Origin of the sequence: Isoptericola halotolerans, from assembly GCF_003003075.1 — a bacterium.
GTDB classification, from domain to species: domain Bacteria; phylum Actinomycetota; class Actinomycetes; order Actinomycetales; family Cellulomonadaceae; genus Isoptericola; species Isoptericola halotolerans_A.
This window is the reverse complement of the sequence record NZ_PVTX01000006.1, coordinates 114,159-170,909: the sequence shown is the minus strand read 5'-3', so window position 1 is coordinate 170,909 and position 56,751 is coordinate 114,159. Positions and strand designations below refer to the sequence as shown.

Below are 56,751 nucleotides of genomic sequence, written 5' to 3'. Positions count from 1 at the left end.
CTTCGCCACGATCAGCCACACGCCGTCGGGCGCGGAATCCTCGTGCTCGTCGAGCCACGCCCGCCAGGCGTCCACGCCGGGCAGCAGGAGGGCATCGGGATCGTTCGGTCGGGCCATGCTGCGACGCTACGCCGGGCCCCCGACAGGGTGCACCGCACCCGCCGGAGGGGCAGACTGTGCGCGACCATCGCCGTCGCCCGTCCCCGACCGACCGGAGCCGCCATGTCCTCGATCGCCCTGTGGGGCACGGTGATCGCCGGCATCGTGGTCCTGACCCCGCTGGCCGACCGGATCCGGGTCCCGCTGCCGGTGCTGCTGACCCTGTTCGGCATCGCGCTGCCGCTGCTGCCCGGCACCCCGCACCTGTCGATCGACCCCGACCTCGTGCTGCCCGTCGTCCTGCCGCCGCTGCTGTTCGCCGCGACGCAGCGCTCCACCGCGCGCGAGTTCTCCGCGCAGGCCCGGCCCATCCTGCTGACCGCCGTCGGGCTGACGATCGCGTCCGCGGCGCTCGTCGCCGTCGTCGCGCACGCGGCGGGGGTGCCGTGGGCGGTGGCGTGGGTGCTGGGGGCGATCGTGGCACCGCCCGACCCGGTCGCCGCCACCGCCGTGGCCCGGCGCCTGCGCCTGCCGGGGCGGGTGGTGACGGTGCTCGAGGGCGAGGGCATGTTCAACGACGCCACCGCCCTGGTGATGTACCACGTGGCCGTCGCCGCGGTCGTGGCCGGGTCGGTGACGGCGGGCGAGGTGGGCCTCGACCTGGCGCTCGCGCTCGTGGTGGGCGTCGCCGTCGGGCTGGCCCTGGGCTGGCTCGGCCACGTGGTGCTCGGCCGCCTCCGGGTGCCGGCCGCCGAGACCACGGTCACGCTCGCGCTGCCGTTCGTCGCCTACGTCCTCGCGGAGGAGCTCCACGGGTCGGGCGTGCTGGCGGTCCTCTCCCTGGGCCTGCTGCTGCGCAACGTGTCGCACACCTCGGTCTCCTCCGGCGGCTGGCTGCTGGGCCGCTCCGTGTGGGAGTACGCCGACTACCTCATCACCGGCGTCGTGTTCGTCCTCATCGGGTTCGAGCTGACCTCGGTGCTCGACGGCTCCCCCGTGGGCGCGGCCACGCTGCCGCTCGCGCTCGGTGTGGTCGCGCTTCTGGTGGTGCTGCGGTTCGTGTGGATGTTCCCCGCGGTGTGGCTGCTGGAGCGCGGCCTGGCCGCCCGGGCGGTGCGCCAGGGCGTGCCGGCGGACGTCGCGGGCGTGGGGGCGTTCACGCGGCGCGAGACGACGGTGATCTCGTGGGCGGGGATGCGCGGCGTGGTGTCGGTGGCGTCCGCGCTGGCGCTGCCGCACCTCGTGGGTTCCGGTGACGAGTTCCCGCACCGGGACACCGTCGTCTTCGTGGGGCTGATGGTCGTGCTGATGACGCTGGTCCTGCAGGGGCTGACGCTCGCGCCCGTGGTGCGCCGCCTCGGCGTCGGCAGCACGGTGGACGAGGTGGCGGAGATCGCCCGGCTGCGTGAGGAGGCGACCCGCGCCGCCCTGGAGTCCGTCCTGGCGCGCGACGACGTCCCGGCACCGGTGCGGGAGGCCGTCGCGCTCCAGTACGAGGGCTACCTCACCGCCCAGCGGGCCCTGTCGCAGGCCCGCAGCGCCGGGGACGACGTGGAGGGCCGGTACGGCGAGCTGGTCGACGCGCTGCTGCGCGACGCGACGGAGGTCGAGCGCGGCGTCGTCGTCCGGGCGCGCAACGAGGGGCTGGCGAGCCCGCACGTCGCCGACGAGGTGCTCGCCGACGTCGAGGCCCGCGCCGTCCGCGACCTCGATTGACCCCTCCCCCCTCTCCGCTGTGGGTGCACGACACGCCGATATGACCCTCGTGCCCACGGCGCGTCGTGCACCCACAGCGGAGGACACGGGGCCGACGGCGGAACACCGGGGCGCGCCGCATCGTTGCGCAGGTGCGGGGTCGGCAGAACGGCCCCCGCACCGCACCAAGGAGGCGACGCGATGTTCGAGAACCTGTTCGGCCAGTCGGCGAAGACGACGATGGTGGCTCCCGAGGACACCCTGCCCGGCCGTGAGTCGCCGATCCTGCCCGCCCCCCGCACGCACACCGTCCTGGGGACCTCGCTCACCGGCCCGTGGGAGCCGGGCACGCGGGTGCTCTACCTCGCGATGGGCTGTTTCTGGGGCGCCGAGGAGATCTACTGGCAGGTCCCCGGCGTGGTGAGCACCGCCGTCGGCTACATGGGGGGCACGACGCCGAACCCCACGTACGAGGAGGTGTGCTCGGCCCGCACGGGGCACACCGAGACGGCGATGGTCGCGTACGACCCGTCCCGGGTGAGCGAGGCCGAGCTGCTCAAGATCTTCTGGGAGCGGCACGACCCGACCCAGGGCTTCCGCCAGGGGAACGACGTGGGCACCCAGTACCGCTCCGGCGTGTACTGGACGACGCCGGAGCAGGCCGAGGCGGTCCGCCGCACGGCCGAGCAGTACGGCGAGGTGCTGGCCGCGAAGGGCTACGACCCGATCACCACCGAGATGCGCCCCGCGGCGGAGGCGGGTCCGTTCTTCTACGCCGAGGACTACCACCAGCAGTACCTGTCGGCCGCGAAGAACCCGCACGGGTACCGCTGCCACGCGACGACGGGCGTGCCGTTCCCGGACGCCGCCTGACCGCTGCCGCTGCGTGCGCCGCGGTGCGTGCGCCGCGGCGGCTCAGTGCGCCACGGTGAACCGGGTGCGCCGGTGCGCGGGGGTCTCGATCTCGTCGACGAGCGCGCGGGCGAAGTCCGGGCCGGAGATCGCGGACTCCCCCGCGTCGTCGGTGAGGAGCACGTCGCCGCCGACGCGGTAGCTGCCGGTGTCCTCGCCCGGCGCGTAGGCACCGAACGTCGCGGCGGGGCTGAGGTAGAACCAGTCGAGCTCCGGGGACGCCTCACGCAGGTCGTCGAGGATGGCGGCGAACTCGGCGGCCTCGTCCTTGAAGGCGTCGGGGAACTCGGGGGTGTCGAGCAGCCGCGGTCCGCCCCCGGCGACCTGCAGCGAGGAGGCGCCGCCGACGACGGCGAGACGCACGCCGCGCTCCTGGGCCGCGGCGGCGAGCCGGGCGTACGCGGGCCGGACCTGCCCGGCCATGTCTCCGCGGGGCGAGACGCTGGCGACGACGACGTCGGTGCCGTCGAGCGCGGCGGCGATCGCGGCGTCGTCGAGCACCGAGCCCTCGGTGTACTCGACGCTGTCGACCCGCTCCGCGGGGGCCGACCGGCTGAGCGACCGGACCTCGTGGCCGCGGGCTGCGGCTTCACGGACGATGTGGGTGCCGGCGTACCCGGTGCCACCGATCACGGTGATGCGTGCCATCTGGGGCTCCTCTGATAGTTACTGTTGGAGAGTCGCTCTCCAACGGAGAGGCTAGGACGTAGACTGGCGGCGCGCAAGGAGGACCCGTGACCCAGCTCCCGTTCGACCCGTACCAGCGCGGCTGCCCCAGCCGCACCGTCCTGGACCGCATCGCCGACCGCTGGTCGGTGCTCGTCCTGGGCGCGCTCGACGGCGGCCCGCTGCGCTTCACCGCGCTCGCCCACCGCGTCGACGGGGTCTCCCAGAAGATGCTCACCCAGACCCTGCGCGGCCTGGAGCGCGACGGGCTCGTCGCCCGGACCGTCCATGCCGAGGTGCCGCCCCGCGTCGAGTACACCCTCACCGACGCCGGTCACGGCGCGCTCGCACCGATCCGCGCGATCGAGCAGTGGACCCTCGCCCACGCCGGCGAGGTCCTGGCGGCCCGCGCCGCGTACGACGAGGCGCGCACGAAGGCTTCCTGACCCCACCGGCAGCGGGAGCCGCCGCGCGACTGTCGGTGTGCCCTGCGACGATCGACGGGTGCTGCTCGCCGAGCTCGTCGACACCCACGCCGCCGTCGCCGCGACGCGGTCCCGCCTGCGCAAGCGCGAGCTGCTGGCCGCGGCCCTGCGCTCCGCCGCCGGGGAGGGCGACGTGCCGCCCGAGCAGCGCGGTACCCAGATCGAGGTCGTCGCCTCCTACCTCTCCGGCCGGGCGCGCCAGCGCCGCACGGGGGTCGGCTGGCGTTCGCTCGCCGACCCGCCTGCGGCCGCGAGAGAGCCGAGCCTGACCCCCGTCCAGGTCGACGACGCCCTCGAGACCATGGCCGGGCTGCAGGGGCCCGGGTCCCAGGCGGCCCGCGCCGCCGCGCTGACGGCCCTCTACTCCCGCGCCACGCCCGACGAGCAGCGCTTCCTCACCGGGCTGGTCCTCGGCGAGCTGCGGCAGGGCGCCCTCGACTCCCTGCTCCTGGACGCCATCGCCGCCGCCGCCGACGTCCCGCTGACGTCCGTGCGCCGGGCCGCGATGTTCAGCGCGCTGTCCGGCCCCATCGCGCGGGCAGCACTGACCGGCGGCGCCCCGGCGCTGGAGTCCTTCGGCCTGCGGGTGGGGCGCCCCGTCCGCCCCATGCTCGCCTCCTCGGCGCCCGACGTCGGTGGAGCGCTCGAGCGGTTCGACGGCGTCGAGGTCGCCGCAGACGTCAAGCTCGACGGCATCCGCGTCCAGGTCCACCGGTCCGGTGACGACGTCTCCGTGTTCACGCGCTCGCTCGACGACATCACCGAACGCCTGCCGGAGGTCGTGGCGCTGGCACGGTCCCTCGACGTCGAGTCGGCCGTGCTCGACGGCGAGGCCATCGCGCTGGACGAGACGGGACGGCCCCGAGCCTTCCAGGACACCGCCGCGCGCACCGGCAGCCACGACGCCGAGAGCCACCAGGGCCGGACGCCGTTGACCGTGTTCTTCTTCGACATCCTGCACCTGGACGGGTCCGACCTCATCGACGCGCCGGCCGCCGAACGCCTCGTCGCGCTCGACATCGCCGCGCCGCCGTCCGCCGTCGTGCCCCGCGTCGTGTCCGCCGACCCCGACGCCGTCCAAGGCTTCTTCGACGACACGGTGGCCGCCGGGCACGAGGGGCTCGTCCTCAAGTCGCTCGACGCCCCGTACGACGCCGGACGGCGCGGATCCGCCTGGGTCAAGGTCAAGCCGCGACACACGCTCGACCTCGTGGTGCTCGCCGTCGAGCGCGGATCAGGGCGCCGCGAGGGCTGGCTGTCGAACATCCACCTCGGCGCGCGCGACCCGGCCACCGGCGGTTTCGTCATGCTGGGCAAGACGTTCAAGGGGATGACCGACGAGACGCTCGCCTGGCAGACCGAGCGGTTCATCGAGCTCGCCGACGGGCCGACCGACGGCTCCGTGGTCCGCGTGCGCCCGGAGCAGGTCGTCGAGATCGCGTTCGACGGCGTGCAGCGGTCCCCGCGTTACCCCGGCGGCGTCGCCCTGCGGTTCGCGCGGGTAGTCCGCTACCGCGACGACAAGACGGCCGAGGAGGCGGACACCATCGACCAGGTGCGGACGGTGGGCAGCGTCTAGGGCTGAAGCCGCACCGCGGCCGCACGGCGGTCCGCGACGGTCGGCGCACGGATCCGGACGCACGGATCCGGACGCACGACGGCCCGGTATCGGGAGCGGGTCACGCTCCCGATACCGGGCCGTCGTGGGTGCCGGCGCTCACCGGCGTGGGTCGTCAGGCCGAGGCGCGCCGCGAGCGGGCGTAGAGCACGGCGCCGACGCCGGCACCCACCAGCGCCAGAGCGCCGAGGGTGATCCCGATCGCGCGACCCGGGCCGGTCTGCGGCAGCTCCGCCTGCGTCTGTGCGCGCACCGTCTCCGCCTCGTCGGCGTCGAGCTCGACGGCGACCTCGGAGGCACGCGGCTCGTCACCCTCGCCCGCACCGGGCTCCACGGGGGCCACCGTCTGCGGGCGGGGGTCCGGCGACTCGTCCGTCGTGGGCTCCTCGGTCTCGACGGCCGGCTCGCCCGGCTCCTCGCCCCCGGGGACCTCGGGCGTCTCGTCCGGCAGCTCGGCCGACGGCGAGGGGCTCGGCTGGTCCGACGGGTCGTCCCCGGGCTCCTCGGCCGGCGGCGTCTCGCCGTCCGGGGTCGAGGGCGTGGGCTTCGGCGTCGGGTCCGTCGACTCGTCCGGGACGTCCGTCGGCGTGCCGGCGTCCACGTACGCCACGGCGTAGTGGCTGATCGCCTTGCACTTGCCGCCTGCCACGTAGGAGATGGTCACCTCGGCCACCGGCTCGTCGAGCGTGACGATCTTCGGGCCGTCGCCCTGCTGCGCCGAACCTGCCTTGACGCAGTACGCGGAGATGAGCTTGCCCTCCGGTGCCGTCAGGGTGATCGTCTCGCGCTCCCCGTCGACGTCCGTCTTGGCCACGTCCATGTCCGGGCAGACGTTGTCGCCCCAGGTGCGCGTGTCCTCGGGCCAGCCGTAGGTCTTGCCACCCTTCTCGACCTCGCCGCCGTCCCACCGGTCGCCGATGCGCGAGTCCCCGTGGCCGTCCCAGTGGCGGTCGCCGCCTCCCGTCGCGGCAGCGGGTCCGGCGGTGAGGCCGAGGGCGAGGAGCACGGCGGCTCCGAGGGCTAGGGGCGTGCGCATGGCGCTCCTCTGTGAGTCAGGACGGGGTGTGCCACGCAGGCGTCGGCTCGGTCGTCCGAGCCGGGACGCAGCGGGGTGCGCAGGCGATCCTATCGAAACGGACTTACCGCGTGAAGGGGTACGAGAGAACAATAAGCCTTGTGTCCGTCACGACGCCCTGTCCGCGCCGCGCTCAGCGTCCGCGGCGCCCCTGCCCCGGCCGCCCGCGCCCCCGGCTCCCGCTGCCACGGGGTCCTTGCGCCTTGCCCCGACGAGCTGCCGCGGCCTTCTTGCCCTCGGCAGCGCCCTTGCCGCCCTTGCTCCCGGAGCCGCCCTTGGCCGGAGCCTTCTTCGGCGAGCGGGCCTCGTCGGGAGCACCACGTCCGCGCGAGCTGTTCGCCGTGCGCCCGCGCACGATGCCGACGAGCTCCTCGACCAGCTCCGCCACGTCGTCGGGCAGGCCGTCCCGGCACCAGACCAGACCGACCGGCGACTCGGGCACGCCCTCGACGACCCGGTTCACGGTGTCCTTGCGGTGGTGCAGCCGCGCGAGCGACATCGGCGTCACGACCACGCCGGAGCCGGTCGCGGCCCACGCGATCGCCTCCTCGGTCGAGGCCGGCACCGGCTCCACCAGGGTTCCCGTGCCGTCGTCGTAGGCCTCCGGACGGCGGCCCGGGCGATCGACACCGGCGCCGAGCAGGACGTCGTCGCGCGGGACCCACAGGACGTCGTCGGCGAGGTCGTGGGCCGCGACCCGCTCGGACTCCTCGGTGGCCGCGACCAGGTGGTCCCTCGAGACCACCACCACGGGCAGCTCGGCGTACAGCGGGATGGCGTGGAAGGTCTCCTTGTCGACGGGCAGCCGGCCGATCGCCGCGTCCACCTCGCCGTCGCGCAGGGCGGACGGCACGTCGGCGGCCGCTACCTGGACCAGCTCGAGGAACACCCCGGGCAGCCGCTCGCGCCAGGTCCTGGCCCACTTGCCCGGCGTCGCCCCGGGGACGTACCCCAGCCGGAACCGCGGGCCGTCGTCCGGGCCGGGACCGCCGTCGTCGGGCCCGGTGCCGCCCGGCGCGGGGCGGGTGTCGTCGCTCACGCGACCAGGTTACGGGGCGCCGCGGCCGCCGACCGGCGACTAGGCTGGGCCCATGGCCGGAACCCCCTTCTCCCAGCAGGTCCTCAAGCCGACGAACGCGGCGAAGAAGCTCGGGGTGTACCTGCCCGCCACGCCGCCGGAGTTCCAGGAGCACGGGATCACCCGCGCCGAGCTCGAGAAGCTCGAGGAGCAGCCGCCCGAGTGGCTCGTCGAGCTGCGCCGCAACGGGCCGCACCCGCGCCCCGTCGTCGCCGGCCGGCTCGGCATCTCGATCGCCGGCCTGGCGCGCGGTGGCATCACCGACCCGCTCACGACCGACCAGATCAACGAGCTGCGCGACGACCCGCCCGCGTGGCTGGTCCGCGAGCGCGAGACCGCCGCCAAGGTCCGCGCCGAGGAGGAGCGGGTCGCGGCCGAGGCGAAGAGAGCAGAGAACCGCTGATCCGACCGGCACTTCGTGATCTGATCGGCAGTTCGAGGTGCCGGTCAGATCACGAACTGCCGTCCTGATCCGCGGCGGCCACGCGGTCCGTGTGCCCCAGCGCGAGGTCCGGCGCGACGGCGTCCCGCACCGCCTTCTTCAGCGGCGGGATCTCAGGGAACCCGCCCTCGGCCTTGCGGTCCCACAGCAGCACCGGCTCCGCGCCCGGCGCCGGCACCAGCTCGACGCGGAACACCCCGCCCGTACCCGGCACGAGCGCCACCTCGCCCAGCCGCGTCCGGAACGTCTGCAGCAGCTCCTGCGCCACCCAGGCGGCCCGCATCAGCCAGCGGCACTGCGTGCAGTAGGTGATGGTCACCCGGGCGTCCGACGACGTGGCTTCGTCCATGCGCCCAGACTACGGTCGTCCCGTGACCTCCCCCGCCGTCCCACCGCCGTCCCTGACCACCCTGCTCGACCAGCTCGTCCCGTGGCCCGACGACGGCACGCGCCCTGACGCCCCCGTCGCCGTGGACGCCACCGACCGCCTGCTGCTCGCCGAGGCCGCACCGCTCGTGGCGGACGCCGGACCGCGGGGCGTCGTCGTCGTGGGCGACCGGTTCGGGGCGCTGACCCTGGGAGCCCTGGCCCTGGGGGCGGCCACGGTCCGCACCCACCACGACACGATCGACTCCGAGACGGCCACGCTGCACAACGCCTCCCGGGTGCGGGACACGCTGGCGGACGCCCGCGGCCGCATCGCCACGTCGAACGACCTGGGCCCCACCCTGCTCGACGGCGCCCGGCTCGTCCTGCTGCAGCTCCCCAAGTCGCTGGGCGAGCTCACCGAGATCGCCGAGGCCGTCGCCCGGTACGCCGCCGACGACGTCACGCTGCTCGCCGGTGGCCGCATCAAGCACATGACGCGCGCCATGAACGACGTGCTCGGCGACCGGTTCGAGTCCGTGCACGCGACCCTGGCGCGCAGCAAGTCGCGCGCCCTGGTCGCCACGACGCCCCGGCCCGAGGCACGCTCGGCCACCCCGCTCTACCCGGCCCGCGAGCGGCTCACCGATCCCGAGCTGCTGGCGGCGGCCACACCCACGCACGACGGCGCCGCCCCGGCCGAGCACGTCGACGTCGTCGCGCACGGTGGCGCGTTCGCCGGCGCCGGGCTCGACCACGGCACCCGGTTCCTGCTGACCACCGCGGGGCGCTGGCCCGCGGCGTCGCGGGTGCGTGACGCCGTCGACCTGGGCTCCGGGACCGGGCTGCTCGCCGTGGTGCTGGGCCGCCGCTACCCGGACGCCCGGGTGGTCGGCACCGACCGCTCGGCGGCCGCGGTCGCCTCCACCCGGGCGACGCTCGCCGCGAACGGCGTGCCGGGCACGGTGACGAGGAGCGACGTCGGCGTCGACCTGCCCGACGCGAGCGCGGACCTGGTGCTCCTCAACCCGCCGTTCCACGACCGGGCCGCCGTGAGCACGGATGCCGCCCACCGGATGTTCGCGACGGCCGGCCGGATCCTGCGGCCGGGCGGCGAGCTGTGGTGCGTGTTCAACACCAAGCTGCGCTACCGCGGCTCGCTGGCCCGGGCGGTCGGCCCTACGGACCACGTGGCCCAGGACCCCCGCTTCACGGTCACCCGCTCCCGCAAGCCCTGACCCCGCCGCACGGCTCCCAGCCCAGCGCCCAGACCCAGGACCGCCCCGGGCCGCAGACACAAGGCGGGGCGAAGGACTCCCTGCGAGCTCGTCATCCGCCCGAAGTGGAGCGCCCCCTGGGGCGCGTGAACGCGAGCTCGCAGGGAGTCCTCCGCCCCGCCCGTCACAGCAACGGGTCAGCGCACCCCGACCACATCCACGACGAAGACCAGCGTCGCACCGCCGGGGATGCCGGCCTGCGGCACGCCACGCGAGCCGTAGCCGTGCTCGGCCGGGATGGACAGCAGCACGCGGTCACCGACGTTGCGGCCGACGAGGCCCTTGTCCCAGCCGCCGATGACGGCGCCGACGCCGATCGGGAAGTCGATCGTCTGGCCGCGGTCCCAGGAGTTGTCGAACACGTCGCCGCCCCAGGTCTGGCCGAGGTAGTTGACGACGATGGTGCGGCCGGCGTCGACGACGGGGCCGTCGCCCTCGGCGAGGACCTGGACCTGGAGGCCCGCGGGCGCGTCGCCCTCCGGGAACGTGATCTCGGGCTTGTCGCCGAAGGAGCCGGTGGCGGTGGGAAGCGTGGTCACGGGATACCTCATCCGTTCTCGGGGAGCCGCGGGTCGTGTCTCCCGGCGGCAGTGCGCGTCAAGCCTACGCGGGGTCGCGGACCGGCGCGGCGGCGACCTCGCGCAAGCTCTCCACGGCGGCCCGGACCGGCGGGGTGTGCGCGACGGCGTCCTGCACCACCGCGTAGATGGTCCGCGAGGGCGTGGGGCGCACGGCGGGGACGCCGACCGTGCCGGGCGGCAGGTGCACGGCGCCGAGCGCAGGGAGCACGGTGATGCCGATCCCGGCGGCGACGAACGCGAGGGCGGTCGGGTAGTCGTGGGCCTCGACGCGGAACGCCGGGCTGAACCCGGCCGCACGGCACGCCTCGAGGAGGTTGCGGCGGCACCAGCCGCGGGCGAAGTCGTTGTCGATCCACGCCTCGTCGGCCAGCTCGGCGAGCTCGACCTCGTCGCGGTCGGCGAACGGGTGGCCGGCGGGCACGACGGCGACGTAGGGGTCGTCGAGCAGGTGGTGGGCCGCGGCGCCCACCCCGGGGTCGTAGCTGCGCGGCGCGACGACCACCTGCAGGTCGGCCCGTCGTGCCGGGTCGGCGGGGACGTCCTCGCGCAGCTCGAGCTCGAGCCGCAGCCCGGGGAACCGCTCGGTGAGCGTGCTGACCACGTGCGGCAGCCAGGCGGCCCCCACCGAGGCGAAGTACGCGACGGACATCCGGCCGGTACGGCCGGAGCGGAGGTCCGCGACGAACGACTCGGCCTCGCCGAGCCGTGCGAGCACCCCGTCGGCCTGCGCGGCGAGCGCCTCGCCGGCCGCGGTGGGCCTCACCCCGCGGCCGTGCCGGGCGAGGAGCTGCAGGCCGGTCTCGCGCTGGAGCGCGGTGACGTGCTGGCTCACGGCCGACGGCGTGTAGCCCAGGTTGGCGGCGGCCGCGGCGACGGAGCCGCTCGCCACGACGGAGCGGAAGATGCGCAGGCGGTGGACGTCCAGCATCTCCCCACCGTACAGCGGCACTGAACGGTGCGGTAGAGATCAGGACTGGTGCTGAACAATCGCTCGGGGGGAAGATCACCGCATGACGACCATCAGCACGGCAGCAGCCCCACCGGGGCACGCCACCTCCCGCGCCGGACGCCTCACGGCTGCTGCCATGACGGCGACCGTGCTGCTGTGGGCCTCCGCCTTCGTGGCGATCCGCGCCGTCGGGCACGACGTCGACCCCGGTCCGCTGACCCTGGGCCGCGTCGTCGTGGGGAGCGCCACGCTGACGGTGATGCTCCTCGTCGTACGGACCCGACGGCGCGACCGCGCGGCACGCCCGACCGGCACCCCGACCGGCACCCCGGTCGGCGCCCCGTCCGCAGCGGCGAGCCCTGCCGGGCCGCGGCGCTCGGCCGTCCCGCGCGGCCGCGTCCTGGCTCTCGTGCTGGTCTGGGGCGTGGCCTGGTTCGGCGCCTACAACCTCACGCTCAACGCCGCCGAGCAGCACCTGGACGCCGGCACCACCGCGCTGCTGGTGAACATCGCGCCGATGCTCGTCGCCGTCCTCGCCGGGCTGCTCCTCGGCGAGGGGTTCCCCCGTCGGCTGCTCGTCGGGATCGCGGTCGCGTTCGCCGGCGTCGTCGTCATCGCCGCCGCCACCTCCTCGGGCCGGTTCGACGCCGTCGGCGTCGTGCTGGGCCTGGTCTCCGCCGTGCTGTACGCCGGCGCCGCCACCCTCCAGAAGCGCCTGCTCCCCCACGTGGACGCCCTCACCATGACGTGGCTGGGCTGCCTGGCCGGCACCGTGGCCTCGCTGCCGTTCCTGCCCGGCCTGGTGGACCAGCTGTCCGTGGCGTCGTCGGCGACCGTGCTCGGCATCGTCTACCTCGGGGTCTTCCCCACCGCCATCGCCTTCAGCACGTGGGGGTACGTGCTCACCCGGGCGAGCGCGGGGCGCACCGCGGCCACGACCTACGCGGTGCCCGCCGTCGTCGTCCTGCTGTCCTGGACGCTCCTGGCCGAGGTGCCCGCCCCGGCGGCGTTGCTCGGTGGGGTCCTGGCCCTCGCCGGGGTCGCGGTGGCCACGCTGCCCCCGCGCCGCCGTCGGCCTCCCGCCGGCGCGGTGCCCTCAGCCTGACGGCTCGGCGAGCGCGGCGGCCTTGGCCCCCAGCACGCCGCGCTCGCGCTCGTTGCCGCACCGCTGCGCCGCCAGCTCCAGCTCGGCGCGGGCCTCGGCGCGACGTCCCAGGCGGGACAGCAGCTCGCCCCGCACGCTCGGCAGCAGGTAGGAGCCCGCCAGCGCGCCGGACCCGGCCAGGGAGTCCACGACCTCGAGCGCGGCCTGCGGCCCCGATGCCATCGACACCGCTACGGCCCGGTTGAGGTCCACCACGGGCGACGGTGCCACGCGGCCGAGCGCCTCGTACAACCGGACGATCCGCGCCCAGTCCGTGGCGTCCACCGACGCCGCGACGTCGTGCTGCTCGGCGATGGCGGCCTGCAGCGCGTACGGGCCCAGGCCACGGCCGGCCGCCTCGGCGCGTGCCAGCGCCGCCCGGCCGCGCCGGATCGCCGAGGCGTCCCACCGCCGCCGGTCCTGGTCCGCCAGGAGGATCGGCTCGCCGTCCGGACCGGTGCGCGCCGGGAACCGGGCGGCCGTCAGCTCGAGCAGGGCGAGCAGCCCGGCCGCCTCCGGCTCCTCGGGCATCAGGCGCGACAGGACGCGGGCCAGCCGGATCGCCTCGCGCGCGAGGTCCGTCCGGATCCAGTCGCCGCCACCCGACGCCGACGAGCCCTCGGAGAAGATCACGTACAGCACGTTCAGCACCGAGCCGAGACGCGCGGGCCGTTCGGAGGCCGCCGGCACCTCGAACGGGACACGGGCCGCGCCGAGCTGCTTCTTCGCCCGGGTGATGCGCGCCTGCACCGTCGGGGTCGGCACGAGGAAGGCCCGCGCGATCTCCTCGCTCGTCAGCCCGCCGACCACGCGCAGCGTCAGGGCGACCCGCGCCTCCTTGGACAGCACCGGGTGGCACGAGGTGAAGATCAGCGCGAGGCGGTCGTCGTCGATCCGGTCCGGGTCCCACAGCAGGTCGGGCTCGTCGACGTCGGACGGCGTGGCCCCCGCGTGCGCCCCGCCCTCGCCCAGGTCCCGGGCGAACGCCGCGTACCGCACGTCGCGGCCGGCCCGACGACGGAACGCGTCGATGGCCCGCCGCCGCCCGGTGGCCAGCAGCCAGGCCGTCGGGTCACGGGGCACCCCGTCACGCGGCCAGCTCACGAGGGCCTCGGCGACGGCCTCGGACGCCACGTCCTCGGCCAGCGCGAGCTCGCCGGTGTAGCGGGCCAGGGCACCGACGATCCGCGCCGACTCGATCCGCCAGGTCGCCTCGACGGCCCGGCGCCCGACGTCGGGATCCTCCGGGGACCCGTCGCCGGGCGCCGGTGCTGGTGCCGGTGCTGGTGCCGGGCTGCCGCCGTCGGGCACGCCGTGCCGGGCGCTCACTCGGTCCCGAGCTCCTTGCGCCACTCCTTCTCCTTCTGGATCCACTCGTTGTCGGCCGGGAAGTCCTCGACCCCGTTGATGCGCCGCACCTCGAGCTTGGTGCCCGGTCCGCTGAGCGGCGCGCGCTTGGCCCACTCGACCGCTTCCTCCCGCGACGCGACGTCGAGGATCCAGAACCCGTTGAACAGCTCCTTGGTCTCACCGTAGGGTCCGTCCGTCACCACGGGGGTGTCGGTGGAGAAGTCGACGACGGCGCCCTCGGACGCGTCGGAGAGCCCCTCGCCGGCGGTGAGCACCCCGGCGTCCATCAGGGACTCGTTGTAGCGACCCATCGCGGCGATGACCTCGGTGAAGTCCATCTCCTCGTAGTCGGCCTGGCCTTCGTCGGTCCCGCGCATGATCAGCATGTACTTCGGCATGGTCTCGTCCTCGTCGTCCGGGTTGGTGTGTGGGGGTGTCGTGGTGTGTCGTGATGTCGTGGTGCGCCGGACGCTCAGAGCTGCCCGGTGCGCTCGCGCCAGGCGCGCTCGCGGCGGATCCACTCGTTGTCCGCCGGGAACTCGTCGATGGACGGGATGCGGCGGATCTCGGACTTCATGCCGGGGCCGGCCAGCGGCGCCTTCTTCGCCCATCCGACGGCGTCGTCGATGGTGGGGACGTCGAGGATCCAGTAGCCGTTGAACAGCTCCTTGGTCTCGCCGTACGGCCCGTCGGTGACCGTCGGCTCCTCCGTGGAGTAGTCGACGACGACGCCCTTGTCGGCCTCCTCGAGCCCTTCGGCGGCGACCAGCACACCGGCCTCGATCATCTCCTCGTTGAAGCGCCCCATCGTGGCGAGCATCTCGTCGAAGTCGATGCCCGAGTCGGCGAACGCCGCCGCCGACTCGTCGGTGCTGCGCATGATCAGCATGTACTTGGCCATTCGTCTCATCTCCCGTGATGCGGTGGCCCCCGTCTGGGACCTTCTCACCCCCAGGTCGAACGGGAAACCCCAGGATCGACACGTCACGTCACAAGTGTGTGAAACTTCCGGGCCCACCGGCGCACGAACTGGCGCCGGGACCCCGACCCAGCGCAGTCTGGTCCCATGACGCTCGATGCCCAGCCGACCCCGCGGACCGACGGTCGCAGCACCTTCCCCTCCATCGCGGAGTACGCGTTCCTGTCCGACTGCGAGACCAACGCCCTGGTCGCGCCCAGCGGCGCGATCGAGTGGCTGTGCCTGCCCCGCCCCGACTCCCCCAGCGTCTTCTCCGCGATCCTCGACCGCGGAGCAGGGATGTTCCGCGTGGGCCCGCACGGCGCCCGCGTCCCGGTGGCGCGGCGCTACCTGCCGGGCACCCTCATCCTCGAGACCACGTGGCAGACGTCGACCGGCTGGCTGGTGGTCCGCGACGCGATGGTGATGGGACCGTGGCACAACCTCGACGAGCGCTCGCAGACCCACCGCCGGACGCCGACCGACCACGACGCCGAGCACGTGCTGCTGCGCACCGTGAAGTGCGTCTCCGGCACCGTCGACCTGGAGGTGGTCTGCTCGCCGAAGCCGGACTACGCCCGGGGGGAGCCGGACTGGGACTACCTGGACGACGGCTACTCGTCGGTCATCGCCCAGATGGGTGGCAAGAACCCGGACCTGCGGCTCAGCTCCAGCCTCCGCTTCGGGCTCGAGGGCCAGCGCGCGCAGGCCCGCACCCGGATGAGCGAGGGCGAGACGCACTTCGTGGCCCTGGCCTGGTCCCCGCTGCCGGCGCCCACGTCCTGGGACGAGGCCATCGACAAGATGTGGCGCACCGAGCAGTTCTGGCGTGACTGGATCACGCAGGGCTCGTTCCCCGACCACCCGTGGCGCATCTTCCTGCAGCGCTCCGCGCTGACGCTCAAGGGACTGACCTATGCGCCGTCGGGCGCCCTGCTGGCGGCCGCGACCACGTCGCTGCCCGAGACCCCCGGCGGCGAGCGCAACTGGGACTACCGGTACGCCTGGATCCGGGACTCGACCTTCGCGCTGTGGGGCCTGTACACCCTCGGTCTGGACCGGGAGGCCAACGACTTCTTCGCGTTCATCCAGGACGCCTGCCACGACAACAAGCAGCTGCAGATCATGTACGGCGTGGGCGGGGAGGAACGGCTCACCGAGCAGGCGCTGACCCACCTCAGCGGCTACGAGGGCGCTCGGCCGGTGCGGATCGGCAACGCGGCCTACAACCAGCGCCAGCACGACGTCTGGGGCGCCGTCCTCGACTCGGTGTACCTGCACACGCGCAACCGTGAGCAGCTGCCGGAGGCGCTGTGGCCCGTGCTCAAGCGCCAGGTGGAGGAGGCCGCCAAGCACTGGCACCTGCCGGACCGCGGCATCTGGGAGGTGCGTGGCGAGCCGCAGCACTTCACCTCCTCCAAGCTCATGTGCTGGGTGGCGCTCGACCGTGGCGCGCGCCTCGCCCGTCTCTACGACGAGCCCGACTTCGCCGAGCAGTGGCAGAAGCTGGCCGACGAGATCCACGCCGACATCTGCACGAAGGGCGTCGACGACCGCGGGGTGTTCACCCAGCGGTACGGCGACGACGCCCTGGACGCCTCGCTGCTGCTGGTGCCGCTGCTGCGGTTCCTCCCGCCGGACGACGAGCGCGTGCGCGCCACGGTGCTGGCCATCGCGGACGAGCTCACCGAGGAGGGCCTCGTGCTGCGCTACCGGACCGAGGAGACCGACGACGGCCTGCAGGGCGAGGAGGGCACGTTCACCATCTGCTCGTTCTGGCTCGTCAGCGCCCTGTGCGAGATCGGCGAGATCGACCGGGCGCGGACGCTGTGCGAGCGGCTGCTGTCGTTCGCGTCCTCGCTGAACCTGTACGCCGAGGAGATCGACCCGCGCACGGGGCGGCACCTGGGCAACTTCCCGCAGGCGTTCACCCACCTGGCGCTGATCAACGCGGTCATGCACGTGATCCGGGCCGAGGAGGAGCCCACGGACCACCGCTCGTTCCGCACGCCGCGGGGCTCCTGAGCAGGCTCCGGCCACCGCTCCGGCCGCATCCCCGACCTGTCGGTGGGTGGTGCGGCCGGCGCTCTTGCACTTTTTGGCTAATAGGCGTAGCTTATTGGCTATGAGCACAAGCCGGCACGTCCCGCACCGCTCCCTCCAGCGCCCCGAGGGCCGCCTCGCCTACACCGACACCTCCCCCGACGACGCCGATCGCCCGGTCCTCGTCGCCGTCCCCGGCATGGGCGACCTGAGATCCACCTACGACGACGTCACCCCGGCGCTGGTCCAGGCCGGGTGGCGGGTCGTCGTGACGGACCTGCGCGGCCACGGCGACTCGGACACCACCTTCACCCGGCACGGCGACGACGCCACCGGCTCCGACCTCCTGGCGCTCGTCGAGCACCTCGACGCGGGCCCCGCCGTCCTCATGGGCAACTCGATGGGCGCGTCCGCCGCGGCCTGGGCAGCCGCCGAACGGCCCGACCTCGTCCGGGGGCTCGTGCTGCTCAGCCCGTTCCTGCGCGAGACCGCCTCGCCCGGCAAGCAGCGGCTCCTGCACGCGGCCTATCGCGTGCTGTTCGCCCGCCCGTGGGGCGCCGCCGTCTGGGCCGGCTACTACTCGATGATCAGCAAGGGGCGGCGGTCACCCCGGCACGCCGAGCACGTCGCGCAGGTCCGCGCCGCGATGTCCGACGGCGCCCACCTGCGCTCGTTCCGGCACCTGGCCCTGGCGCTCGACCACAGCGTGGTCGAACGCCGCCTGGCCGAGATCCAGGCGCCCGCGCTCGCCGTCGTCGGAGACCTCGACCCCGACTTCAGCGACCCGGCGGCGGAGCTCGCCTGGGTGCAGGGCGCGCTCGGCACACCGGCACGGCACGCCGTCCTCGTCCCCGAGGCCGGTCACTACCCGCAGCACCAGACTCCCGACGTCGTGGTCCCGGCGGTGCTCGAGTTCCTCGCCGAGCTCCCCACGGCCACCGGTGACCCCCGTGCCTAGGGCCGGGCTGTCGCGCGAGGCCGTCGTCGGCCTCGCGCTGGGGGTGGTCGACGACGGCGGTACGGGCGGGTTCGCCGACCTCACCCTCGCCCGGGTCGCCGCCCGGGCGGGGGTCGCGACCCCCAGCCTCTACAAGCACGTCGGCTCGCTGGCCGAGCTGCGCCGCGAGGTGTCCGTCCGCGCGGTCGGCGAGCTCGCGGGCGCCACCTCGCGCGCGACGGTCGGGCTGTCGGGGCCCGACGCCGTGCGCGCCATGGCGCACGCGTGGCGCGGCTACGCCCGCGTCCACCCCGGCCGGTACGCCGCCGCCCAGACGGGGCCCGACCCGGACGACCCGGCGCACGCCGCCCACCGCGACGCCGCCGCCGAGAGCGTCGCCGTCGCGGTCGCGACGCTGCGCGGCTTCGACCTGCCCGAGGAGTGCGTGGTCGACGCCGTGCGGGCCGTCCGGTCCGCCGTGCACGGCTTCGTGACCCTCGAGCTGGGCGGAGGGTTCCGCGCGCCGCAGGACGTGGACCGCAGCTTCGACGCCCTGGTGGACATGCTCGTCGCCGGTATCGCCGCGCTCGCTCGCCGCGAGCCCGGCTGAGCGCGCAACTACCTCGCGGCGCCCGGCGCTACCTCGGCTGTTCCACTACTACCTCGCCGGGCCTGGCACTACCTCGGCAGGGCTGGCACTACCTCGGCGGACGACGACGGCCGGCCACCCGGGATCGGGTGGCCGGCCGTCGTCTCGGTCGAGCGGGCGCGTGCTACCGCGCCGGGAGGTGCGTCACTCGCGGAAGATCGCGAGGAGACGCAGGATCTCCAGGTAGAGCCAGATGAGGGTGACCAGCAGGCCGAAGGCCGCCGACCAGGCGAACTTGGCCGGGACGCCCTGCTCGACACCGCGCTTGATGGAGTCGAAGTCGACGATGAGCGACATGGACGCCAGCACCACGGCGAAGAGGCCGACGATGATGCCCAGCGTGCCACCGCGCATGCCCCAGCCCTCGAGCACGCCGGTCCACACCAGGACGACGTTGACGAGGGAGAAGACCAGGTAGCCGATCATGCCGATCAGCAGGAAGCGCGTGAACTTGGGCGTCACCCGCACCTTGCCGGAGCTGAACAGCGCCAGCGCGACGGCGAAGACGGACAGCGTCGCGAGGACCGCCTGCAGGACCACGCCGTCGTTCCAGGACTCGTAGTACCGCGAGATCCCGCCGAGGAACAGGCCCTGCGCCACCGTGTACAGCGTGATGAGCAGCGGGCTCGGGTTCTTCTTGAAGGCGTTGACCAGTCCGAGCACCAGGCCCACGACCATGCCGATGATCCACAGCGACGGGATGGTCTCGGTGAGCGACCAGCTCACCGCCGCGACCACCACGAGCAGCGAGAGCAGCCCGGCCGTCTTCATGATGACGTCGGTGTAGGTCAGGCGCTTCGTGTCGACCGGCGTGGCCGACGGCGCGTTGTACATGTTCTGCAGCGACGCGGCGTCGGCGGCCTGCGCGCCGAAGCGACCGGCCTGGCCGGCCGGTGCCGTCGCGGTGCCTCCGGCGCCCCGGCGGGGCTCGCCGAAGACGGCGCTGTTCGAGAAGACGGGGTTGCTCATGAGCTCCTCCTGGTCGCGGCTGCCGGGTGCCCGACGACGGGTCGTCGCGCGGACAGGGCCGGGTCGCTGGCCGTGGCCATCATCCTAGGCAACGCGCGACCCGGCCGACAGGTTCCCGGCCGATCTGTGACGTGTCCGGGACCGTCTCCGGTCCTGGCTGGTCAGCCCCGGGCGGCCTGCGCGGCGGCCTCCCGGTCCTTCTTCTCGACCCGCTTCGTCTCCCGCTTCGCGGCCCGCCGCTCGCGCCGGGCCTCCTTGCGGTCCTTGCGCCCCTCGACCAGCACGTACAGCACCGGGACGATGAGCAGCGTCAGCAGGGTGGACGAGACGAGCCCGCCGATCACCACGAGAGCGAGCGGCTGGGAGATGAAGGCCCCGCCGCCGGTGAGACCGACGGCCATCGGGGTCAGCGCACCGATGGTCGCCAGCGCCGTCATGACGATCGGACGCAGTCGCTTGCGTGCCCCCTCGCGCACCGCCTCGTCCAGCGACCGGCCGCGCAGCCGGTACTGGTTGATGAGGTCGATGAGCACGATGGCGTTCGACACCACGATGCCCACGAGCATCAGCACACCGATGAGCGCCGGCACCCCGAGCGGGGTGTCGGTGGCGAGCAGCGCGACGAGCGCACCGGTCGCGGACAGCGGCACGGAGACGAGCAGGATGAGCGGCTGCACGAGCGACTTGAACGTCGCGACCATGATCAGGTAGACGATCGCGATCGCGGCCAGCAGCGCCAGCCCGAGGTCGGCGAAGGCCTCCTCCTGGTCCGCCGCGACGCCGCCGACCTCGACGGTGGCGCCCGGCGGCAGGTCGAGCCCGTCGACGGCGGTGGCCACGTCGGTGCTCAGCGTGCCGAGGTCCTGGCTCTCCGGGGTGATCGACACGGTGGCCGAGCGCTCGCCGTCGACGCGGCTGATCGAGCTCGGCGTCTCCACCTCTTCGACCGCGGCCACGTCCGTCAGCGGCACCATGCCGGTGGCGGTCGGGATCTCGATCTCCTCGACCTCCTCGACCGACTGCGGCGCCTCGCCGGAGACGACGACGGCGTCCACGGGACCCTCGCCGAGGTCCACCTCGCCGACGGTCTGCTCCGGGTTCATCGTGCCCGAGACGATGCCGGCCACCTGCGTCTCCGTGAGGCCCGCCTCGGCGGCGGCCTCCCGGTCCACGGTGACCTGCAGGACGGGCTGCGCGGCGGAGAGGTCGTTCGTGACCTCCGCGACGCCGTCGAGCCCGGACACCGCCTCCTGGGCCGCCTCGGCGGCCGTTGCGAGGTCGTCGGTCTCGTTGGCGCGCACCACCAGGTCGATGGTGGTGGAGCCGAAGCCGGAGTCACCCCCGGCCACGCTGACCTCCGTCGTCGGGCCCTCCCCCGCCAGCGACTCGGCCGCCTCGCGGACGTCGTCCTGGACGGCGAGGGGGTCGGCCGCCTCGTCGAGCGTGATCGAGAAGGTGGCGGTCGGCGTCGAGCCGCCGCCGAAGAACGCGGCCTCGCCGGCGTCGCCGGCGCCCACCGAGGTCTGGACGGTCTCGATGCCCTCGACCTCGCCGAGCGCCTCCTCCATGTCACGTGCGGCGTCGTCCTGCGCCTCGAGCGACGCGGTGTCGGTGAACGTCTGGGTGACCGAGACGGTGTCCTGGCCCGAGTCCCCGATGAAGTTGGTCTCCAGGCGCGGGACGAGGGCGAGCGTGCCGGCGAGGATGCCGACGGCGATCACCACCGAGATCCACGGGTGCCGCAGCGACGCCGCGAGGCTCGGCACGTACGCGCGCTGCCAGAGCCCGCGGCGCTCCTTGGCCTCGGCGGCCTCCCGGATCGAGGCCCCGCCGTCCGTGGCACCCTCGGTCCCCCGCGGCGCCTTGACGAACCAGTACGCGAGCACCGGCACGATGGTCAGCGCCACGAGCAGCGAGGCGAGCATCGCGATGGCGACGGTGAACGCGAACGGCCGGAACAGCTCGCCCGTCATGCCGGCGACGAGCCCCAGGGGCAGGAACACCGCGACGGTGCAGATCGTGGAGGCGGAGATCGCCCCGGCGACCTCTCCGACGGCGGTGAGGATCGCCTGCTTCTTGTCCTCGCCGTAGGACAGGTGCCGCTTGATGTTCTCGATGACGACGATCGCGTCGTCGACCACGCGGCCGATGGAGATGGTCAGCGCGGCGAGCGTGAGGATGTTGAGCGTGTACCCGGTCAGGTCCATGACGAGGAACGCCGTGGCCAGGGACAGCGGGATCGAGACGGCCGAGACCAGCGTCGAGCGCACCGACAGCAGGAACACCAGGATGATGAGGATCGCGAAGATCAGGCCCAGACCGCCCTCGGTGGCCAGGCCCTCGATCGACTCCTCGATGAAGGGCGCCTGGTCGAACACGACGGCGGTGCTGATGCCGGCGTCCTCGAGCTCGGCGGCGTTGTCGTCGATGACGTCCTGCACCGCGTGCGAGACGTCGACGGTGTTGCCCTGCGGGGTCTTGGTGATCGCGATGCCGAGCGACGGCTCGCCGTCCAGACGGGAGAAGGAGGTCGCCTCGGTGGGGGCGACCGTGATCTCGGCGACGTCGCCGAGGAGCACGGGCTCCGGCACCTCGGGCGGCGCGTTGGCGTCCGGCAGCAGCTCGTCCTGGCCGGGGACGGTCGCCCCGCCGTCGGCACCCGGCTGGCCCCCTGTGCCCGACGGCGGCACGTCCGCCGCGTCGCCGGGCGCGGTGGCGCCGTCGTCGGCTGCTCCGGCACCTGCTGCGGCGTCGGGGCCGGCGGCACCGGCGCCGGCCCCGGTGGCCGACGGGACCAGCGGGATCTCCTCGAGGTCCTCGACGCTCTCCACGCGGGTGCCGGCCTGCAGCGAGTAGGTGGCGCCGTCCTCGGTGACGGTGCCCGCCGGCACCACCACGCCGTAGTCCGCGAGGACGTCGGTCACCTGGGTCAGCTCGAGCCCGTCCTCCGCGAGCTCGGCGGGGTCGACCTCGATGAGCACCTGGTCGGCCTGGCCGCCGGTGACCGCCACCGAGCGCACGTCGTCGATCCGCTCCAGCTCGGGCACCAGGACGGTGTCGATCTCGTCCGCGAGGGCGGCGACGTCGTCGGCCCCCGCCGCGGCGAGCTGGATGACGGGCAGGTCGTCGAGCGAGCCGGTGATGACCTGCGGCTCGACGTCCTCCGGGAGCTGCGACTGGGTCCGCGTGACGGCGGTGGTGAGGCGCTGCGTGGCGGCGTCCATGTCCGTGCCGTAGGCGAACTCGACCGTGGTCATCGACATGCCCGTGGACGCCGAGGAGCTGATCGACTCGATGCCCTCGACCGTCTGCGCGGCGGCCTCGAGCGGCTCCGTGACGTTCTGCTCCACGACCTCCGGCGACGCCCCCGGGTACACGGCGACGACCGCCCCGGCCGGGAACTCGAGCGACGGGATGAGCTCCTGCTTCAGCGAGGTCAGGCTCAGCGCACCGAAGGCGAAGATCGCGATCGTGGCGAGCGCCACGACGGCACGGTTGGCCAGGGACAAGCGGGCAAGGCGGAACACACACACTCCAGGGGAAGCGACGGGGAGGTGCACGACGGCGGCATCGTACGGCTGCTCAACGGAGCCTACGCCGGTGGAGTTCCCGCCGGGTCACGGGCGGATGAACCCTGGACGACCTGTTCGAACATTTGTACGATTGCGGGGCCCGCCCCGCAGATTTCACCGCGTCCGCACACTCGTCTGAGACGAATCCAAAGATCCCGTTGCAAAGGCCTCTTTGCAACGCTATGTTGGTACCACGTCGAAGAGTCGTCCGCCGTCACCGGGAGTCCGACATGCTGCTCGCCATCACCGCCCCTACCGCCACCGATCGCCACCACCACCGCCTGCTGGACGGTCTCGTCGACCGACTGGGTCGCGGGCTGGTCGCGCTCGGAACCCGCATGGCCCGGACCTCGCCCACCCGGCGCCCCGAGCGCACCGGCGCCTGCCGCGCCGCCGAGGCCCGCCGTCGCGCGGGCGAGCACATGCGCGACAACGCTGCGCAGGTCAACCCGCTGGGACTGCGCTGACCGCCTCGCTGTACCGTCATGGGCATGAGCGAGACCCCGGAGCGCCCGGCCGCACCGTCCCGGCGACCCGACCAGCTGAGCGCGACCCGGCTGCGGGGGCTGTCGCACCCGCTGCGCGTCCGGATCCTCGACCTGCTGCAGGTCCACGGCGCCCTCACCGCCAGCGGGCTGGCCGAGATGGTGGGCGAGTCGAGCGGGTCGACCAGCTACCACCTGCGTCAGCTCGCCAAGCACGACTTCGTCCGGGAGGTCGAGGGCCGAGGCACGGCCCGTGAACGCTGGTGGGAGGCCTCCCCCGGCGGCTTCTCGATCGGCCCGGAGGACCATGACGACGCCGGCCTGCGGACCACCAAGTCGCTGGTGAACGCCGAGTTCGAGCGCAACCGCCAGCAGAAGATCTGGCAGCTGCTCGACGCGATCGGTGACAGCGAGCTCGACGCTCCGGGTTTCGCCGACTGGCAGGACGCCGTCACGCTCAGCACCGCGAACCTCTTCGCCACTCCCGAGCAGCTCGCCCGCGTGATCGACGCCGTGAGTGCCGTCCTCGACGAGCAGCTGGCCCCGCTGCGGGACCAGGAGGACGTGCCCGGTGCCGTCCCGGTCCAGGTCCACTTCAACGCGTTCCCGATGGTGGACGCCGTGCGCCGCCGCGACCGGCCGTCAGCGTCGCGCGACGACCAGCCCTGAGGAGCCGCGCCCGCGGGCCGCACCGCCGGAGCCGGACGGCTCCTCGGCACGCGCCCGGCGCCGCGCCCCGCCCCACAGGACCCCGGCCACCACGAGAGCCGCGCCGCCCAGCTCCGGGACGCTGACCGCCTCCCCGAGGACGACCCACGCCGCCGCCATGCCCACGACCGGGACCAGCATCGAGTAGGGCGCCACCACCCCCGCGGGGTGGCGTGCCATGAGCCAGGTCCAGATGCCGGAGCCCAGCACCGTGCCCACCACCACCGTGTAGGCGAGCCCGACCAGCGCGCCGACGGCACCGGGGTCGTCGAAAGACGTCAGGGACCCGACGATCTCGGCCGGCCCCTCGACCACCAGCGCGACCGCCAGCATCGGCACGGGCGGCACCACCGACATCCACAGCGTCAGGTGCAGCGGGTTCTGCGGCCGGGCCTGCCGGTTCGAGATGTTGCCGATCGCCCAGCCCAGCGCACCGGCGAGGGTCAGCAGGAACGGCAGGAGCGCCGCCGTCTGCGCCTGCTGCCAGCCGACCACGGTCAGTCCGGCGACGGCGACCAGGATGCCGGCCACCTGACGCGAGCCGACCCGTTCTCGCAGGAAGGTCGCCCCGAGCACCACCGTGAACGGTCCGGACGCCTGCAGCACCAGCGACGCCAGCCCGGCGGGCATCCCGACGGCCATCCCCCAGTAGAGGAACGTGAACTGCAGGATCCCGAACCCGACGCCGTAGCCGACCAGCCACCGGACGGGCACCTGCGGCCGCGGTACCAGGAAGATCGTCGGGACGGCGATCACCGCGAACCGCAGGGCCACGAGGAACATCGGCGGGAAGTGACCGAGCGACGCATCGATGGCCAGGAAGTTCAACCCCCACATGACGGCCACGGAGGCGGCGAGGAGGCGGTGTCGGAACGGCATGCGGTCATCGTCCGGCCGGAGCACCATGAAGAACAAGCGAAATGTTCTACCGCTATTCGGTAGGCTGCCTACATGGACGTCCGGCACCTCGAGCTCCTCCGCGAGCTGGCCGACCGCGGCAGCATCTCCGCCGTCGCCGCGGCGACGCACCGCACGCCGTCGGCCGTCTCGCAGCAGCTCCGCACCGCGCAGCGTGAGCTGGGTGTCGCGCTCGTCGAGCCCGCCGGCCGGGGCGTCCGGCTCACCGACGCCGGGCGGCTGCTGGCCGACGGCGCGGTCGACGTCGCCACGGCGCTCGCCGAGGTGCAGGCACGCTGGGACGCGTTCCGCGACGAACCGGTCGGCACGGTCACCCTCGCGGCTTTGCCGAGCGCCGCCACGTTCCTGCTCCCCGACGTCGAGCGGGCGATGGCCGGCACCGGCGTCGAGCTGCGCTACACCGACGCCGACGTGGCCGAGGCCGAGTTCGGTGCCCTGGCGGCCGACCACGACATCGTCGTCGCGCACAGCTTCACGAGCCCGCGACCGGCGCGGACGGACGGGCTCGTCGTCGTGCCCGTCGCCGTCGAACCCCTCGACGTCGCGATGTCCCCCGCCCACCCGCTCGCGGCGCGGGCATCGGTCGACGTGTCCGACGTGACCGGGGCCGAGTGGATCGGGGTGCCGCCCGGCTACCCCTTCGACACCGTGCTGCAGAGCATCGAGCGGGCCACCGGTACGCGTCTCGACGTCCGGCAACGCCTCACGGACAACCGGCTCGTCGAGGCGCTGGTGGCCGCCGGCGACCGGCTGGCGATCCTCCCCCGCTTCACCACGCCGGTGGGCGACCGGCTCACGCTGCGCCCGCTCACCGGCATCCCGGCCGACCGGCACGTCTCGGCCGTGCTGCGGCCGGACCGCGCGCGACGGCGCGCCGTGCGTCAGGTGCTCGACGCCGTCGTCCGCGCGGCCGCAGCCACCGCGCGCCGCCACCACGCCGACCCGGCGGACCCGGCCGACCGCGCCGGTGGCACGGCGATCTGCCAGGAGCGGATGCGCTGACGGCAGAGGATCGTTCCCCCACCGACCGCGACGGCGCACGGTGGGGCCATGACGATCACCACGCTCCGCTCGGAGACGCCCACGCCCCCCGCACCGTTCGACGACCAGCTGGCCACACGCCTGCTGCACCAACGCATCGTCGTCATCGGCACCGAGATCGACGACGCCGTCGCCACCCGCGTCTGCGCGCAGCTCCTGCTGCTGTCCGCCGAGGACGCCGCGGCCGACATCGCCCTGTTCATCAACTCCCCCGGCGGCTCCGTGTCCGCCGGCCTCGGCGTGTACGACACCATGCGGCTGCTGCCCAACGACGTCGTCACCGTCGGCGTCGGGTTCGCCGCCAGCATGGGCCAGTTCCTGCTCACCGCGGGCACGGCCGGCAAGCGCTACGCCCTGCCGCACACCCGGGTGCTCATGCACCAGCCGTCGGCCGGCATCGGCGGGACGGCCATCGACATCGCCATCCAGGCCGAGAACCTCGAGCACACCAAGCGGGTCATGGCCGAGCTCACCGCGCAGCACACCGGCCGCACCCTCGCCCAGATCACCGAGGACGCCGACCGCGACCGCTGGTTCACCGCGGCCGAGGCCGTCGAGTACGGGTTCGTCGACCGCGTCGTCGAGTCGGTGGACGACGTCCGCCCGACGGCGCCCGGCCGGAAGGTGGGTCTGTGATGAGCAGCTACACGATTCCCAGCGTCGTGGAGCGCACCCCGCTCGGCGAACGCGCCTCCGACGTGTTCAGCCGCCTGCTGCGCGACCGCATCATCTTCCTCGGCACCGAGGTCGACGACGGCGTCGCGAACGTCGTGATGGCGCAGCTGCTGCACCTCGAGTCCGAGTCCCCCGACACGGGGATCGACCTGTACATCAACTCCCCCGGCGGCTCCGCCACGGCCATGACGGCGATCTACGACACGATGCAGTTCGTGCGCTGCGACGTGGCCACCACCTGCATGGGGCAGGCGGCGTCGGCGGCGGCCGTGCTGCTCGCCGCCGGCACCCCGGGCAGGCGTTCGGTGCTCGAGCACTCCCGCGTGCTGCTGCACCAGCCGTCCGGTCAGAGCCAGGGCACCGTCTCCGACCTGGCCATCCAGGCGCGCGAGATCCAGCGCCTGCGGGACGAGACGGAGACGCTCCTGGCCCGGCACACCGGCCGGCCGGCGTCCCAGCTGCGCCGGGACACCGACCGCGACCTGATCCTCACCGCGGCCGAGGCCGTCGAGTACGGCGTCGCCGACGCCGTCGTCACCTCCCGCAAGCTCGCCGCCCGCGGGCTCGCTGCGTGAGGGCTCGCTGCGTGAGGTCTCGCTGCGTGAGGCGGGCGGAGCCGATGGTCAATTGCGGACGTGCACGTCTGGCGTGATTCGGCACCGCAGCGCGCGCGCAGATCACGCCTGGCGTGAGATTCACGCCAGGCGTGATCGCCGGACGCTGAGCGTGACGGGGTCACGCCGACCGGGCACCCTCGATCCGCGCACCCCAGGTCCCGACCGCACGACAGCGCTGCGGCCCTGCTGAGGCTCGGCCCCGGCAGGACCAGGTAGCGGGCTCCGGGTCGGCTCCGGCGCGTGCCCGCTCAGGCGGCGAGGAGGACGGCGTCGGTCGTGACGACCGGTCCGGCACCGGCCGCCGGACCGACGGCGACGCCCCGCTCGCCGATGTTCTTCAGCACGCGGGCCTCGCCGCGCTGGGCTTCCACGGTGGCCAAGGTGAGGTGCGCGTCGCCGACGAGGTCGACCAGACCTATCCCCAGCGCGCCGCAGACCGACGCCAGCACCTCCGACGACGCCTCCTTGCGTCCACGCTCCACCTCCGACAGGTACGCGGTGGACATCCGGGCCGCCGCTGCGACCTCGGCCAGCGTGCGTCCCTGCCGCAGCCGGGCGCGGCGCAGGATCGCGCCGACGAGGCTCCGCAGCAGAGGTTCGCGCGGTGGGTACGTCTCGTCGCTCATACGTCTGAAGTTACCCGTGGTCGGGGCGGCCGCACCGGACGGACCACCGCCTCGCGGCGCCGTTCTGCTACGGGCAGAAGGGCGCCCGCCCGGCCACGTACCGCCGTCGGGGGCCGCGTGCCGCCGTCCGGGGGCCGCGACGCGCCGGCATCGCGAAGGGTGCCCCCGCCCGGGTTCGAACCGGGACTGGACCGGGTTTAAGCCGGCTGCCTCTGCCAGTTGGGCTACGGGGGCGACGCCGGAGACAGGAGCGGGCGGCCACGTTCGGCACATCCTGTCCCGTTCGGCAGCTCAAGGTACCGAACGGGACAGGACGTGCCGAACGAAGCCGCCCGGCCGGGTCACGCCAGGGCGTCAGCCCTTCTCGGCCCGCGCCGCCGACGCCTCGGCCTTCTGCTCGACCTTCTCGTTCTGGGGCTTCGGCGGCACCGACGCCTTGCGGAACTCGTCACGCGGGTCGTGCAGCGAACCGAGCGAGACGATCTCGCGACCCATGAGGAACTGGCCGATCCACCCGATGAGGATGCGGAGCTTGCGGTTGCCGGTCGGCATCGCCATCACGTGGTAGCCACGGTGCGCGAGCCACGCCAGCGGGCCCTTGAGCTTGACGAAGCCGAAGAGCTCCGCGACGCCCTTGTACAGGCCGAGCGAGGCGACCACGCCGACGCTCTTGTGCTTGTACTCCACGGGCTCGGTCCCCTGGAGCTGCGCGACGATGTTGTCGGCGAGCTGGGTGGCCTCGCGGATGGCGTGCTGGGCGTTCGGCGGGCAGAAGCTGCCCGGGTTCAGCAGGTCCGGCACGGCGGCGCAGTCGCCGGCGGCCCAGGCCCCGGGCACTACCTCGCCGTTCTCGTCCTCGACCTGCAGCGTCGCCTTGACGGTGACGCGGCCCATCTTGTCCACCGGGAGGTCCGAGCTCTCCTTGATGACCGGGTTCGCCTTGACGCCCGCCGTCCACACGATCGTCTCGGTGTCGAACTCGACGCCGGTGGAGGTCACCACGTGGCCGTCCTCGCACGAGCTGAGGAACGTGTTGAGGTGGAATTCGATGCCGCGCTTCTTCATCTCCTCGAGCGCCCACTCGCCCATCGGCTCGGAGACCTCGGGCAGGATGCGGCCGGCGCCCTCGATCATCACGAAGCGCAGGTCCTCGGCCTCGATCGTCGGGTAGTTCCGCGTCGCGTACCGCGCCATGTCCTCGATCTCGGCCAGGGCCTCGATCCCGGCGAAGCCACCGCCGACGAACGTGAAGGTCAGCATCTTGCGACGCAGGTCGGCGTCCCAGGTCGAGGACGCGACGTCCATGCGGTTCAGCACGTGGTTGCGGACCGCGATGGCCTCCTCCACGTTCTTGAACCCGATGGCGTTCTCGGCCAGGCCCGGGATGGGCAGCGTGCGCGAGACCGAGCCGAGCCCGAGGACGAGCTGGTCGTAGGAGACCTCGTAGTCCGGGCCCGACTCCGGGTGGATCGTGATCTTGCGGTCGCCGTGGGAGATCTGGGAGACCTTGCCCTGCAGCACGTCGACGCCCTTGAGCGCGATGCGATGGGGGGCGACGACGTCGCGGGCGTCGATCGAGCCGGCCCCCGCCTCGGGCAGGAACGGCGCGTACGTCATGTACGGCCGCGGGTCGACGACGACGATCGCCGCCTCTCGCTTCCCGAGCTTCTTGCGCAGGCGGCGCGCCACGTAGAGCCCGACGGATCCACCGCCGAGCACGACGATGCGCGGGACCTTGCGCGGACGCGGGGTGGGCGCGGGCGCGTCCTGGGCATGGGTGTCCGTCGACAGAACGTTCTGAGGCATGGATCCAGTCTACGACCGCCCGCGGACCACTCGCGCGCGGGCTCCGCCACAGGGGACGTCAGGGCTGCCGGCTCGCGTCGATCACCGCCGTCGGGCCAGGTCGGGGCAGGTCAGTGGTGCCCGACGCCGGAGCCTCCGAGGGTTCGCCGTCCCGCGACGCGTCGTCGTCCGACGGTTGCGAGGGCTCCTGCGACGGCGTCGGCTCCGGTGCGGTCCCGTCGTCGGGCTCGATCGACACGGGCGCCTTGAGGAAGGGCCACGGCATCGTCTGGGGCTGGACGCCGACGACAGGTGCCATGCCGTCGGCTCCCCACTCGACGCCCGTCTCGGGCAGCGCGCGCAGCGGGTAGACGTTCCAGCGCTCCCGTCCGTCGGTGGCCGTGGCGGGCCGGAAGTACCAGGGCCCCTCGGTCTGGGGCACCTCCCAGACATCGGTGGCCCTGCTCTCGGTCACGGTCCGCACGGGCCGGCCGCGGTCGTCGTAGAGCTGGACGTCCTTGATCGGGTCACCGTTCGCGTCGAACGCGAAGAGGTTGGAGACCTGCATGCCGTCGACCCAGACGCCGTCGTCCCCCGGAGCGCCGCCGTAGGAGACTGCCTGTGCCGTCGATCGCGCATCGTCCTGCCCTGCCTGGTAGCCGGCGGCGAAGCCACCGTCGTTGTCGAGCGCCCCGTACAGGATCTGCGTCTTGGTCTCGCCGAGCGCAGCCGGCAGCAGGAGGATCGCCAGCGCGCTCGTCGCGACGGCCACCGGCAACCTCCACCCGGTCGGCAACCACCGGCCGCGCCCCCACTGGAAGCTGACGAACGCACCCACCGCCAGCACCACGAGCTGCGTCTGGTCCGTCGGCACGAGGCCGACCGGTCCACTCGTCGGAAGCAACCCCACGTAGTCCTGGCCGAACCAGGCGATCACCAGCATCCCGACCAGCCAGCCCCGCGCGAGCCACCACACCGGTCGCAGGTCCCTGGCGACATCGCGCACGGTGCCCCACTGCCGTGTCGAGGCGACGGGCTCGAGGAGTCCGGTCCACTGCTCCCGCTGTCCCGACCACCACGCGGCAGCCTCGTCCCGCAGCCCGGAACGCCGTCGGCCCGGCGGCCCCGCGGGCGGCAAACCCGCAGCGCTGCGCAGCTCGGTCGCATACCCCTCCGCGGTGCCGAAGTACGCGGTGAGGTCGAGCACGACGTCGTCCTGCGGCTCGCCGGCCCTCGTCGCGACCGGGGCGGCGTCGGCGAGCGCCTCGGTGAGGTCGGACTCGAGGCCCCCGGTGAGGTCCTCGGTGACCTCGGGCCCGAGGTCGGCCAGGTGCAGCCGGACGGCCTGGGCGTACCCGCGCACGTGCGCGGCGAGCATCGCGCCGGGGGCGGCGGTCGTGGTGGTGTCGTCGGTGGTCATCACGCGGCCTCGTTCCTGGTCCCGAGGACTCCGCCGACGGTGACGGCGAACTCCTGCCATTCCTTGCGCTGGATCGCGAGCACCTGCCGCCCGTGGGCGGTGATGCCGTAGTACTTGCGGTGCGGCCCGCTCGCGGAGGGCACGACGTAGCTGGTCAGCGCCCCGTCCGCGTACAGGCGCCGGAGCGTGCCGTACACCGACGCGTCCCCCACGTCGTCGAGGCCTTGCGAGCGCAGCCGGCGCACGACGTCGTACCCGTAGCCGTCCTCCGCCTCGACGACGGCGAGCACGGCGGCGTCGAGCACTCCCTTGAGCAGCTGTGTGGTGTCCACGGTCCCTCCCGGTCAGGTCCTGTGCGGACGACACTACTGCGCGATGCGCACTACCGACCCGGCGACACGCCCGGTGAGGCCGGCGGTCCAGGACCGGGCCAGGACAGCGCCAGGAGAGGATCAGGCCAGGGAGAGGGCGATCCCGTCCAGGATGTCGCTCTCGGAGGTCACCACGTGCGTCAGCGCGCCGCCCGACGCCGCGACCTCGTCGCGGACCCGCGTCACCACCTGCGACCACACCAGCGCACCGGCGCCGATGACGTCCGCGCGGCCCGGGTGCATGAACCCGAGGGCCAGCCGCTCCTCGCGCGTGCGGCCGAGCAGGTCCTCGCAGGCGGCGAGCACGTCGTCCACGCTCAGCACGGCGCCGTTGATGGTCTCGCGCCGGTAGCTGGTGAGCCCCAGGGCGTGCGCCGTCACCGACGTCACGGATCCGGCCAGACCGACCAGCGTGGCCGTCCGCCCGAGCGGGACGACGGCGGAGGCCGCGTCGAGCGCGGACGTCACGTCCGCGCGGGCCCGGGAGATCTCCGCGGCCGCGGGCGGGTCGGAGTGCAGGTGGCGCTCGGTGAGCCGCACGGAGCCGACGTCCATCGAGACGGCCGCGTCCGGCGTCGTCGACCCCAGCACGAGCTCCGTCGAGCCGCCGCCGAGGTCCACCACGAGGTAGGGGCCGGGGTGCTCGCTCGCCGAGCCGCTCGTGGCGCCCCGGAAGGAGAGCAGGGCCTCCTCCTCGCCCGAGACCACCTCGGGGTCCACGCCCAGCGCGGCTCGCACGCCGGCGGCGAAGTCGGCACGGTTGCGCGCGTCCCGGGTGGCCGAGGTGGCCACGAACCGCACGCGGGTCGCGCCCATCTCCGCAGCGACCTTCGCGTACTCCCGAGAGGCCGCCAGCGTGCGCTCGAGCGCTTCAGGCGCGAGCTCTCCGGTGCGGTCCACGCCCTGGCCGAGCCGCACGATCTCCATGCGCCGGTCGAGCTCGGTGAGGGTGCCGTCGTCGGAGACGTCGGCGACCAGTAGGCGGATCGAGTTGGTGCCGCAGTCCACGGCGGCGACACGGGTGCTGCTGCTCATCACGACCGCACCCTCTCATCCCGGACCGACACGTGCCCGCGCGGAGCCGTCAGCACGAGCACCGGTCCGGACGCCACTGGTCGCGCACCCGCTCCAGGGCCTCGTCACCCAGCGGGTTCACGCCCGGGCCCGCCGCCAGCGCGTGCCCCATCAGCACGTGGAGGCACTTGACGCGCGTGGGCATGCCGCCGGCCGAGATCCCCGCGACCTCCTCGACGTGGCCCAGCTCCTCGCGCCGGGCGAGGTAGTGCTCGTGCGCCCGCCGGTACGCCGCCGCGAGCTCGTCGTCCTCGGTCAGCCGCTGCGACATCTCCCGCATGACACCGTCGGCCTCGAGCCGGGAGGCCGCGGCGACGGCGCCGGGGTGCGTCAGGTAGTACGTCGTCGGGAACGGCGTGCCGTCGGGCAGCCGCGGCGCGGTCCGCACCACCAGGGGACGGCCGCACACGCAGCGCGCGGCGATGCCCACCACCCCGCGCGGCGCACGGCCGAGCTGCTCGGCGAGCACCTCGAGGTCGCGGGCGGTCACGGCGGTCGGGTCGTCGGCGGGAACCGGAGGCTGCGAGGTCACCTGGTCATTCTCCCCCGTCCGCGCCACCCGGCTCCACGTCCGTACCGTCGTCCTCGTCACCATCGACCGTCGTGGCGCGGGCGTCGGTCACCTGGACCGACTCCCACATCGCCTGGTACCACGGCGCACCGGCCGGCCCGGCGGGCCGGGCCGGCTCCGTCGGCGCGTCGCCCTCCGCCGGGGTGCCGCCGTCGGCCACCTCGTCCGCGTCGACGACCCGCCACACAGTGTCGCCCGGCATCACGTAGTTCAGTCGGGTGCGCGCCTGCTCCACCACGTAGGAGCGGTCGTCCCAGCGGCCGAGCTCGTCCTCCAGCTCCGCGCGCTCCGACTCGTGGGCGGCGAGCTCCGCCTGCAGCCGGTCGATCTCGGCGCGCTGCTGGACGGCGCCGCGCACCGTCGGCAGCAGCAGCACGAAGGCCAGCAGCACCACCACCGACAGCACCAGCAACCGGACGGTGAGGACCTCGGGCAGCACCAGCCCGAGCCGGCTGCGCCGCCGGTCGTCCCGCGCCGGTCCGGCCGGGCGGCGCCCGCTCTTCCCCTGCTGCGGAGCGGCCTTGCTCGCGCCCGTCGCCCGGGAGCGCCCCGTGGAGGCGGCCGGGCGCGCCGTCGTCCGGGCCCCCGGCCGGGAAGCGGGTCGGCGAGATCGTGGGGCGGCGGGACGTCGGGAGGGCACCCCTCGATTGTGCCCAACCCTGCGACGGCGGCGCACGACCGCCGTCGGCGCGCCACCGCGCCGGGGACGACGACGGCCGGTCACCTCCCGCGGGAGGTGACCGGCCGCCGTCGGGCCGTCAGGCCGAGCGTCTCAGCCCTGGAAGCGCGGGAACGCCGAGCGACCGGCGTACCGGCCGGCGTCGTCGAGGGCGTCCTCGATGCGCAGGAGCTGGTTGTACTTGTTGATGCGCTCGCCACGAGCCGGCGCGCCGGTCTTGATCTGACCGGCGTTGGTGGCCACGGACAGGTCCGCGATGGTGGTGTCCTCGGTCTCGCCGGAGCGGTGCGAGGTCATCGTCGTGAAGCCGTTGCGCTGCGCGAGCGTGACGGCGTCGAGCGTCTCGGTGAGCGTGCCGATCTGGTTCAGCTTCACCAGCAGCGAGTTCGCGGCCTTGGTCTCGATGCCCTTGGCCAGGCGCTCCGGGTTGGTGACGAACAGGTCGTCGCCCACGATCTGCACCTTGTCGCCGACCTTCGCGACGAGCCCGGACCAGGAGTCCCACTCGTCCTCGGACAGCGGGTCCTCGATGGAGACCAGCGGGTAGTCGGCGACGAGGCCCTCGTAGAACGAGATCATCTCGTCGGGCGTCTTGGCGCCGCCCTCCCACTGGTACGAGCCGTCCGAGAAGAACTCGGTCGCGGCGACGTCCAGCGCCAGCGCGACGTCGGAGCCCGGGGTGAAGCCGGCCTTCTCGATCGCCGTGATGATGAGGTCGAGCGCCGCGCGGTTGCTCGACAGGTTCGGGGCGAACCCGCCCTCGTCACCGAGACCGGTGGCCAGCCCCTCGCTCTTGAGCACCGACTTCAGCGCGTGGTAGACCTCCGCGCCGGTGCGCAGGGCCTCCTTGAAGGAGTCGGCACCGATCGGCGCGATCATGAACTCCTGGATGTCCACGTTCGAGTCCGCGTGGGACCCGCCGTTGAGGATGTTCATCATCGGCACGGGCAGGACGTGCGCGTTCGGGCCGCCCACGTAGCGGAACAGGTCCAGGCCGGCGCTCTTCGCGGCGGCCTTGGCCACCGCGAGGGAGACGCCCAGGATCGCGTTCGCGCCCAGCTTCGCCTTGTTCGGGGTGCCGTCGAGCTCGATCAGCGTCTGGTCGATGAGGCGCTGCTCCTCGGCGTCGTAGCCGATCAGCTCGGGGGCGATGTCGTCGATGACGGCGTTGACCGCGCCCTCGACGCCCTTGCCCAGGTAACGGCCGGAGTCGCCGTCCCGGCGCTCGACGGCCTCGAAGGCGCCCGTGGAGGCGCCCGACGGAACGCCGGCACGCGCGAACGTCCCGTCGTCGAGGGCGATCTCGACCTCCACGGTGGGGTTGCCGCGAGAGTCCAGGATCTCGCGCGCGCCAACGGCTTCGATGCTTGCCACGGATGCTCCTTTGAGAGGGCACGCGGGCCGCCGCGGCCCGGCTCAGGCATATGGGTGCCCGGGGCCGCCGACGCCCGCGACGATGGTGGGTTGACGCCCCCAGCGTAGCCCCGTCCAGGAGCCGGTGCGCCCGCGCCCACGTGGTGGGCGACGGCCCCGGGCAGCGACCCACTATCGTGATGGCGGTGGACGGCTTCTGGGACTTCCTCGGCTCCTACTGGTGGCTGGTCTTTCCACTGAGCGGCATCGTCGGTGGATGGGCCAAGGGCGCCCAGAAGTGGGACGAGCGCCGGCGCCGCGACAAGATCGAGCTCTACCGGCTCAAGCACGCCGACCAGCTCGCCACCGCCCAGGCCGAGGAAGCCCTCACGAGCGAGATCGAGCGCACCACCGCCGAGCACGACCGGACGAACGAGCGCTGGCTCGAGTACGAGCTGGACGCCGTCAAGAGCCTCGAGTTCCCCGTGATGACGGACATGCGGGAACAGGTCACCGTCGACTTCCACCGGGCGCGGCGCGACGCCGACAGCCTGCGCCCCGACGACCCGGAAGAGCTGCGTGACCGCCGCCGTCTCGAGCGCTACCGCGCGGCGGTCCGCGAGTACCAGCTCACCTTCGACATCGCGGAGCGCGAGGCTAAGCGCCGGCTCGCCTCCGACTTCACCGCCGACGAGCGCCGGGCGCTCGACCGGGCGAAGAAGCTCCTGGCACTGGCCGACGACCCCGGGGCGAGCCACGCGGAGCGCCAGTCGGCGTACCGCCGGGCCACCAAGGAGCTCGAGGGGATCCTCGTCCTCCCGGACGCCGCCACCGACGCGATCGAGCAGCGCATCGCCGGCATGCTGGGGCCGGCGTCCGGCCGCGACGCGGCCACCTGACGCCGAGGGAGTGGCGCGGAGGCTCGTGAACTGCGACTTCACAGCCTGTTCACAGGTCCGCGGCAGGAACGCACCAGGTCCGGCACCTAGGTTGCGGGCGTCCAGGCCAGACGGCGTCGACCGTCCTGGCCCATCGGCCCCACGCCACTTCGAAGGAGTGCCATGTTCCTCACCTACCTGCGCCGCGAGCTACGGCACCGACGCAAGCAGACCGCCGTCGTCGCGGTCGGGCTGGCCGTCGCGATCGCGCTCGTCATGGTCGTGTCGTCCGTGTCCACCGGCGTCCGCGACGCGCAGACGGCCGTCCTCGAGTCCGTCTACGGCGTCGGCACGGACGTCACCGTGTCCCAGCCCGGAGAGGCTGGAGGCGGAAGGCCCGGTCGCTTCGAGTTCGACGCGGAAGCAGGCGAGGCGGACGACGACGGCACACGCTCGCTCGACCAGGCACAGCTGAGCGTGGAACGCGGCACCGCGACCTTCGACGCCGCGTCGCTCGACACGATCGAGGGGGTCGAGCACGTGACGGACGCAGCCGCCGCGCTGACGCTCACCAGCACCTCGTTCAGCGGCGAGATGCCCGACATGGAAGCGATGCAGGAGCAGATGGAGGCCGGCGGCGGGCCAGGCCAGGCCGGCGAGCAGGGCGGCCCCGGCAGAGCGGGGGGGCCCGACGGCGCGGGTGGCAGCGCGTTCGAGGTCGACTCCTTCACCGTCACCGGGATCGACCCGTCCGCCGACGCCGTCGGCCCCCTCACCACGGTCGAGGTCGCCGAGGGCCGCGGGCTCGAGGCGGGTGACGACGAGGTCGCCGTGCTCGACGCGACCTACGCCGAGACCGCGGAGATCACCGTCGGCGACACCCTCTCCGTCGGCGACAGCGACCTCGAGGTGGTGGGCACGGTGACGTCGACCACCGGCGACGGCGTCGCGACCTCCTCGGACGTCTACGTCCCGCTGGTCCTCGCCCAGACGCTCGCCGACCTGGACGGCCAGGTCACCGACGTCTACGTCTCGGTGGACTCCGCCGACCATGTCGACGCCGTCGCGGACGCCGTCGGCGCGGCCCTGCCCGACGCGTCCGTCAGCACGCAGTCCGACCTCGCGGACGACGTCACCGGATCGCTGTCCACGGCCTCGTCGCTGGTCAGCACGCTGGGGACCTGGCTCAGCATCATCGTGCTGGCTGCCGCGTTCGGCCTGGCGATCCTGTTCACCGTCTCGGGCGTCAACCGCCGCACCCGCGAGCTCGGCACCCTGAAGGCCATCGGCTGGGGCAAGCCCCGCGTGGTCGGGCAGGTCGCGGGCGAGTCCGTGGTGCAGGGCCTCCTCGGGGGCGTGGTGGGCGTCGCGCTGGGCGCGGTCGCCGTGCTCGCCGTCAACCTCGCCGGCATCACGCTGAGCGGATCGTCCGGCGGGCTCGCCGTCGGCGGGCCCGGCGCCGGCGGTCAGGCACCCGGCGGCGGTCAGGCAACCGGCGGCGGTCGTGGCGGTGGTGCCCCGTTCGGCCAGGCCGCGGACACCGCGACCAGTGCCGTCGACGTGGCGCTCTCCGCGCCCGTCACCGTGTGGGTCGTCGTCGCCGCCGTGGGCCTGGCGGTCCTCGGCGGGCTCCTCGCCGGAGTCGTGGGTGGTTGGCGCGCCGCGCGCCTGCGCCCCGCCGAAGCCCTGCGCTCGCTCGCCTGACCGACGTCGTACCCGAGAGGAACCCCACCATGTACCAGCTGAAGAACGTGACCAAGACGTACACCGGGAAGCGCACCGTCCATGCCCTGCGGTCCGTGGACCTCGAGATCGGCGACGGCGAGCTCGTCGCGATCCAGGGACCCACCGGCGGGGGCAAGTCCACCCTGCTGCAGATGCTCGGCGGGCTCGACCGACCGACGTCGGGCAGCGTGCTGCTCGCGGGCGACGACCTCGCGAAGCTCTCCGACGGCGCGCTCACCAGCGCGCGGGCAGAACGCATCGGCTTCGTCTTCCAGCACTACAACCTCATCCCGACGCTCACCGCTGCCGAGAACGTCGCGACCGCGATGGTCCCGCTGCACGTGAAGGCGGAGAAGCGCACACGGCGGGCGCTCGAGGCACTCGCGTCCGTCGGGCTCGCCGAGCGCGCCGACCACCTGCCCGGCGAGCTGTCCGGCGGCCAGCAGCAACGCGTGGCGATCGCTCGCGCGCTGGTCAAGGAGCCTCGGGTGCTGCTCGCCGACGAGCCCACGGGCAACCTCGACGAGGCGACACGCGACGAGATCGTCGAGCTGCTCGAGGGGTTGTGGAAGGAGGAGGGACTGACCATCGTCATGGTCACCCACGACACCGCCGTCGCCCGGCGTGCGCAGCGGCGCCTGCGGATCGCCAAGGGCACCGTCACCGAGCGCTGAGGTAGTAGCCCGAGTGTCGAGGTAGTAGCCCGAGCGTCGACTCGGGCACTACCTCGACCGACGGGCTACTACCTCGGCCGGAACGCACCTACCTCGGCGGGGGCGGCACTACCTCGCGAGGAGGGTCCAGGGGCCGTGCTGGGAGCCCGGGGCCTGGTTGCGGGTCCACCACCGCGCCTCGTAGCGGTCGCCCTCATGCACGACGACGTCGCCCTCGACGAAGATCCGCGACGCCGTCCAGACCGCCGTCCCGTCCGGTGCCGTGGCGATCTCCTGCCACGAGCCCCAGGGCGAGGTGCCCGGCTCCTCGGTGGTCCACCACGTCGCGCGGTACAGGGCACCGCCGTGGGTCACCTCGTCGCCGGCCGTGTAGACCTGGCCCTCCTCCCAGTCCGGCGCGGGCGGCGCGGGGGCGGCCACCAGCTCGGCCACGCCCCAGCGGTTCGTGTACTGGTAGCCGGTGCCGGTCGGGTCGGCCCAGGTGGTCACCGAGGTCCGCGCGCCGTCGGTGGCGTCGTTGACCTGCAGGTCCAGGCCGTGGAACGAGCCCACGCCGCCCTGGTCGAGCAGGTCGACCGACAGCTCGACCAGGTAGCCGTCCTCGGTGAGCGAGGCCGCCGAGGTCACGCGAGCCGCCTGCTCGGCCGCGTCTCCCGTGCCGAACGAGACCTCGTTCTCCGCGCTGACGCGGATCTGCGTGTCCTCGGCCCGGTAGCCGCCGTTCTTCGCGTTGCCCGCGTCGACGAACACCTCCACCGAGTCCTGGATCCACGGGTCGGAGCCGCTGACGTCCACGGTGGGGTCCTCGACCTCGGCCAGCACGTACAGCGTGTCGTCGGTCCACAAGGTGCGGAAGGTTCCGACCGCACCGTCCGACCCCTCGACGCGCTGCGCGGTGGTGACGGCGTTCGCCGCGGTCCACACGTCGTCGACGTCGCCGTCCACGGTGGGCGCCGCGGCCGCCTCGACCACCTCGACGTGGCTCAGCTCCTCCAGGAGGGTGAGCGTGCCGTACGCGCCCGGGGTGTTCCACCCGGCGGAGGTGCCGCCGTCGTCCACCCGGACGTCGAGGGCGAGCGTGTCGCCCTCCGCGGCGGCGGCGAGCGGCAGGTGCGCCACGACGTCGTACCCGGCGTCGGTCTCGACGACCTCGGCGGTCGCGTCGCCCGTCACCGTCCCGTCGCGGCCGACGACGGCGGTCGTGCCGCCGAGGTCGAACGTGACGGCGTCGCTCGCCTCGGCCGCACCGTCGGTGACGGACACGTACGCGGTGAGGTGGTCGGCGGCCCAGCGCAGCTGGAACCCGGCGACGGACTCGCCGGCCGCGGTGACCTGGTGCAGCGGCAGACGCTCCCACTGGGGCGAGGCCGTGGCGGATCCGTCCAGCGGGACGTCGCCGGCGAACACGTTCGCCGAGCGTTGCTGCGCCGGCAGGTCGCCGTCGACGACCCCGAGGTACGCCGGCTTGGCCTGGTAGGCGTCGTCGAAGAGGAGCGGCGCACCGTTGTCCGCACGCCACGAACGGCCGTCCGTCAGGCCCCAGACCGTCGCCGCGTGCAGCGAGCCGGCGTGGTCGCGGAACATCCGGAACGCGTCCCGGAACCAGTAGCCCTGCTCGACGAGGTTCGCCTGTGTCTCGGGCGTGCCGATGGTGACGTCGAGCTCGGTGACCGCCTGGGTGACGGGCATGTCCTCGAACCGCTCGAGCGCGACCTCCAGGGCGGAGACCGGCATGGCGAGCGAGACGTGGAACTGGTGACCCACGCCGTCGAGCGGGACGCCGCGCTCGAGCATCCGCTCGACCAGGGCCACGTAACGGTCCTGCTTGCCGCCCTGCTCGGTGTTGTAGTCGTTGATGAAGAGCCGCACCGGGCGGTCGGCGCCCTCGGCCGCGTAGGTGTGGTTGAAGGCCTCGTCCGCGTACTCGAAGGACAGGTCGATGAACTCCTCGCCGAGGATCCGGTACCACTCGCTGCGGCGCAGGCCGTCGTCCGTGGCGCCGTCCGCGACGACCTCGTTGACCACGTCGAACGCGTTGACGGGGTTGTCCGCGCCGAACTCGCCGTACGTGGCGAGCCACTCGGCGACCGCGAAGATGTGGTCCCTCAGGCGGTCGCGGAGCACCTGCTGGTCGGCGGCGGAGTCGGTGAGCGGCTCGCCGGCGTCGTCGGTGAAGAACCAGTCCGGCGTCTGGGAGTGCCACGTCAGCACGTGGCCGTACATCGCGAGATCGTTCGCGGCCGCGAAGTCCATGAGCGCGACCGCCTCGGGGTGCGGGCGGAACGTGCCCTCGTCGTCGTACCAGGCCTCCGGTTTCATGTGGTTCTCGGCGGTGACCTGGTTGAAGTGCCGCAGCAGCAGGTCGGCGGCGGAGCCGCTGGTCTCGCGCGAGTCGATCGCCACCCCGGCCGCGAACGGCACGGTCTCCTGGATCGGCGTGAGGTCCTGGACCACGGCCGGCTCCGGCACCGAGACCACGACGTCGTCGACGAGGAGGTCGCTCGTGTTGGTGCCGTTGTAGTCGGTCTCCAGGTAGAGGTACTGCTCCTCGCCGGCCGGCGCCTGGAAGGTCGCGGTGACCTCGGTCCAGCCGTCCGCCGTCACGCCGGACCACTGCGCCAGCGTGGCGTACGACGTCGAACCGTCGGCCGTGCTGGCGAGCGAGAGCCAGACGGCGTCCGGCTGCTGGCCCGCGGCGAACCGCACCTGGGCGGAGACCTCGTAGCGCACGCCGGGCGTGAGCGCGTCCGAGACGTCCCGGCCGATGCCGTCACCCTGGCTGTCGCGGCCGGTGACCAGCGCGGCGGCCTCGCCCGAGGCGGCGTCCGCCGTCGTGATCTCCACGATCGGGTCCGTGTCGTCGCCCGTGCGCGGGCCCCACCCGTCGAGGCCGTCCTCGAAGTCGGTGCTCAGCACGGGGCCGGACGCCGGGGGCGTGCCCTGCACCGGAGTGAACTCCCAGCCGTCGGCGAGCCGTTCGGTGACCACGGTCTCGACCGCGGCGAGCGAACCGGAACGGTCACCACCGCCGTCGTGCACCAGCACGAGCTCGCCGTCGGTCAGGGCGGCGCGGAGGTTCTCGGTGAGCGTGGCCTCGTCCTGCGTCTCCCAGTCGGCGATCGTGTTCGTCACGGCGAGCGGCTGCATGCCGAGGTTCACCGCGACGCCGGGGGTGGCACCCCAGGACCCGTTGGGGGCGCGCCAGAACGGGACCTCGGCCTGCGGGTCGCCGAGGGCGCCGCGGATGATGTCGAGGTTCGCGATCATGTCGGCCTGCGCCTGCTCGGGCGTCATCGAGCCCATGTCGGCGTAGCCGGTGGAGTGGTTACACAGGGTGTGCCCCTCGGCCACGATCCGGCGCAGGATCTCCGCGCCGCCGTCGGCCTCGATGTTCTGCCCGATGACGCAGAACGTGGCGGGCAGGTCGTGGGCGGCGAGGAAGTCGAGAAGCGCGGGCGTGGTGCCCGGGTTCGGCCCGTCGTCGAAGGTGAGCGCGGCGACCGGGCCCCCCGTGCTGCCGGACTGGGCGGCGGACACCGGGGTGCTGGTGGGGCTCACCGCCCCGCCGGGGACGAACCCGTCGGGCAGGCCGGCGTCGACCTGCTGGCCGGTGATCACGACGTCGTCCACGAGGAAGTCGGGGTGGGCGTCGCCGACGGGCGCGGCCTCGAGGTAGAGCTGGGCGGCGGTGAGGCCGGCGGGCATCGTGTACGTGCCGCCCACCTCGACCCACTCGTCGGCGGTGGCGGTGACCGCCCCGCCGACCCAGGTGTAGGCGTCACCGTCGGCGGACGTCTCCTGGACGGTGACGTGGACGTCGGTGGCGTCCGCGGCCCCGGCGGGCAGCTTGACCCAGGCCTCGACCTGGTACACGCCGCCCTCGGCGAAGAGGCCGGTGACGTCGGTCGCGGGGCCGTTCCACTCCCCCGTCCGTCCGGTCACGGCGAGGGCTCCGGCGCCGGTGCGGGCGTCGTCGGTGATCGTCAGCTCGACGGGGCCGCGGGGGCCCCACGGGTCCACCGTGGAATCGAAATCGTTTTCTAGCATGACGGCGTCGTCCGCTGCCGCCGTCGACGCTCCCACGACGACGGCACCCACCGCGCCGCTCGCCGCCAGCGCGGCCGCGGTGAGCCCCGCGACCGTCCTGGTGATGCTCTGCCTCATCGTCGCTCCCTTGCGATGTGCGGCCGGGGCGCCGGCCTCGATGCTCGGGGCCCCGGGCAGGGCGCGCCGCGCCCCGTCATCGGGAACGCTACGGGGGCGCCCATTTAAGGTCAATGGCTGAACGAACCGGTGCGAAATCGTTATCTCACTGCGACGGCGCGGTCCTGCGCTACCGGGAGCGCGTCGGTCGAAGGGCGACGTGCGTGCCGGCTCGTGACGATGTCCGGCGGGAGCGTCACGGACCGGCACGCACGTCGGTCGGTGGGGACGCCTCAGTCGTGCAGGAGTCCGCGGTGCCGCAGGTCGGCGAGAAAGGCCGTGGTGTCGGTCCGTGCGACCGACTCGTCGATCCCGTACTCCCGCACCAGCGCACCCACGAGCTGGTCCTCGGTGGCACCGTCGGCGTCGGCGAGCGTCCGGGCGAGCAGAGTGCCGGCCGCGTTGGTGGTGAGGTACGTCGACGAGTTCAGGTCCAGCAGCACCAGCTCGCCGTCGATCTCCTGCCAGGTCACCCCGTCTGCGCGAAGCCGCATCGTCTTCCCCCATCGTCGCGGTCGTCCGCAGGCATCAAACCACCGGACGGCGAGCCACACCGGCCGGTTCGTGGATTTCATCCGCGCGGCCACGGCATTCACCCGCTCTCCGGGCCTTTTCACCCCTGCCTCACCTGCCGCGGTCACACCGTGCTCGGAATACTGAAACGGTCCGGCACAACACACAGGAGGCACTTCTATGTACGAGGCACCCAGCATCCGCGAGGTCGGCACGGTCGCCGACCTCACGCTCGAGGCGCAGTTCGACATCGACTACGACGGCGACCTGTTCCGTGGCGACAGGCACGGCGGCGGCGGCGTCTCCTGACGCTCCCCAGCACTCGGTCGGCGGCGCCCGCGGCACGGTCGCGGGTGCCGCCGATCCGTGCGGAGGTCGACATGGCCCTCGATGTACACCGCCCGACCCCTCGCGAGACCGCGTGGGCGTGGCTCCCCGGACTGGTCGACACGTCGCCCGGCCATCGGACCACGGCCGCGCCCCTCGACGTCCTGACGTCACGCATCGCGGACCGTGCCGGCGGCCGGCAGGTCTACGTCACCTTCTCCGGAGGACGAGACTCCTCGGCCGTCCTCGCGGCAGCGTGCCGCGCCACCGCGCTGGCCGGCACCCCGCCCCCGATCCCGGTGACGTTCGTCTATCCCGGGGTCGCCGAGGCCGACGAGTCCGAGTGGCAGCGGACCGTCGTCGACCACCTCGGCCTGCACGACTGGTGGCGGCTCCCCATCACCACGGAGAACGACCTGCTCGGCCCGGTCGCCCAGGACAGCCTGCGGCGGCACGGCCTGCTCTGGCCGGCCACCATGCACGCACGCGGCCCTCTGCTCGAGCGGTGTGCCGGCGGGGTCGTCCTCACCGGCGAGGGTGGCGACGAGGTCTTCGGCGATCGTCGGATCCGAGCCCTCCGGCGCACCGCTCGCCGACCGTTCGCGCCGGGAAGCCCTCGCCGCTCCGCGCTCACGGCAGTCTCACCGGCCGTTCTCCGCCGTCGCCGGCTGCGGGCGCCGATGTCGCTCCCCTGGCTCCGACCTGCCGCCCACGACGAGCTGGTCGAGCGGATCGGTGCCGACGACCTGGCCGAACCGCTGTCGTTCGGCGGCTCGCTGCGCTGGGTCGCGCGCCGTCGGTCGGTCACCGAGTTCTTCCGCACCTACTCCGCCCTCGCGGCCGAGCACCACGCCGAGGTCGCCCACCCGCTGCTCGACCCGACGTTCCTCGCCGCCGTGGCCCGCCGGCACCCGACCGGCTTCTCCTCGCGGACGGAGGGCATGCGCGCGGTGTTCGCCGACGTGCTCCCGGACGCCGTCCTCGCGCGCACCTCGAAGGCGACCTTCACCCTCGCCTACCTCGGCGCGGCGACGCGTGAGTTCGCACGGAGCTGGGACGGCAGCGGCGTACCGCACGACCTGGTCGACGCCGAGGAGCTGCAGAAGGCGTGGCTGGGCGAACGCCCGCCCGGCCCCACCGGCCTCCTGCTGCAGTCCGCCTGGCTGGCGAGCCAGGACCGCACGCGCGCCCGGGACGCGGCATGAGCCCCCGGCGGCAGGTGGGCGGGCTGCTGCGGGCAGCCCGGTCCGGGCTCGTGTACCTGGTGGCCGAGACGGGCCTGCGCACGGTCGGGCTGCGCCGGACCGCCGCCGTGCTGGGTCTGCGGCTCGGCGGAGCACCGGGCACGACACCCCGCGCCGCTTTCGACACGGCGCGGCTCACCGCCGGCGAGCTGCGCCGGCTGCGCATCGACCGCCGCGTGCTGCGTCTGCGGTGGGTGAACGGGACATGCCTGCGCACCGCCCTCGTGCTCGGCCACAGCCTGCGTTCTCGCGACCCCCAGATCGTGCTCGGCGTCCGCCGCGACGACGGCGGCCACATCAGGGCCCACGCCTGGCTGCGGATCGACGGCACGGACCTCGACCCCGAGGGCGCCGCCTGGCTGTACCGCGAGTTCGAGCAGGCCCAGACCACCGGGGGATCCGCATGACGTCGACCACGCTGTACGGGCTGTCCGTCGACTCCGACGTGCCGATGCCCTCGCGGCCGGAGTCCGTGACGGTCGACGGCACGGTTCGCCTCCGCCGCGGCGCAGACCGCAGCCACACCGACGAAGACCCGGCCGGTGAGATCATCCTGCGGTACGCGAGCCCAGAACGCCCCTGGTACACGGCGACCCGGTCGGACGACGGCTACCGGCTCCGGTTCCACGGGACCTGCGACTTCGTGCTCACACCCGACCTCGAGCACGTCACGCTGCACGCGGTGGAGGGCGCGGACTCCGGTGTGGCGCGCGTGCTCGCGTCCGGGGCGCAGATGGCGTTCCAGCTCTACCTGCGCGGGCACACGGTCCTGCATGCGAGCGCCGTGCAGCTCGAGGACGACGTCGTCGGGTTCGTCGGGCGGTCCGGCATGGGCAAGTCGACGATGGCGGCGCTGCTCTGCGCCGAGGGCGGCGCGCTCGTCACCGACGACGTGCTCCGCGTCGACCCGGCGGGCGACGACCACCTCGCTCGGCTCGGGGCGACGGAGCTGCGGCTGCGCAAGGGCGCGGACACCCTCACCGAGCGGTTCGGTGCGGACTCACCGCGCCGGGGGCGCAGCGCTGACGGCCGCGACCTGCTGGCACCGGGGCGTGAGCCGACGGACGCTCGTCCGGTCGGTGCGCTGGTCGTCCCGCTCCCCGACCGCACGTGCGAGGAGCTGCGTGTCGACCGGGTCCGCGGCGGGGCGGCGGCGTTCGCCCTCATGCAGTTCCCCCGGCTGCTCGGGTGGCGGGACCCGCGGGTGACCGCCCAGCAGTTCGCCCGGGTCTCTGCTCTCGCCGCGAGCGTCCCCGTCTTCACGGCGCGGGTGCCCTGGGGACCGCCCTTCCGCGAGCGCCTCGGGACTGAGCTCGTCGAGGCGCTGCGGGCTCAGGGTGCCGAGCTGGACCAGCCGTCGGGGAAGTACGCCCCGGCCTGAAGCTCGAACAGCTCGGCATACAGGCCGCGGCGGGCCATCAGCTCGGTGTGCGTCCCCGACTCGACCACCCGGCCCGAGTCCATGACGTAGATGCGGTCGGCGCCCCGCACCGTGGCGAAGCGGTGGGAGATGAACAGGGCGGACCGGCCGCGCAGCGTCGTGCGCAACGAGCTGAACAGGTCGTGCTCGGCCCGTGGGTCGAGCGCCGCCGACGGTTCGTCGAGGATGACGAGGTCCGCGTCCCGGTAGAACGCTCGCGCGATCGCGAGCCGCTGCCACTGCCCCCCCGAGAGGTCCGCACTGTCGTCGAACATCCTCGACAGCCGCGTCGCATACCCGTGGGGCAGGCGCGAGAGGGCGCCGTCGATGTCCGCGGCCCGCGCGGCCGCTCGGACGTCCTCCCGGCCGGCCGGGTCCTGGCGCGCGTCGATACCGGCCCGGTCCAGGGCGATGTTCTCCGTGGCCGAGAAGGCGTACCGGACGAAGTCCTGGAAGATGACCGCCACCCGGCTGCGCAGATCGTCCTGCGAGAGCTTGGCGTAGGGCGTCTCGCCCCAGAGGACGTCGCCGGCGTCCGGCTCGTACAGCCCTGCCAGCACCTTCGCCGCGGTGGTCTTGCCGGACCCGTTCTCACCGACGACGGCCACGACCTCCCCGCGACCGACCTCGATGGTCACGTCCTGCAACGCCTCGGTGCCGGACCCCGGGTACCGGAAGGACACCTTCTCGATCCGCGCGCCGTCGAACGGGGGAAGGTCGTCGGCGCCTGCGGGACCGGTCGCCTCGTCCGCGTGGTGCCGGAAGAACGCCTCGAGGTCGTCGAGGTAGAGCCCCGACTCGTGGATCTGCTGCACCCCGCCGACGAGGCCCTGGATCTGTCCCTGCAGCGCCCGGATCCCGACGATCGCGGCACCGGCGTCCGCGACACCCACCTCCCCGTTCGCGATGAGCACCACGAGCAGGAGCAGCGTCCCCACGAGGACGACGCCGGAGAGCACCTGCCCGAGGGTCGCCAGCCGCAACCGGCGCCCGAGGTGCTTGCGCAGTGCCTCGAGGTAGCTGTCGTACAACGCCCGGTACCGGTCCCGTAGCCACGGAGAGACCTGGAAGGCGCGGATCTCCTTCGCCTCGTCGCGGTTGGTCTGCACGTAGTTGACGTAGGTGCGTTCGCGCTGGTTGGTGGTCTGCGCCACCGTGAACCGGAACTCCAACGCACTCTCGCGGCGGCTGGTCAGCAGCACCGGGACGGCACCGACGGCCAGCAACGGCAGCAGCCACGGGTAGAGCGCGACGAGCGCGGCCCCGACCGCGACGCTCGACGCCACGGTCCCGATGACGGTGAACAACCCCTGGGTGACCTGGAACGGCCGGGTCATCGCGCTCTGGCGGACGCGCTGGAGGTTCTCGAAGAACTCGGGGTCCTCGAAGTTGCGCAGCGGCACCGTGGTGGCGACGTCCTGCACCTTCTCGTTCATCGAACGGGCGACGAGCTCGCCGAGGAGCCGCCGCACGCTGCCCTGCGCCACGGCGATCAGTGCGCCCAGCGCCATCAGGCCGGCCAGGGCCGCGACCGACCAGACGAGCCCCGGAGTCACCCCGGCTTCCGTCAGGTCGAGGATGCGCTCGAGGACCTGGGCGACCACGAGCACCTGCGCGCCGAGCGAGGCCGCCGCCACGATCTGGAGCGCCACCAGGGCCACGAAGAGCCGCGGGCTGCACGACCACACGAGCCGGGTCGAACGGCGGACCAGCTCGACGACCCGGCGGCCCCTGGACGTCGACGACCGCCCGCCGTGACCGTCACGACCGGAGGTAGCGGACCGGACGCCGCTCATCACCCTCCGCTCATGGCCGTGGCGAAGTAGGCCTCGCGAGCCTGTGGGTCAGGGACGTCCTGCTGCCACGGGCGGACCGTGTTCCGGCCGTGGCGGTGGCGCCAGCCCTGGTAGCGGGCCGCGACATGGTCCTTCCCGAGCCTCCACATGCTCGCCGGCACCGTGGGCCGGGCGGCCCCGTAGATGTTCCCCCCGAGCCTCCGGTCCCCCGGCAGACCAGGGAACGGGAGCAGATCGTCACGGGATCGCGCGAGCCGGCCCCAGACGCCGTCGGCGGCCTGCGCCAGGTCCCGGGACGGGACGCTGCCCCGACCAGCGACGCGGTAGGCCCGGTCGACGACGAGCGCCACGGGCACCGTGGCGTCCGCCCGTCGGCATCGTCGTGCCAGCTCCTCCCAGTCGACGCCCCGCGTCGCGTAGTAGACGTCGGCGAGCCACACCAACCGGTTGGCGCCCGCCTGGGCCGCGTGCACGGCCACATGGAGCGCCTGGTCTTCGGGGTCGAGCACCGGCATCGGCGCCACCGACAAATGGTGGTGGCGGCGCCGTGCGAGCATCGCGTCGACGTCGAGAGGAAAGGCACGCCGCACCGACGGAGCCACGGCCAGGTGCCAGTGCAGGTCGAGGGGTGTGCCGTGCCGCCCGACCATGGCCAGCTCGCCGCGACCCGACGCGCTCAACGCGGGCCAGTTGCGGTCGAGCAGACGGCCGCCCGTGGACTCGACGATCGCCACCGCGTCCCGGAACGACGCCGGTTCGACGAGCAGGTCGAGGTCGTAGTACTCCCGCATGTCCGCGTGCGGCCAGACGACGGAGGCGAGCGTCGCGCCCTTGACCACGACCCAGGCGATGCCGGCTCGGTCGAGGGCAGCACCGACGACCTTGAGATCCTCGAGCGCTCGCAGGTGCCTGAGCATCTGCCGGTGCTGGACCGCCCGCAACGGCGCGCGCCACCCGTCCGAGACCTCGGTCCACCCTCGCGTCGCTCGGGCGATCGCCGGCGAGATCCTGTGGAGGAAGCCCGCATCCACCACGTCGTCGCCGGCGACCGCCGCGAGGCCGTCGTCCCAGGTGGCGCACCGGTCGAAGGCAGCATCGAGGAGCAGCTGGGCCAGCGGCCGCAGCGGGCGACCGGCACCGGCCGACGCCCGTCGTCTCACAAGTACCACCAGCCGAGCATGACGCGCGCTCGGCACGCTCAACACCGCGAAAGCCGATTTCACCCGAGTGAAAGCGTGCCGGCGACCGACGGCGTCGTTCGGCTGAGCTGCGGCTACCGCGCCGCGGCCCCGGCCGACGCCGCGGCCGCCACCTCCCCGAGGATCACGGCGTCGATGAGCTGGCGTGCCCAGGTGAGCAGAGCGGCGCCGCGCAACGGCTTGCCACCGATCCGCGCCGTCGTCGGGAAGGGCACGAGGACCGCGCGGATGCCGGGCTTGAGGATCGTGCCCGGGTAGAGGCGCTTGAGCCGCATCTGGGCGGACTCGGGCAGGTCGACCGGCGCGAACCGGATGTGCTTGCCCTGGGCGGTCACGTCGGTGAGCCCGGCCCGGCGGGCGTGGTTGCGGAACTCCGCGACCTCGAACAGCGCCTCCGTGGGCTCGGGAAGGGCCCCGTACCGGTCCACGAGCTCCGCCCGCACCTCCCCGAGCGCGGCGGCGTCCTGCGCGGCGGCGATCTTCTTGTACGCCTCGAGCCGCAGCCGCTCGGTCGCGATGTACGACTCGGGCAGGTGGGCGTCCACCGGCAGCTCGATCGTCACCTCGGGCTGCTCCTCCTCCCGGTCGCCGCGGAACGCCGCCACGGCCTCCCCCACCATCCGCACGTAGAGGTCGAACCCGACGCCGGCGATGTGCCCGGACTGCTCCCCGCCGAGCAGGTTGCCGGCACCGCGGATCTCCAGGTCCTTCATGGCGATCTGCATGCCCGCACCGAGGTCGGTGTGGGCCGCCATCGTGGCCAGCCGGTCGTGCGCCGTCTCGGTGAGCGGCCGCTCGGGCGGGTACAGGAAGTAGGCGTACGCCCGCTCGCGGCCGCGGCCCACGCGCCCGCGCAGCTGGTGCAGCTGGGACAGCCCGAGGGTGTCGGAGCGCTCCAGGATGAGAGTGTTCGCGTTCGAGATGTCCATGCCGGTCTCGATGATCGTCGTGCACACCAGGACGTCGAGCTCCTTCTCCCAGAAGGCGCGGATGACCTGGTCGAGCTGCTGCTCGCTCATCTTGCCGTGCGCGACGCCGATCCGGGCCTCGGGCACGAGCTCGGCCAGCCGGGTCGCGGCCCGCTGGATCGACTCGACCTTGTTGTGCACGTAGAAGACCTGGCCCTCGCGCAGGAGCTCGCGCCGGATCGCCGCGGAGATCTGCTTCTCCTCGTACCCGCCCACATAGGTCAGGACGGGGTGGCGCTCCTCGGGCGGCGTGGCCAGCGTGGACATCTCGCGGATGCCGGTCACGGCCATCTCCAGCGTGCGCGGGATCGGCGTCGCGGACATCGCCAGGACGTCCACGTTGGTGCGCAGCTGCTTGAGCGTCTCCTTGTGCTCGACGCCGAACCGCTGCTCCTCGTCGATGATGACCAGGCCCAGGTCCTTGAAGTGCACCGACCCCGTGATGATCCGGTGGGTGCCGATCACGACGTCGACGGACCCGTCCTTGAGGCCTTCGAGCGTCTCGGCGGACTCCTTGGCGCTCTCGAACCGCGACAGCGCCCGCACGTTCACCGGGAACCCGGCGTACCGCTCGGAGAACGTGTCGAAGTGCTGCTGGACCAGGAGCGTGGTCGGCACCAGGATGGCGACCTGCTTGCCGTCCTGCACGGCCTTGAACGCCGCCCGCAGCGCGATCTCGGTCTTGCCGTAGCCGACGTCGCCGCACACCAGCCGGTCCATCGGCACGGACTTCTCCATGTCCGCCTTGACCTCGTCGATGGTGACGAGCTGGTCCGGGGTCTCGACGTAGGCGAAGGCGTCCTCCAGCTCGCGCTGCCACGGGGTGTCCGGGCCGAACGCGTGCCCCTGCGTCGCCATCCGCGCGGAGTAGAGCCGGATCAGCTCGCTCGCGATCTCCTTGACGTGCTTGCGGGCGCGCGCCTTGGTGTTCTTCCAGTCGGCGCCGCCCATCTTGGACAGGCTCGGCGACTCGCCGCCCGTGTACTTCGTGACCTGGTCGAGCTGGTCCGTGGGCACGAACAGGCGGTCACCCGGCTGGCCGCGCTTGGAGGACGCGTACTCGATGACCAGGTACTCGCGCGTGGCGGCGTTCGCCCCGGCGCCGAGCGTGCGCTGCACCATCTCGATGAACCGGCCCACGCCGTGCTGCTCGTGCACCACGAAGTCGCCCGCCGTGAGCTGCAGGGGGTCGACGACGTTGCGCCGGCGCGAGGGCATCCGGCGCATGTCCCGGGTCGTCGATCCCTGGCGGCCGGTGAGGTCGGACTCGCTGAACACGGCGAGCTGCAGCTCCGGCACCACGAAGCCCTTGCCCACCAGGGCGGGCGCGACGTGGACGACACCGCCCTCGGGTACGTCCGTGAGCTCGGTGACGAGCCGGGCGGCCGTGTCCGCAGCGCGGAGCTGTTCGGTCATCCGCTGCGCCGGGCCGTGGCCCTCCGTCGTCAGCACCAGGCGCCAGCCGGCCTTCTGCAGCCCCTGCACGTCGTCGAGCGCACGGGCGACGTCGCCACGGTAGGACTCCACGTCCCGCGCCGCGATCGTGAAGGAGGTGCCGTCGTCGGTCACCACCGGCTCCGCAGCCGCAGCGCCGTCGTCGGACGCGTCGGCGCCGGCCGGGTCGGCCCCGGACGCCAGCGAGAAGGCCGAGAGCGTCCACCAGCCGAGCCCGCGGCGCGCGGCGACCTCGCGGGTGTCGGCGAACGTCGCGAACGACGCGGCCGACAGGTCCAGCGGCGCGTCCCCGCCCGCGACGGCGCCCGTCCAGGCCGCCGCCAGGAACTCCTCGGTGGTCGCCACCAGGTCGTGGGCGCGACGGCGCACCCGCTCCGGCTCGTCGAGGACGAGGAGGGAATCGGGGCGCACCAGGTCCAGGACGGGCACCATCCGCTCCACCAGCGCGGGCGCGAGGGACTCCATGCCCTCCACCGCGATGCCGGCGGCGAGCTTGTCGAGCATGTCGATCGCGCCGGGGAGCTGCTCCGTCAGCTCCGCCGCCCGCGCCCGCACGTCCTCGGTGAGCAGGATCTCGCGGCACGGCGGCGCCCAGAGACCGCGGTCGGCGATCTCCAGCGACCGCTGGTCGGCCACGGAGAACCACCGGATCTCCGAGACCTCGTCGCCCCAGAACTCGAGGCGCAGCGGGTGGTCCTCCGTCGGCGGGAAGACGTCGAGGATGCCGCCGCGCACCGCGAACTCCCCGCGTCGCTCCACCATGTCGACGCGGGTGTAGGCCGCCGCGACGAGCCGGTCGCCGATGTCGGTGAGGTCCGCCGTCTGCCCCGTGTGCAGCTCGACCGGTTCCAGCTCGCCGAGCCCGTCGACCACCGGCTGGAGCAGCGCGCGCACGGGCATGACGAGCACCTGCACCGGGCCGGCCTGCGCGTTGCCCGGGTCGGCGTCGGGGTGGGCGAGCCGCCGGAACACCGCCAGGCGCTTGGCCACCGTGTCGGCGCGCGGGCTGAGCCGCTCGTGCGGCAGCGTCTCCCAGGCGGGCAGGACGGCGACGTCGTCCGCGCGGTCGTCGGGCAGGTACGCGCGCACGGCGGCCGCGAGCTCGTCGGCGTCGCGGCCGGTGGCCGTGACCACGACGAGCGGCCGGTGCCGGGCGGCCGCGGCCACGAACGGTGCACGCACGCCCTTCGGGCCGACGACGTCGACCTCGCCGCCGAGCGGCACTGCCTCCAGGGCGGCAGCCGCACCGGGTTCGGCGAGCAGGGCGGGGACGATGCCGGTGAGGTTCATTCAGGTCCTTGGGTCCAGGCCTTGCGGCACGGCGCACGACGACGGGCCCACCTCGCCCCCGGACGGGGCGTGCGGGCTACCGGTCCCAGGCTACGCCGGGCCGGCGACATCGGTCCCCGGAGCCCACGCGTCCCGTTGCCGGGGCACCGCGCCGCATTTCATCCACTGGTCGGATCGACCCCGTGCGGCACGCGGTGAATCATCGACAGGGTGAGGGGACATGCACGTGGGCGCCGCGCCCACTCCGTCCGCGCGGGGATCCTTGCCGGAGCCTTCGCCGCTCTCTTCGGCGTCGCGGTGCTCAGCCCGTGGGGCCAGTGGGCGGACGACGCCCTGTTCGGGGTCGTCGTCCGTAACGGGGAGCTCGTCCGGCCGGTCGCGGGGCTCCTGCGTGAGGCGCTCCCGCTGCTGATGGGAGCGGTCGTGCTCGTCCTGAGCCTCATGGCCCTCCGTCGGCGGACCTGGCCTCAACCGGTGACGCTCGGGGTGCTGACGGCGGGGTCGATCGTCCTCAGCGTCGCACTGCGGGACACGATCCTGGAACGTCCCGACTACGACCACCTGAGCGGCTACGCCTACAACACGTTCCCCAGCACCCACGCCACCGTGGCGGCCGCCCTCGGTCTGGCGACCATCGTGCTGTGGCCCGCGCGGACCCGTCTCGGGTGGACCAGGATGCGTGCCGTCACCCTGGCGACGGTCGCCCTGGCATGCCTCGTCAACGTCGCGACGTTCGCCCACCGCCCGGCCGACGTCGTGGGGTCACTGCTGCTGGTCGCGTGTCTCGCGTCGCTGGTCGGCGCGGCCGCACCGTCCCTCGTGCAGCCGAGAACCGCAGGATTTCACCCCGCGGAGGACGGCACTTCACCCCGGTAGCGGCCGCCACGGCGTGCAGCGCGCACATACGGTCGCCCTATGGCGAAATGGCGTTCTCGGCTCGTGCATGCGCTGATCGTGGCAGTCGGCGTGGCAGCGCTCAGCTCACCTGCCGCCGCAGAAGAGACGGCCGGCACGTCGTCGCCGGTCACGTGGTCCTGCACCGGCGACCCGTGCCCCTGGGGCGCCCAGCTGACCGGCAACGCCGCCGTCTGGCCCGACGGCATCACCAGCCGCTACGGCTACACCACCTCCGCCGGCATCTACCTGCCCGCCATCGCCGCCCACGGCACCACCATCACCATCACCATCGGCAACGCAGCCGTCTACGCCGGCCCCACCGACACCTCGCACAGCCGCCTCGCCCAGCTCTCCACCGGCGACAGCTACACCATCACCAACCTGCCCGACAGCCACGTCGTCTCCGTCCAGAACGACAACAACACCTTCGCCTACACCCTCACCGACGGTGGCGAACCCACCCCGACGCCGACGGCGCCGGAGCCCAGCCCGACGCCGACGCCGACGCCCACCCCGTCACCCGAACCCAGCGAAGAACCCAGCCCGGAACCCACCCCGACGGAGCAGGAACCCACCCCGACGCCCTCACCGACGCCGAGCGACGAGCCCACCCCGCCCCCCTCACCGACACCGTCTTCCACACCGACGGAGCCGGAGCCCACCGCGACGCCCTCACCGACGCCGAGCGACGAGCCCACGCCCACCCCGTCGCCGACGCCGTCGCCGTCACCGGAGCCCAGCGACGAGCCCAGCGACGAGCCCAGCGACGAGCCCAGCCCGGATCCCACACCGCCGCCGATACCCGAACCCAGCCCCGAACCGTCCGCGGCGGCCGGCACGTCGTCGCCGGTCACGTGGTCCTGCACCGGTGACCCGTGCCCCTGGGGCGCCCAGCTGACCGGCAACGCCGCCGTCTGGCCCGACGGCATCACCAGCCGCTACGGCTACACCACGTCCGCCGGCATCTACCTGCCCGCCATCGCCGCCCACGGCACCACCATCACCATCACCGACGGCAACGCAGCCGTCTACGCCGGCCCCACCGACACCTCGCACAGCCGCCTCGCCCAGCTCTCCACCGGCGACAGCTACACCATCACCAACCTGCCCGACAGCCACGTCGTCTCCGTCCAGAACGACAACAACACCTTCGCCTACACCCTCACCGACGGTGGCGAACCCACCCCGACGCCGACGCCCTCACCGTCACCCGAGCCCAGCGAAGAACCCACCCCGGATCCCACCCCGACGCCGACACCCACGCCGACACCCACGCCGACACCCACCCCGGATCCCACCCCGACGGACCCGGCGGCCACGCCCTCCCAGCCGGTGACGTGGACGTGCACGGGCAGCCCGTGCCCGTGGGGGCAGCAGCTCGCCGGCAACGCCGCGACCTGGCCCGAGTCCACGGGTGCGCAGTCGACGCGGCACGGGTACACGACCTCCGCCGCGATCTACCTGCCGGCCGAGTCGGCCAACGGCGACACCGTCACCGTCGCCAGCGGTTCGGCCGCGCTCTACGCCGGCACGCCCACCGGGACCCACCGCAAGATCGCGGATCTGGCGGCGGGCGAGCAGCACTCGATCTCCGGGCTGCGAGCCGGCGAGGTCGTCTCCCTCCAGAACGACGGTGCGTCGTTCACCTTCGCCGTCGTACCCGGCGACGCTCCCACCCCGGGCCCGGAACCGTCCCCCGAGCCCGAGCCCACGCCGTCCGTCCCTGCCGGCGCGGTCGTCATGGAGTCGACGCTGGCGCTGTGGCACTGCACGGACTATCCGGGCTGCGAGGACGACGGCTGGTCGCCCTGGGTGGGCGGAGCCGTGGCGTGGCCCGACTGGGCGGCCTACCCCGACAACGCCCGGGAGGGATCGAACGAGCGCATCGTGAAGTCTCTGGACGGCGAGGTGATCTACCCGTACATGGGGTCCTGGGCGGACGGCTGCGAGATCCTGGTCCTGGACGGTGACGTGCTGGTCGTCGAGTGGGAGCGCGGGACCGACGTGTGGCGATCGACCTATCTCGGCCCGGGCGACACCTACACGATCGACCTGGTCGCGCCGGAGGACGGGGTGCTGATCGAGACGCCCGACACGCCGACCACGTTCCAGGTGGCGCTGTCGAACTGCACGCCGCAACCGCTCCCCTGAGCTCAGACGGCCCCGCGGTAGAGCTCTTCGTAGCGGTCGACGACGCGGCGGAGAGAGTACTCCTGGGCACGCGCCGCGCCGGCCTCGGCGAGCGCCTCCCGGCGGACGTCGTCCGCCAGGAGGTCGGCGAGCGCGACGCCGACGCCGTCGAGGGGCGTGAGCAGAGCGGCACGTCCCTCGGCGCTGACGTAGCGGGCACCGACGTTCGCGGTGGCGACCACGGGCAGCCCGCTGGCCATGGCCTCGACGTACGGGATGCCGAAGCCCTCGTAGTCCGACGGCAGGCAGAACACCCAGGCACGTCGGTAGGCGTCGGCGAGCGCCGCGTCGTCGAGCGCACCCAGCGACCGGACACCCGGACCGGCGTCCTCGGGGACGTCGCGCGAGACCATCCACAGCTCGGCGTCGGGGTGCCGGCTGCGGACGTGCGCGACGAACTGACGCGCGAGCTCGTCACCGTTCTTGCGTCCGTGCCACGCGCCGACGAACAGCACCACGGGGTGCGCCGCCCGGACCTCCGGCTGCGGGCGGAAACGCCGCAGGTCCACCCCGTTCGGCACGACGTCGCGCACCCACGGGTACCAACGGCGCGTGCCGGGCGAGACGACGACGGTCCGGTCGGCGACGACGCTCGCCAGCACCTCCGACAGGCCGAGCAGCACCATGCGGGTGCGCTCCTTGGCGCCGCGGATGCGCCGCGCCTCCTCGAAGCAGGAGCCGTGCAGCGTGCGCACGTGCCGCCCGGTCCTGCGGCGCCACATCCAGTAGTCGTCACCGTGGGCGTGCACGACGTCGTAGCCCGACAGGTCGAGGCGCCGCACCG

At 73.4% G+C, this 56,751-nt stretch carries 51 protein-coding genes and 1 tRNA gene (2 of these 52 running past the window's edge); 24 read left to right on the top strand and 28 right to left on the bottom strand.

The annotated features are described in order from the left end of the window. Nucleotides 1-117 carry the 5' end (the start) of a YdeI/OmpD-associated family protein gene (locus tag BCL65_RS10285; RefSeq protein WP_106267686.1) on the bottom strand. It extends 495 nt beyond the left edge of the window, so only the first 117 of its 612 coding nucleotides appear in the window; the start codon lies at nt 115-117; its stop codon lies off the left edge, out of view. Nucleotides 118-222: 105 nt separating this feature from the next. Here BCL65_RS10285 and BCL65_RS10280 point away from each other — a divergent pair, with 105 nt between their 5' ends. Both BCL65_RS10280 and msrA read left to right on the top strand, forming a co-directional pair. After that, nucleotides 223-1,815: a Na+/H+ antiporter gene (locus BCL65_RS10280; RefSeq protein ID WP_106267684.1), complete on the top strand. Its 1,593-nt coding sequence runs from the start codon at nt 223-225 to the stop codon at nt 1,813-1,815. 180 nt (nt 1,816-1,995) lie between these two features. Next, nucleotides 1,996-2,667, top strand: a complete 672-nt coding sequence (gene msrA, locus BCL65_RS10275) for a peptide-methionine (S)-S-oxide reductase MsrA (RefSeq protein ID WP_106267682.1) — start codon at nt 1,996-1,998, stop codon at nt 2,665-2,667. Between the two features lie 42 nt (nt 2,668-2,709). On the opposite strand, the gene BCL65_RS10270 is transcribed toward msrA, so the two are convergent. Next, nucleotides 2,710-3,354: an NAD(P)-dependent oxidoreductase gene (locus BCL65_RS10270; RefSeq protein WP_106267680.1), complete on the bottom strand. Its 645-nt coding sequence runs from the start codon at nt 3,352-3,354 to the stop codon at nt 2,710-2,712. Between the two features lie 86 nt (nt 3,355-3,440). Here BCL65_RS10270 and BCL65_RS10265 point away from each other — a divergent pair, with 86 nt between their 5' ends. Then, nucleotides 3,441-3,818, top strand: coding sequence for a winged helix-turn-helix transcriptional regulator (locus BCL65_RS10265; protein WP_106267678.1), 378 nt, complete (start codon nt 3,441-3,443; stop codon nt 3,816-3,818). 58 nt (nt 3,819-3,876) lie between these two features. Further along, nucleotides 3,877-5,436 (top strand): ATP-dependent DNA ligase, encoded by a 1,560-nt coding sequence (locus BCL65_RS10260; RefSeq protein ID WP_106267676.1) that lies wholly within the window; start codon nt 3,877-3,879, stop codon nt 5,434-5,436. Between the two features lie 154 nt (nt 5,437-5,590). On the opposite strand, the gene BCL65_RS10255 is transcribed toward BCL65_RS10260, so the two are convergent. Next, entirely contained in the window at nt 5,591-6,511 is a 921-nt protein-coding gene (locus BCL65_RS10255) for a hypothetical protein (protein WP_106286527.1), read from the bottom strand. A gap of 172 nt (nt 6,512-6,683) precedes the next feature. Next, nucleotides 6,684-7,589 carry a LysR substrate-binding domain-containing protein gene (locus BCL65_RS10250; RefSeq protein WP_106267672.1) on the bottom strand — a complete coding sequence of 302 codons (906 nt, stop codon included), beginning with the start codon at nt 7,587-7,589 and terminating at the stop codon, nt 6,684-6,686. Between the two features lie 52 nt (nt 7,590-7,641). Between BCL65_RS10250 and BCL65_RS10245 the strand changes: the two genes are divergently transcribed. Beyond that, nucleotides 7,642-8,031: a DUF5997 family protein gene (locus BCL65_RS10245; RefSeq protein ID WP_106267670.1), complete on the top strand. Its 390-nt coding sequence runs from the start codon at nt 7,642-7,644 to the stop codon at nt 8,029-8,031. Nucleotides 8,032-8,080: 49 nt separating this feature from the next. On the opposite strand, the gene BCL65_RS10240 is transcribed toward BCL65_RS10245, so the two are convergent. Continuing rightward, nucleotides 8,081-8,419, bottom strand: coding sequence for a SelT/SelW/SelH family protein (locus tag BCL65_RS10240; protein WP_106267668.1), 339 nt, complete (start codon nt 8,417-8,419; stop codon nt 8,081-8,083). A 22-nt stretch (nt 8,420-8,441) separates the two neighbouring features. Between BCL65_RS10240 and BCL65_RS10235 the strand changes: the two genes are divergently transcribed. Beyond that, nucleotides 8,442-9,674 (top strand): class I SAM-dependent methyltransferase, encoded by a 1,233-nt coding sequence (locus BCL65_RS10235; RefSeq protein WP_243400993.1) that lies wholly within the window; start codon nt 8,442-8,444, stop codon nt 9,672-9,674. A 176-nt stretch (nt 9,675-9,850) separates the two neighbouring features. On the opposite strand, the gene BCL65_RS10230 is transcribed toward BCL65_RS10235, so the two are convergent. Then, a complete protein-coding gene (locus BCL65_RS10230; protein ID WP_243400994.1) occupies nt 9,851-10,252 on the bottom strand; it encodes an FKBP-type peptidyl-prolyl cis-trans isomerase in 402 nt (133 codons plus the stop codon). A 64-nt stretch (nt 10,253-10,316) separates the two neighbouring features. Then, nucleotides 10,317-11,222, bottom strand: a complete 906-nt coding sequence (locus BCL65_RS10225; protein ID WP_106267662.1) for a LysR family transcriptional regulator — start codon at nt 11,220-11,222, stop codon at nt 10,317-10,319. Between the two features lie 82 nt (nt 11,223-11,304). On the opposite strand from BCL65_RS10225, the gene BCL65_RS10220 reads away from it, so the two are divergent. Continuing rightward, entirely contained in the window at nt 11,305-12,348 is a 1,044-nt protein-coding gene (locus tag BCL65_RS10220; protein ID WP_106267660.1) for a DMT family transporter, read from the top strand. Here the strand turns inward: BCL65_RS10220 and BCL65_RS10215 are convergent. The 3 genes from BCL65_RS10215 to BCL65_RS10205 form a co-directional block, all read right to left on the bottom strand. After that, a complete protein-coding gene (locus BCL65_RS10215) occupies nt 12,340-13,587 on the bottom strand; it encodes an RNA polymerase sigma factor (RefSeq protein WP_243401006.1) in 1,248 nt (415 codons plus the stop codon). The genes BCL65_RS10220 and BCL65_RS10215 overlap by 9 nt on opposite strands. A gap of 125 nt (nt 13,588-13,712) precedes the next feature. Continuing rightward, nucleotides 13,713-14,135: a YciI family protein gene (locus BCL65_RS10210; RefSeq protein ID WP_207767702.1), complete on the bottom strand. Its 423-nt coding sequence runs from the start codon at nt 14,133-14,135 to the stop codon at nt 13,713-13,715. Nucleotides 14,136-14,209: 74 nt separating this feature from the next. After that, entirely contained in the window at nt 14,210-14,638 is a 429-nt protein-coding gene (locus BCL65_RS10205) for a YciI family protein (protein WP_106267658.1), read from the bottom strand. A 165-nt stretch (nt 14,639-14,803) separates the two neighbouring features. Here BCL65_RS10205 and BCL65_RS10200 point away from each other — a divergent pair, with 165 nt between their 5' ends. The 3 genes from BCL65_RS10200 (at nt 14,804) to BCL65_RS10190 (ending at nt 18,285) form a co-directional block, all read left to right on the top strand. Continuing rightward, nucleotides 14,804-16,720 (top strand): glycoside hydrolase family 15 protein, encoded by a 1,917-nt coding sequence (locus tag BCL65_RS10200; protein WP_106267656.1) that lies wholly within the window; start codon nt 14,804-14,806, stop codon nt 16,718-16,720. A 100-nt stretch (nt 16,721-16,820) separates the two neighbouring features. After that, the gene (locus BCL65_RS10195; protein ID WP_106267654.1) at nt 16,821-17,696 is read left to right on the top strand and encodes an alpha/beta fold hydrolase; all 876 of its coding nucleotides are present in this window, start codon (nt 16,821-16,823) and stop codon (nt 17,694-17,696) included. Next, a complete protein-coding gene (locus BCL65_RS10190) occupies nt 17,689-18,285 on the top strand; it encodes a TetR-like C-terminal domain-containing protein (protein WP_106267843.1) in 597 nt (198 codons plus the stop codon). The genes BCL65_RS10195 and BCL65_RS10190 overlap by 8 nt, the downstream gene beginning before the upstream one ends. A gap of 183 nt (nt 18,286-18,468) precedes the next feature. Here BCL65_RS10190 and BCL65_RS10185 read toward each other — a convergent pair whose 3' ends face one another. Next, complete coding sequence (locus BCL65_RS10185) at nt 18,469-19,293, bottom strand: Bax inhibitor-1/YccA family protein (protein WP_106267652.1); 825 nt, start codon at nt 19,291-19,293, stop codon at nt 18,469-18,471. Between the two features lie 161 nt (nt 19,294-19,454). After that, nucleotides 19,455-22,820 carry an efflux RND transporter permease subunit gene (locus BCL65_RS10180; RefSeq protein ID WP_106267650.1) on the bottom strand — a complete coding sequence of 1,122 codons (3,366 nt, stop codon included), beginning with the start codon at nt 22,818-22,820 and terminating at the stop codon, nt 19,455-19,457. Between the two features lie 275 nt (nt 22,821-23,095). On the opposite strand from BCL65_RS10180, the gene BCL65_RS10175 reads away from it, so the two are divergent. Both BCL65_RS10175 and BCL65_RS10170 read left to right on the top strand, forming a co-directional pair. Next, nucleotides 23,096-23,332, top strand: coding sequence for a hypothetical protein (locus BCL65_RS10175; protein WP_106267648.1), 237 nt, complete (start codon nt 23,096-23,098; stop codon nt 23,330-23,332). Nucleotides 23,333-23,356: 24 nt separating this feature from the next. Continuing rightward, on the top strand, nt 23,357-24,019 hold the full coding sequence (locus tag BCL65_RS10170; RefSeq protein WP_106267646.1) for a winged helix-turn-helix domain-containing protein: 663 nt from the start codon (nt 23,357-23,359) through the stop codon (nt 24,017-24,019). On the opposite strand, the gene BCL65_RS10165 is transcribed toward BCL65_RS10170, so the two are convergent. After that, nucleotides 23,993-24,937: an EamA family transporter gene (locus BCL65_RS10165; protein WP_106267644.1), complete on the bottom strand. Its 945-nt coding sequence runs from the start codon at nt 24,935-24,937 to the stop codon at nt 23,993-23,995. The genes BCL65_RS10170 and BCL65_RS10165 overlap by 27 nt on opposite strands. A 72-nt stretch (nt 24,938-25,009) precedes the next feature. Between BCL65_RS10165 and BCL65_RS10160 the strand changes: the two genes are divergently transcribed. From BCL65_RS10160 to BCL65_RS10150, 3 genes are read left to right on the top strand one after another with little or no spacing between them, the layout of a single operon-like run. Continuing rightward, complete coding sequence (locus BCL65_RS10160) at nt 25,010-25,978, top strand: LysR family transcriptional regulator (protein WP_106267642.1); 969 nt, start codon at nt 25,010-25,012, stop codon at nt 25,976-25,978. Between the two features lie 48 nt (nt 25,979-26,026). Next, on the top strand, nt 26,027-26,653 hold the full coding sequence (locus BCL65_RS10155; protein WP_106267640.1) for a ClpP family protease: 627 nt from the start codon (nt 26,027-26,029) through the stop codon (nt 26,651-26,653). Continuing rightward, nucleotides 26,653-27,267 carry a ClpP family protease gene (locus BCL65_RS10150; RefSeq protein WP_106267638.1) on the top strand — a complete coding sequence of 205 codons (615 nt, stop codon included), beginning with the start codon at nt 26,653-26,655 and terminating at the stop codon, nt 27,265-27,267. Before BCL65_RS10155 ends, BCL65_RS10150 begins: the two co-directional genes overlap by 1 nt. A 290-nt stretch (nt 27,268-27,557) precedes the next feature. On the opposite strand, the gene BCL65_RS18445 is transcribed toward BCL65_RS10150, so the two are convergent. The 9 genes from BCL65_RS18445 to eno form a co-directional block, all read right to left on the bottom strand. Beyond that, nucleotides 27,558-27,935, bottom strand: a complete 378-nt coding sequence (locus BCL65_RS18445) for a helix-turn-helix domain-containing protein (protein WP_106267637.1) — start codon at nt 27,933-27,935, stop codon at nt 27,558-27,560. Nucleotides 27,936-28,095: 160 nt separating this feature from the next. Beyond that, nucleotides 28,096-28,169: transfer RNA gene (locus BCL65_RS10140), tRNA-Leu, on the bottom strand. A gap of 120 nt (nt 28,170-28,289) precedes the next feature. Continuing rightward, on the bottom strand, nt 28,290-29,741 hold the full coding sequence (locus tag BCL65_RS10135) for an NAD(P)/FAD-dependent oxidoreductase (protein ID WP_106267635.1): 1,452 nt from the start codon (nt 29,739-29,741) through the stop codon (nt 28,290-28,292). Nucleotides 29,742-29,799: 58 nt separating this feature from the next. Next, nucleotides 29,800-31,140: a hypothetical protein gene (locus BCL65_RS10130; protein ID WP_106267634.1), complete on the bottom strand. Its 1,341-nt coding sequence runs from the start codon at nt 31,138-31,140 to the stop codon at nt 29,800-29,802. Continuing rightward, nucleotides 31,140-31,472, bottom strand: a complete 333-nt coding sequence (locus BCL65_RS10125) for a PadR family transcriptional regulator (RefSeq protein ID WP_106267632.1) — start codon at nt 31,470-31,472, stop codon at nt 31,140-31,142. Before BCL65_RS10125 ends, BCL65_RS10130 begins: the two co-directional genes overlap by 1 nt. Nucleotides 31,473-31,592: 120 nt before the next feature. After that, the gene (locus tag BCL65_RS10120; protein WP_106267630.1) at nt 31,593-32,546 is read right to left on the bottom strand and encodes a Ppx/GppA phosphatase family protein; all 954 of its coding nucleotides are present in this window, start codon (nt 32,544-32,546) and stop codon (nt 31,593-31,595) included. Between the two features lie 49 nt (nt 32,547-32,595). Beyond that, nucleotides 32,596-33,117 carry a DUF501 domain-containing protein gene (locus BCL65_RS10115; protein WP_243400995.1) on the bottom strand — a complete coding sequence of 174 codons (522 nt, stop codon included), beginning with the start codon at nt 33,115-33,117 and terminating at the stop codon, nt 32,596-32,598. A gap of 4 nt (nt 33,118-33,121) precedes the next feature. Further along, on the bottom strand, nt 33,122-33,796 hold the full coding sequence (locus BCL65_RS10110) for an FtsB family cell division protein (protein ID WP_243400996.1): 675 nt from the start codon (nt 33,794-33,796) through the stop codon (nt 33,122-33,124). A 132-nt stretch (nt 33,797-33,928) separates the two neighbouring features. Further along, on the bottom strand, nt 33,929-35,209 hold the full coding sequence (gene eno / locus BCL65_RS10105; RefSeq protein ID WP_106267626.1) for a phosphopyruvate hydratase: 1,281 nt from the start codon (nt 35,207-35,209) through the stop codon (nt 33,929-33,931). A 185-nt stretch (nt 35,210-35,394) separates the two neighbouring features. Here eno and BCL65_RS10100 point away from each other — a divergent pair, with 185 nt between their 5' ends. The 3 genes from BCL65_RS10100 to BCL65_RS10090 all read left to right on the top strand — a co-directional run bounded on the left by BCL65_RS10100 (nt 35,395) and on the right by BCL65_RS10090 (nt 38,465). Beyond that, nucleotides 35,395-36,087, top strand: coding sequence for a hypothetical protein (locus BCL65_RS10100; RefSeq protein WP_106267840.1), 693 nt, complete (start codon nt 35,395-35,397; stop codon nt 36,085-36,087). A 162-nt stretch (nt 36,088-36,249) separates the two neighbouring features. Then, complete coding sequence (locus BCL65_RS10095; RefSeq protein ID WP_106267624.1) at nt 36,250-37,770, top strand: ABC transporter permease; 1,521 nt, start codon at nt 36,250-36,252, stop codon at nt 37,768-37,770. 29 nt (nt 37,771-37,799) lie between these two features. Next, entirely contained in the window at nt 37,800-38,465 is a 666-nt protein-coding gene (locus BCL65_RS10090) for an ABC transporter ATP-binding protein (protein WP_106267622.1), read from the top strand. 108 nt (nt 38,466-38,573) lie between these two features. Here BCL65_RS10090 and BCL65_RS10085 read toward each other — a convergent pair whose 3' ends face one another. Both BCL65_RS10085 and BCL65_RS10080 read right to left on the bottom strand, forming a co-directional pair. Then, a complete protein-coding gene (locus tag BCL65_RS10085) occupies nt 38,574-42,629 on the bottom strand; it encodes an endo-1,4-beta-xylanase (RefSeq protein ID WP_106267620.1) in 4,056 nt (1,351 codons plus the stop codon). Nucleotides 42,630-42,901: 272 nt separating this feature from the next. Further along, complete coding sequence (locus BCL65_RS10080; protein ID WP_106267618.1) at nt 42,902-43,162, bottom strand: PqqD family protein; 261 nt, start codon at nt 43,160-43,162, stop codon at nt 42,902-42,904. 199 nt (nt 43,163-43,361) lie between these two features. Here BCL65_RS10080 and BCL65_RS10075 point away from each other — a divergent pair, with 199 nt between their 5' ends. The 4 genes from BCL65_RS10075 to BCL65_RS10060 all read left to right on the top strand — a co-directional run bounded on the left by BCL65_RS10075 (nt 43,362) and on the right by BCL65_RS10060 (nt 46,133). Next, entirely contained in the window at nt 43,362-43,490 is a 129-nt protein-coding gene (locus BCL65_RS10075) for a lasso RiPP family leader peptide-containing protein (protein ID WP_106267616.1), read from the top strand. 71 nt (nt 43,491-43,561) lie between these two features. After that, entirely contained in the window at nt 43,562-44,713 is a 1,152-nt protein-coding gene (locus tag BCL65_RS10070) for an asparagine synthase-related protein (RefSeq protein ID WP_125206525.1), read from the top strand. Continuing rightward, complete coding sequence (locus BCL65_RS10065; RefSeq protein WP_106267612.1) at nt 44,710-45,159, top strand: lasso peptide biosynthesis B2 protein; 450 nt, start codon at nt 44,710-44,712, stop codon at nt 45,157-45,159. The genes BCL65_RS10070 and BCL65_RS10065 overlap by 4 nt, the downstream gene beginning before the upstream one ends. Beyond that, entirely contained in the window at nt 45,156-46,133 is a 978-nt protein-coding gene (locus BCL65_RS10060; RefSeq protein ID WP_106267610.1) for a hypothetical protein, read from the top strand. The genes BCL65_RS10065 and BCL65_RS10060 overlap by 4 nt, the downstream gene beginning before the upstream one ends. Here BCL65_RS10060 and BCL65_RS10055 read toward each other — a convergent pair. The 3 genes from BCL65_RS10055 to mfd all read right to left on the bottom strand — a co-directional run bounded on the left by BCL65_RS10055 (nt 46,085) and on the right by mfd (nt 52,880). After that, complete coding sequence (locus tag BCL65_RS10055; RefSeq protein WP_106267608.1) at nt 46,085-47,968, bottom strand: ABC transporter ATP-binding protein; 1,884 nt, start codon at nt 47,966-47,968, stop codon at nt 46,085-46,087. The two genes, BCL65_RS10060 and BCL65_RS10055, sit on opposite strands and share 49 nt — an antisense overlap. Continuing rightward, on the bottom strand, nt 47,968-49,128 hold the full coding sequence (locus BCL65_RS10050; protein WP_165799986.1) for a nucleotidyltransferase family protein: 1,161 nt from the start codon (nt 49,126-49,128) through the stop codon (nt 47,968-47,970). Before BCL65_RS10050 ends, BCL65_RS10055 begins: the two co-directional genes overlap by 1 nt. Before the next feature lie 113 nt (nt 49,129-49,241). After that, nucleotides 49,242-52,880 (bottom strand): transcription-repair coupling factor, encoded by a 3,639-nt coding sequence (gene mfd, locus BCL65_RS10045; RefSeq protein WP_106267606.1) that lies wholly within the window; start codon nt 52,878-52,880, stop codon nt 49,242-49,244. Between the two features lie 210 nt (nt 52,881-53,090). Here mfd and BCL65_RS10040 point away from each other — a divergent pair, with 210 nt between their 5' ends. Then, nucleotides 53,091-53,756, top strand: a complete 666-nt coding sequence (locus tag BCL65_RS10040; RefSeq protein ID WP_125206526.1) for a hypothetical protein — start codon at nt 53,091-53,093, stop codon at nt 53,754-53,756. 90 nt (nt 53,757-53,846) lie between these two features. After that, nucleotides 53,847-55,928 (top strand): hypothetical protein, encoded by a 2,082-nt coding sequence (locus BCL65_RS17990; protein ID WP_181340733.1) that lies wholly within the window; start codon nt 53,847-53,849, stop codon nt 55,926-55,928. Nucleotides 55,929-55,930: 2 nt separating this feature from the next. On the opposite strand, the gene BCL65_RS10025 is transcribed toward BCL65_RS17990, so the two are convergent. Then, nucleotides 55,931-56,751, bottom strand: the 3' portion of a protein-coding gene (locus BCL65_RS10025) for a glycosyltransferase family 4 protein (RefSeq protein ID WP_106267600.1). 259 nt of this gene lie beyond the right edge of the window; the window shows 821 of its 1,080 coding nt (coding positions 260-1,080); its start codon lies off the right edge, out of view — the gene reads right to left on this strand; the stop codon is at nt 55,931-55,933.

Excerpts from the sequence above, each read along its gene's own strand:
- BCL65_RS10280 (WP_106267684.1), top strand. The coding sequence starts at position 223 with ATGTCCTCGATCGCCCTGTGGGGCACGGTGATCGCCGGCATCGTGGTC.
- msrA (WP_106267682.1), top strand. The coding sequence starts at position 1,996 with ATGTTCGAGAACCTGTTCGGCCAGTCGGCGAAGACGACGATGGTGGCT.
- BCL65_RS10270 (WP_106267680.1), bottom strand. The coding sequence starts at position 3,354 with ATGGCACGCATCACCGTGATCGGTGGCACCGGGTACGCCGGCACCCAC.
- BCL65_RS10255 (WP_106286527.1), bottom strand. The coding sequence starts at position 6,511 with ATGCGCACGCCCCTAGCCCTCGGAGCCGCCGTGCTCCTCGCCCTCGGC.
- BCL65_RS10245 (WP_106267670.1), top strand. The coding sequence starts at position 7,642 with ATGGCCGGAACCCCCTTCTCCCAGCAGGTCCTCAAGCCGACGAACGCG.
- BCL65_RS10240 (WP_106267668.1), bottom strand. The coding sequence starts at position 8,419 with ATGGACGAAGCCACGTCGTCGGACGCCCGGGTGACCATCACCTACTGC.
- BCL65_RS10225 (WP_106267662.1), bottom strand. The coding sequence starts at position 11,222 with ATGCTGGACGTCCACCGCCTGCGCATCTTCCGCTCCGTCGTGGCGAGC.
- BCL65_RS10220 (WP_106267660.1), top strand. The coding sequence starts at position 11,305 with ATGACGACCATCAGCACGGCAGCAGCCCCACCGGGGCACGCCACCTCC.
- BCL65_RS10210 (WP_207767702.1), bottom strand. The coding sequence starts at position 14,135 with ATGCCGAAGTACATGCTGATCATGCGCGGGACCGACGAAGGCCAGGCC.
- BCL65_RS10205 (WP_106267658.1), bottom strand. The coding sequence starts at position 14,638 with ATGGCCAAGTACATGCTGATCATGCGCAGCACCGACGAGTCGGCGGCG.
- BCL65_RS10200 (WP_106267656.1), top strand. The coding sequence starts at position 14,804 with ATGACGCTCGATGCCCAGCCGACCCCGCGGACCGACGGTCGCAGCACC.
- BCL65_RS10195 (WP_106267654.1), top strand. The coding sequence starts at position 16,821 with ATGAGCACAAGCCGGCACGTCCCGCACCGCTCCCTCCAGCGCCCCGAG.
- BCL65_RS10185 (WP_106267652.1), bottom strand. The coding sequence starts at position 19,293 with ATGAGCAACCCCGTCTTCTCGAACAGCGCCGTCTTCGGCGAGCCCCGC.
- BCL65_RS10175 (WP_106267648.1), top strand. The coding sequence starts at position 23,096 with ATGCTGCTCGCCATCACCGCCCCTACCGCCACCGATCGCCACCACCAC.
- BCL65_RS10170 (WP_106267646.1), top strand. The coding sequence starts at position 23,357 with ATGAGCGAGACCCCGGAGCGCCCGGCCGCACCGTCCCGGCGACCCGAC.
- BCL65_RS10165 (WP_106267644.1), bottom strand. The coding sequence starts at position 24,937 with ATGCCGTTCCGACACCGCCTCCTCGCCGCCTCCGTGGCCGTCATGTGG.
- BCL65_RS10160 (WP_106267642.1), top strand. The coding sequence starts at position 25,010 with ATGGACGTCCGGCACCTCGAGCTCCTCCGCGAGCTGGCCGACCGCGGC.
- BCL65_RS10155 (WP_106267640.1), top strand. The coding sequence starts at position 26,027 with ATGACGATCACCACGCTCCGCTCGGAGACGCCCACGCCCCCCGCACCG.
- BCL65_RS10150 (WP_106267638.1), top strand. The coding sequence starts at position 26,653 with ATGAGCAGCTACACGATTCCCAGCGTCGTGGAGCGCACCCCGCTCGGC.
- BCL65_RS18445 (WP_106267637.1), bottom strand. The coding sequence starts at position 27,935 with ATGAGCGACGAGACGTACCCACCGCGCGAACCTCTGCTGCGGAGCCTC.
- BCL65_RS10135 (WP_106267635.1), bottom strand. The coding sequence starts at position 29,741 with ATGCCTCAGAACGTTCTGTCGACGGACACCCATGCCCAGGACGCGCCC.
- BCL65_RS10130 (WP_106267634.1), bottom strand. The coding sequence starts at position 31,140 with ATGACCACCGACGACACCACCACGACCGCCGCCCCCGGCGCGATGCTC.
- BCL65_RS10120 (WP_106267630.1), bottom strand. The coding sequence starts at position 32,546 with ATGAGCAGCAGCACCCGTGTCGCCGCCGTGGACTGCGGCACCAACTCG.
- BCL65_RS10095 (WP_106267624.1), top strand. The coding sequence starts at position 36,250 with ATGTTCCTCACCTACCTGCGCCGCGAGCTACGGCACCGACGCAAGCAG.
- BCL65_RS10090 (WP_106267622.1), top strand. The coding sequence starts at position 37,800 with ATGTACCAGCTGAAGAACGTGACCAAGACGTACACCGGGAAGCGCACC.
- BCL65_RS10085 (WP_106267620.1), bottom strand. The coding sequence starts at position 42,629 with ATGAGGCAGAGCATCACCAGGACGGTCGCGGGGCTCACCGCGGCCGCG.
- BCL65_RS10080 (WP_106267618.1), bottom strand. The coding sequence starts at position 43,162 with ATGCGGCTTCGCGCAGACGGGGTGACCTGGCAGGAGATCGACGGCGAG.
- BCL65_RS10075 (WP_106267616.1), top strand. The coding sequence starts at position 43,362 with ATGTACGAGGCACCCAGCATCCGCGAGGTCGGCACGGTCGCCGACCTC.
- BCL65_RS10070 (WP_125206525.1), top strand. The coding sequence starts at position 43,562 with ATGGCCCTCGATGTACACCGCCCGACCCCTCGCGAGACCGCGTGGGCG.
- BCL65_RS10065 (WP_106267612.1), top strand. The coding sequence starts at position 44,710 with ATGAGCCCCCGGCGGCAGGTGGGCGGGCTGCTGCGGGCAGCCCGGTCC.
- BCL65_RS10060 (WP_106267610.1), top strand. The coding sequence starts at position 45,156 with ATGACGTCGACCACGCTGTACGGGCTGTCCGTCGACTCCGACGTGCCG.
- BCL65_RS10055 (WP_106267608.1), bottom strand. The coding sequence starts at position 47,968 with ATGAGCGGCGTCCGGTCCGCTACCTCCGGTCGTGACGGTCACGGCGGG.
- mfd (WP_106267606.1), bottom strand. The coding sequence starts at position 52,880 with ATGAACCTCACCGGCATCGTCCCCGCCCTGCTCGCCGAACCCGGTGCG.